Raw genomic sequence first — 52,403 nt, 5'->3', positions numbered from 1 at the left:
AGTAGGAGTGGCTGGTTTGGGGTGGGGAGCGGACGTTCTTAATCCTCCCTGCGGCGAAGCCGTGGGGAGGGGGACCGCCCGAAGGGCGGTGGAGGGGTCGAGCGTTGCAGGCCTTGGTCTAAGGCCGCTACCACCCCTCCACCATGCTTCGCATGGTTCCCCTCCCCATCGCTTCGCCGCAGGGAGGATTAAGGATGGCAGCTCCCGCCCGAAACCGTCCGCTCTCCTAACCCCCCGGATACCCCACCGCCATCACCTCCCACGCCTTCGGCCCCGCGGGCAGCTGCACCGTACGCAGATCCCCCACCGCCGCGCCGCGGAGCGCGCGGGCGAGGGGGCTGTTCCAGCCGATCCGGCCTTCGCCGGCGTCGGCCTCGTCGTCGCCCACCAAAGTGACCGTGCGCCGCGCGTCGTCGTCGTCGGCCAGTTCGACCGTCGCGCCGAACCAGATGCGGCTCTTGTCGGGCTGCTCGGCGGGATCGACGACGCGTGCCGCCTTCATCCGCCGCGCGAGGAAACCGAGGCGCCGGTCGATCTCGCGGAGGCGCTTGCGGCCATAGATATAGTCGCCATTCTCGCTGCGGTCGCCATTGCCCGCGGCCCAGCTGATCACCTCGACCAGCTTCGGCCGCTCGTCGCCGAGCAACGCGTCATATTCGGCGCGCAGCGCGGCATAGCCCGCGGGGCTGATAATATTCGTCTTGTCCCCCGCCATGGCGCGTATCAGCCGGGGGTGCGCTTGCCGAGGTAGAAGCTCAGCGGCGCCTGCGGCAGCGGCTGGTCGCGCAGCGTGTCGTAGACGACGGCGTTTTCGAGCACGCGCTGGACGTAATTCTTGGTCTCGAAGATCGGGATCGCCTCGATCCAGTCGACCATCTCGATTCCGCCCGCGCGCGGGTCGCCATTGGCGCGCAGCCATTTGTTCACATTGCCCGGCCCGGCGTTGTACGCCGCAACCGCGAGCGGGTAGCTGCCGCCGAAATAGCGCAGCATCTGCTGGAAATAGGTCGACCCCAAAATCATGTTGTAATTGGTGTCGGTGGTCAGCGCCTCGCGGTTGTACGAGAGGCCGAGCTTGCCCGCGACCTCGCCCGCGGTGCCGGGCATCAGCTGCATCATGCCCCGCGCGCCGGCATGGCTGATCGCGGCGCGGTCGAACTGGCTTTCCTGCCGCGTGATCGCGTGGATGAAGGTCCAATTGCCCTCGTGCCCTGCGGGGACGCGGACGGTGGGGAAACCCGACACCTCGACCGCGTCGAGGCTGTTCGCCTGCGCGCTGCGGCCGATCATGACGCCCAAATCCGGACGGCCGATCTGCGACGCGAGCTGGCCCGCGAGCACATGATCGGCGGGCGAGCTCGCCTTTTGCGCGAGCGCGCGGAGGAAGAGCGACTGTTCGCGCCACGCGCCGATCTCGCCCAGCGCGCGCGCGGCGCGGACGAGGCGGTCGTCGTTAAAGGCGGTGCGCTCGGCGGGGCCGACCTGGATCGACGGGACCGGCGCGGGCTTGGGCTGCGGCCGGCCGAGCCGTTCGAGCGCGAGCTGGCCGTAGAATTGGTCGTAATGCTGCGCGGCGTCGGCGAAATGCGCGTTGGCGCTGCCGCTGTCGCCCGCGGCGAGCGCGGCGCGGCCGGCCCAGTAGAAGCCCTTGGTGCGCGTCTGCGCCGAGCGCGCGGCCTCGCCATATTGGCGGAACATGCGCGCGGCGTCGGCGGGACGGCGCAGGTCCTTGAGCGCGATCTGCCCTGCGAGCCAGGCGAGGGTGGTGTAGTCGTCGCGGACGCTGAGCGGAGTTTCGCGCACCACCGTGCCGGGGGGCAGCGCGTCGTCGAGCTGGCTCGCGATGTTGTAAGCGGTGCGCTTGTCGCCGCTTTCCGACGCGCCCTTGGCGTTGGTGAGCAGGGTCGCGAGCCATTCCTCGGCGTCGGTCGGGGCCTTGGCCAGCGAACGCGGCGCGGCGAGCAAAGCGCGCGCCTCGCCCGCGCGATTGGTCTTGCGCAGCCACGTCGCCTTGTCGGTGATATAGCCCGCGTCGCTACGCGTCAGCCCCGGGTTGGTCGCCTCGACCGCATTCGCCTGCAGCGCGGCATCGACCGCGCCGCTGCGCATCGCGAGGCGCGCGGCGAAGACCGCGCGCTTGTCGGGCGAAACATAGGAAAGCTGGCGCCCCGCGGCGCTCGTCGCGCCCGACCACAGCAGCCGGTCCATGCGCGCGTCGTGATCCGCCGACGAAAGCGCGCCGGGGAAGAGCGAGAGCACGCGGCTGGTTTCATAATCGTCGAGCGGGCCGCCGGCCCAGGCGCGGCGGACGGCGGTGTATGCTTCGTCGCGGCGCCCGCTGGCGTTGAGCGCGAGCGCCTGGCGCAGATGGCCGCTCGCGGTCTGCGGCGGATAGGCCTGGAAATAGGCGAGGGTGCGCGCGGGATCGAAGCTGTCGAGCGCGATCGCCTTTTCGGCGCGGGTGCGCATCTTGGCGGCGTCGGGCCAGTCGCGGTTGGCGAGCAGGAAGCGCGACAACTGGTCGAAGCTGGCGTTGCTGTTCGCGGTCAGCCGGCGCCATTCGAGCACCGCGTCGCCGACGCTGTTGCCGCTGATCGGGGGCGTGTTCGACGCCGCGGCGAGGCCCATCTGCGCGCGGTACCACGCCATCTGCTCGGGAGTGAGTTCGCTCGCATGCGCGATGGTCGGAAAGAAAAGGGCGGCGGCGAGCGCCAGGCGCGAAACGGACGGCAGCGAAATCATGAAAGCCATATTAGTGGCAAACTCCTTGCGGGGCGCTGAATAGGCGTCCAATAGCGGCGCGCCGGCCAATCCTATCGGCCGCGCGGAGTCTTTGTAAAGGAGCCGAGCATGTTTTCCGGGTCGATTCCCGCCTTGGTGACACCGTTTCGCGACGGGGCGTTCGACGCGCCGGCGTTCAAACGGCTGGTCGACTGGCAGATCGGCGAGGGAACGAGCGCGCTGGTTCCGTGCGGCACGACGGGCGAGAGCCCGACGCTGGGCTTCGACGAACATTATCGCGTCATCGACGCCTGTATCGAGGCGGCGGCGGGCCGCGTGCCCGTGATCGCGGGCTGCGGGTCGAACGATACCGCGACCGCGGTCCGCCACATGCTCTACGCGCAAAAGGCGGGCGCGGCCGCGGCGCTGATCGTCGCGCCCTATTACAACCGGCCGACGCAGGCGGGGCTGCTCGCGCATTTCGCGGCGCTCGCCGATGCGTGCGACCTGCCGATCGTGGTCTACAACGTCCCCGGCCGGACGGTCGCGGACATTTCGGCGGAGACGATGAACAAGCTCGCCGAGATGCCGAGCGTGGTCGCGATCAAGGATGCCAGCGGCGATCTCGCGCGCGTGACGATGCACCGGGCGGGCGCGGGCGAGGATTTCTGCCAGCTCAGCGGCAACGACGATCTGTGGCTGCCGCACGCCGTGATGGGCGGCGCGGGCTGCATTTCGGTGACCGCCAATGTCGCGCCGCGCCTCTGCGCCGATTTCGCCGCCGCCTGCGCCGCGGGCGACTGGGCGGGGGCGCTGGTCCTGCACGACCGGCTGTTCGACCTGCACAAGGCGATGTTCAGCGATGCGTCGCCCGCGCCGGCGAAATATGCGCTGTCGCGTATCCACGACTGGTTTTCGCCCGAAGTGCGCCTACCTATCATCCCGGCGTCCGAAACATCGCGTGCGGCCGTCGATGCCGCATTGTCCGCGGCGGGAGTAATCTAGGTTTCGCAATGGCCCGTCCGCAGTCCGCCGCCGAATTCGACAAGAAGAAGGTCGTCGCCGAGAACCGGCGCGCGCGCTTCGACTATAGCATCGAACAGGTGTTCGAGGCGGGCATCGCGCTGCAGGGAACCGAAGTGAAGTCGCTGCGCTTCGGCGAAGGTACGATCGCCGAAAGCTATGCCGAAGTGACCGGCGGCGAAGTGTGGCTAATCAACGCCAACATCCCCGAATTCAGCCACGGCAACCGCTTCAACCACGAGCCCAAGCGCCCGCGCAAGCTGCTGCTTAACTGGCGCGAGATCAACAAGCTGCACGCCGGCGTCGCCCGGCAGGGCATGACGCTCGTGCCGCTGTCGGTCTATTTCAACAGCCGCGGCCGCGCCAAGGTCGAGCTCGCGCTCGCCAAGGGCAAGAAGGCGCACGACAAGCGTGAGTCGATCAAGGAACGCGACTGGAAGCGCGACAAGCAGCGGCTGATGAAGGACCGCGGATGAAGGGCGGGGGTTCCCGCGACAAGGCGGGTCTGATGAACTGGATCCGCCGCAACTCGCCGACGCGCGAGGAGCTGCTCGAGAGCCGCTTCATCAAGCCCTTCGCCCACCGCGTCGCGCACAGCCATTTGTGGCGTTTCACGCGCACCTCGGTCCGCCGCGGCACCGCGCTCGGGCTGTTCGTCGGCATCTTCTTCCTGATTCCGGGGGTGCAGATATTGGGCGTGGCGCTGCTCGCATTGCCCTTCCGCGCCAATATCCCGATCGGCGCGGCGATGACCTTCCTCTCGAACCCGGTGACCACGCCGCTGATCCTCGCGGCGTCGGTGTGGCTCGGCAGCTTCCTGTTCGGGCTGCACACCAATGTGTCGAATCTCTACATCCTCTACGACGAGGGCGCCTCGCTGGTCGAATGGTGGCACTGGTTCACCGCCAACGCCGGGACCGCTCTGCTCGGCGGGCTCGCGGGGCTGTTCGTGATTTCGGCAGTGTCGGCGGTGATCGGTTACGTTCTCGCCTCGGTGATCTGGGACAATTGGATTCGCCTCCGCTGGCGGCGCAAGATCCGCCGCGCGCGCGACCAACGACTTGAGGCATCGACGAGCGACACCGCCGCCGGTTGAACGACCCGCGCGCGGGTCTATAGCTTCCCCATCGCAGACCGCCCCGCGTCCGTCGCGGGGCCAGTATACCGGGGAAAATCATGATCCGTACCACGCACATCTCGCGCCTGCTCGCGACCGCGGCGCTCGGCGCCCTGCTGCTCGCCGCCGCGCCCGCGACCGCCAAGGACAAGGCCGCCGCGCCCGCAAAGGCGACGCAGCCCGCGCACAAGCCCGAACTCGGGACCTTCGGTTTCGATTCGGCGGGCATGGACAAGAGCGTCCAGCCGGGCGACGATTTCTACGCCTTCGCCAACGGCACCTGGGCCAAGAACACCCAGATCCCCGCCGACAAGTCGAACTACGGCATGTTCACCGCGCTCGGCGACCTGTCGCAGGTCCGCACGCGCGAGATTCTCGACGCCGCCAAGGCCGACCCGAACAGCATGATCGGGCGTGCCTATTCGTCGTACCTCGACGGCGCGACGGTCGAGTATAAGGGCCTCGCCCCGATCCAGCCGTGGCTGGGCAAGATCAAGACCGTCGAAAAGGCGAACCTCGCGGCGCTGCTCGCCGAGGCCGACCGCAACGGCGTCCAGCATTTCTTCGGCGGTTTCGTCGGCCAGGACGACAAGAACCCCGACGTCTATATCTACACCATGTTCCAGGGCGGGATCGGCATGCCCGACCGCGACTTCTATCTGAAGGACGGCGAGCGCAACGCCAAGCTGCAGGCGGCGTACCTCAAGCATCTGGAGAACGTCCTGACGCTGGCCGGCGAGAGCAATGCCGCCGCGCGCGCGCAGGCGATCTACGATTTCGAAAAGCAGGTCGCGGCGGTCCATTGGGACAAGAACGACAGCAGCGACGCGACCAAGGTCTACAACAAGATGACGATCGGCGAGCTGGCGCAGGCCGCGCCGGGCTTCGACTGGACGACCTTCATCCGCGGCATCGGGGTCAAGGAGGATGCGCTCCTCGTCTCGCAGCCGAGCGCCTTCACCGGCGAGGCCAAGCTGCTCGCCGACGCGCCGATCGGCGTGATCCGCGACGCGCTGATCGTGCGCAGCCTCGACAGCTTCTCGGGCGTGCTGCCCGACGCGGTCGCGCAGGAGGCCTTCTCCTTCTACGGCACCGCATTGTCGGGCACGCCGCAGATGCAGGAGCGCTGGAAGCGCGCGGTCGACTTCACCACCGGCAACATGGGCGAAGCCGTCGGCCAGGATTATGTCGCGAAATATTTCCCGCCCGAGACGAAGGCGGCGATGGACGTGCTGGTCAAGAATGTGCTCGCCTCGATGGGCGACCGCATCGACGGCCTCGCCTGGATGCAGCCCGCGACCAAGGTCAAGGCGAAGACCAAGCTTGCCAAATTCACCACCAAGATCGGCTATCCCGACCGCTGGAAGGATTATAGCAAGCTGGAGATCAAGGCCGACGACCTGTTCGGCAACCAGCTGCGCGCGAACCATTTTGCGCACGACGACAATATCAGCCGCCTCGGCGGGCCGATCCGCCGCTGGGAGTGGGGGATGACCCCGATGACGGTCAACGCCTATGCCAATTTCGGCATGAACGAGATCGTCTTCCCCGCCGCGATCCTGCAGCCGCCCTTCTTCGATCCCAACGCCGACGCTGCGATCAACTATGGCGGCATCGGCGCGGTGATCGGCCACGAGGTGAGCCATCACTTCGACGACCAGGGCGCGAAGTACGACGAGACCGGCAAGCTCGCCGACTGGTGGACGCCCGAGGACGTCGCGGCGTTCGAGGCCGCGGGACAGGCGCTGATCGCGCAGTATAACGCATACGAAGTGCTCCCCGGCGAGCATCTCGACGGCAAGTTCACGCTGGGCGAGAATATCGGCGACCTCGCCGGCCTCGCCGTCGCTTACGACGCCTACAAGAAGTCGCTCGGCGGCAAGGAAGCGCCGGTGATCGACGGGCTGACCGGCGACCAGCGCTTCTTCCTCGGCTGGGCGCAGGTGTGGCGGCGCAACTATCGCGAGCAGAATCTGTCGCAGCGGATCACGACCGATCCGCATTCGCCCTCGATCCAGCGGACTTGGGTCTCGCGCAACCTTGACCCTTGGTATAAGGCCTATCAGGTGCAGGAAGGGCAGAAGCTCTATCTGAAGCCCGAGGACCGCGTCCGCATCTGGTGACGCCCGAGTAGAAAGTTCCGCATTGACCGCGACGAGCCTGCCTTCCGCTGATCCCGACATCGGCAGGGGGGCGGGTTCGGGCGCGGTCGTGCCGATTCCGGGCGGGCTGTCGCGCCTCGATGCGGCGCTGCTCGCCGGGCTGGCGCTCCTCTCGGTCGGGCTGCTCTTCTGGGCGACGCGCGACGCGGTACTCGCCGCGGGTTTCCTCGGCGGCCTCGCGCTCGCCGCGGGCGGTGTGATCCTCTTCCGCCGTCTCTTTCCCGCCGCCGTCGCTGGCGACGCTGCGCTTCCCGACTGGACGATGCTGCGCACCGCGGTCGATCATGACGATATCGCGGTCGCGATCACCGATCGCGCGGGGCGGCTCGTCTGCGCCAACGATCTGTTCGCGACCTGGATGGGCGGCTTCGTCACCCCGCCGGGGCTGCCGCTCGAAGGACGCGGCGCCGAGCTGCTCAAGAACGCCGGCCGCGCCGCATGGCGCGACGGCGAGGGCCATGTCGACGAACTCGCGGTCGGCACGCTGCATCTGAGCGCGCAGGTGCTGCGCACCGGCCTCTCCGAAGATTATCTGGTGTGGCGCTTCTCGGCGGTCGAGCGGCTCGACCTGGTGACCGAGATCAGCCGCCATCTCGACGGCCCCGCAGGGCGCACGCTGGCGCAGGCGGGGGTGATGGCCGCGCTGGTCAGCGCCGAGGGGCGGCTGCGCGTCGCCAATCAGGCCTTCCTGCTCCGCGCGCTCGGCGAGGGCGATGCCAGCCACTATGCCGGGCGCGACGTCGCGCCGCTGCTGCGCCTCGACGATGCCGGCACGCTCTATTTCGGGCGCGAGGGCGAGCGCGCGCCGCCGGTGCGGCTGATCCAGATCCCGCTGATCCCCGCCGACAGCCACGGCCCGATGCTGCTCGCGCTGATCGACGAGGAGATCGGCGTCGCCGACCGCGGCACGGCGCAGACCTATGTCGAGACCCTGCTGTCGCTGCTGCCCGTCGGGCTCGCGATGGTCGATCGTGACGGGCGTTTCCTCTACATGAACCGCGCCTTCGTCCGCGCCGCCGGGCTGAGCGAGGCGAAGATGCCGCGCTATCCCGGCGATATCGTCGTCACCGAGGACAAGGGCCCGCTCGCCGACATGGTGCGCCGCCACAGCACCGGCCAGCAGGTCGGCGGCGACCTGTCGATCCGCCTCGCGGGACAGGGCGACGAGCCGGTGTCGATGCGCGTGGTCGGGGTGCGCGGGCTCGGCGAGGCGGCGGTGCTGCTGAGCCTCAAGGATTCGAGCGAGGAATCGCGCCTGAAGCGCCAGGTCGCGCAGGCGTCGAAGATGCAGGCGGTCGGCCAGCTCGCCGGCGGCGTCGCGCACGATTTCAACAATATCCTGACCGCGGTGCTCGGCAGCTGCGACCTGATGCTGATGCGGCATACGCCCGGCGACAGCGACTATGACGACATCCAGCAGATCCGCAGCAACGCCAACCGCGCCGCCAGCCTGACGCGGCAATTGCTCGCCTTCTCGCGCCAGCAGACCTTGCGGCCGCAAATCCTGCAGCTGCCCGATGTGATTTCGGAGGTGTCACACCTTTTGAAGCGCCTGATCGGCGACTCGGTGCAATTGTCGGTGCGCCACGGGCGCGGGCTGGGCGCGGTGCGCGCCGACCCCGGCCAGCTCGAGCAGGTGATCGTCAACCTCGCGGTCAATGCGCGCGACGCGATGGGCGGGCACGGCACGCTGACGATGGAGACTTATCCGGTCAGCGCGGCGGAAGTCCGCGCGATGGGCAGCGACATCATGCCCCCCGCCGATTATAGCGCGCTCAAGGTCAGCGACACCGGCAGCGGCATCCCCGCCGACGTGCTGCCCAAGATTTTCGAGCCCTTCTTCACCACCAAGGACGTCGGCAAGGGCACCGGGCTCGGCCTCTCGACCGTCTATGGCATCATCAAGCAGTCGGCGGGTTTCATCTTCGCCGACAGCAAGCCGGGCGGGGGGGCGAGCTTCACCATCTACCTCCCCGTCCACCGCGCCGAAAAGGATGCCCCCCTCGCCGCGCCGCCGCCGCCCAAGCCCAAGAAGAGCCAGTGGGGCACCGGCACCATCCTGCTCGTCGAGGACGAGGACATGGTGCGCGCGGTCGCCGAGCGCGCGCTGACCCGCGCGGGCTATACCGTCGTCACCGCGTCGCAGGGCGAGGAGGGGATCGAACGCTTCGGCAAGATGGACAAGGTCGACCTGATCCTGAGCGACGTGATGATGCCGACGATGGACGGTCCCGCGATGGTCCGCATCCTGCGCGGGCAGCGTCCCGACGTGCCTGTTTTATTCATGTCGGGCTATGCCGAGGAACAATTGCGCCAGTCGATCGATATTGATCATGTGTCTTTCCTGCCCAAACCCTTTTCGGTCGCGCAATTGACCGAGGCGACGTCTGCAGCGCTCGACGCGGCGGCGCAGCGGGCCGCCGCGCATGGCTGATCGGCGCATCTTGCTCGTCGAGGACGATGTGCTGATCGGCATGATGCTCGCCGACATGTTCGACGCGCTCGGCTATCCCGAACCCGCGCAGGCGGCGAGCGTCGAGGATGCGCTCGCGGCGATCGCCGACGGGCGGATCGACGGCGCGCTGATCGACATCAACCTCGGCGACGCCAAGGGCTGGCCCGTCGCCGACGCGCTGGCGGCGCGCGATATCCCCTTTGCCTTCACCTCGGGCGGCGGCGACGTGATTCCCCCCGCGCACGCGCACCGCAAGCTGGTGTCGAAGCCGTTCCGGCTGAACGAGATCGAGGCGGTGCTGGGCGGATTTTTCGGCCCAGAATGATTCGTCGCCCCCGCGCAGGGTGCCGGGAGTCACGTGCCTCCCGACACGGCCGCAATCGGCCTTGTTCGGCCTCGTTGCGCAGGCGGCCAGCGGCCCCGCCTGCGCGGGGGCGACCGCTATAAATAATTTTTGTTCCCATCTTGTTCCATGAGAACAAACGATGTACACAGGTCCGGCGTTGCGATGCTTCTGCCTTCGCGATAGAGCAGGAAAGGGACGGTCATGGCCGGTCAATTGTCACTCGTGGAATCGGGGAAATCAGTGAATAGCTCGGACAGGCAGAAGGCGCTCGACGCCGCCTTGGCGCAGATCGATCGCGCCTTCGGCAAGGGCTCGGTAATGAAATTGGGCCAGAAGGAAGCGATGCAGGTCGAGGCGATCTCGACCGGATCGCTCGGGCTCGACATCGCGCTCGGGGTCGGCGGCCTGCCGCGCGGCCGCGTCATCGAAATCTACGGCCCCGAAAGCTCGGGCAAGACCACGCTGGCGCTGCACACGCTCGCCGAGGCGCAGAAGACCGGCGGCACCGTCGCCTTCGTCGATGCCGAACATGCGCTCGACCCGGTCTATGCCCGCAAGCTCGGGGTCAACATCGACGAACTCATCGTGTCGCAGCCCGACACCGGCGAACAGGCGCTCGAAATCGTCGACACGCTCGTGCGTTCGAACGCGATCGACGTGCTCGTCGTCGACTCGGTCGCGGCGCTCGTCCCGCGCGCCGAAATCGAGGGCGAGATGGGCGACAGCCACGTCGGGCTGCAGGCGCGCCTGATGTCGCAGTCGCTGCGCAAGCTCACCGGCTCGATCAGCCGCTCGCGCTGCATGGTGATCTTCATCAACCAGCTGCGCATGAAGATCGGCGTGATGTACGGCAATCCCGAGACCACGACCGGCGGCAACGCGCTCAAATTTTACGCGTCGGTCCGTCTCGACATCCGCCGCACCGGCCAGATCAAGAATGGCGACGAGATCGTCGGCAACACCACGCGGGTCAAGGTCGTCAAGAACAAGGTCGCGCCGCCGTTCAAGCAGGTCGAATTCGACATCATGTACGGCCAGGGCATTTCGAAGATCGGCGAGATCCTCGACATCGGCGTCAAGGCCGGGCTCGTCGAGAAATCGGGCGCCTGGTTCAGCTATGATTCGATCCGCATCGGGCAGGGCCGCGAGAACGCCAAGACCTTCCTGACCGAGAATCCCGAACTGCGCGAACGGCTCGAAGCCGCGATCCGCAGCCGCACCGACGCGGTGGCCGAAGAAATGATGGCCGGCCCCGACGACGAGGGCGACGACGACTGATAGCCTCGGCCGGCCTGCCCCCGCGGGCCGGCCCACCAACGGCGGCGGGTTCCTTGCCCCTCAGGTCCGACCCTCTCGCGGACCGGCCCGCCCGCCGTTGGCCTTGCGCGGTCCTCGGTCTTGCGCGACCCCTTGGTCTTGCATGACCCTTATGAGCGGCTACAGAAGGGCGATGCCCGCGATCCGCCTCTTCGGCCTGCCCACCGACGTCAACAGCAGCTTCGAGCGCGGCGCCGCCGCAGGGCCCGCCGCGATCCGCGCGCAGCTATGGAGCGACCGCGGCAATATGGCGAGCGAACTCGGCCCCGAGCTCGGCACCGACATCGCCTTCGCCGACGACGGCGACCTCGCGCTGACCGAAGACACGTCGCGCGACGACGCGATGATCCGCCGCCACGTCGCTTATATATGTGAAGATGGTGAAGTTCCGCTCGCGCTCGGCGGCGACCATGCCGTGACCCTGCCGCTCGTCGAGGCCGCGGCCGCCTGTTTCGGCCCGGTGAACATCCTTCATATAGATGCGCACCCCGACCTTTACAATGATTTCGGGGGCAATCCGCGCAGCCACGCCTCGCCTTTCGCGCGCATCTACGACGGCGGCCATGCCAAGCGGCTGGTGCAGGTCGGCATTCGCACGCTCACCCGCCATTGCCGCGAACAGGCCGGGCGCTTCGGGGTCGAGATTATCCCGATGGCGGGCTTTACCCCCGACGCGGTGCCGGCGCTTGAAGGTCCGCTCTACATCTCGATCGACATGGACGGGATCGACCCGTCGGCGGCGCCCGGCGTCGCGCACCCCGAGCCCGGAGGGCTGACGGTGCGCGAGCTTCTCGCCATCCTCCACAAGCAGACCGCGCCGATCGTCGGCGCCGACATCGTCGAACATCATCCCGGCCGCGACAGCGGCGATGTCACCGCGATCCTCGGCGCCAAGCTGGTGCGCGAACTCGCGGCGCTGATCGACCGCAACGGACCCTGTACCGGATAAAGGAGAGAGCCGATGAGCCTGATCGTCCACCACCTCAACAACAGCCGTTCGCAGCGCATCCTGTGGCTGCTCGAGGAACTCGGCGCGCCGTACGAGATCAAACATTATCAGCGCGACGCCGTGACCAACCTCGCGCCGCCCGAACTCAAGGCGGTCCATCCGCTCGGCAAATCGCCGCTGCTCGAAGACGCGGGACGGGTGATCCAGGAATCGGGCGCGATCGCCGAATATCTGTGCGAAAATTACGGCGGCGAGGCGCTCGTCCCGGCGCGCGGCACCGACGACCACGTCCGCCACCTCGAACTCATCCATTTCGCCGAGGGATCGGCGATGACCCCGATCCTGCTCAACATCTACTTGGGCCGCCTCGGCGACGCCGCCGCCCCGGTCAAGCCGCGCATCGACGAACAGCTGGGCGCGCACTTCGCCTATCTCGAAGGCGAGCTCGGCGACAGCGGCCATTTCATCGGCGACAGCCTGTCGGCGGCGGACATCATGCTGAGTTTCCCCGCCGAGGTCGCCGCGATGGGCGGCGCCGCGCCCTATCCCAAGCTCGCGGCCTTCGTCGCGGCGATGCACGCGCGTCCGGCGTGGCAGGCGGCGCGCGAAAAGGGCGGGGCGTATTTTGTCTTCTAACCGCATATCCTTCGTCGCGGCGCTCCTGTTGGCACTCGGCCCGGCGGCACCCGCCGTCGCCGAGCCCGCCGCCCTCGACCCTACGGTCGAGCGCAGTGTCGAGACGTTCGGCAAGGCGATCTTCGCGCCGACCCCGGATGACGAAAGCGCCGCGATGGCGCGATTGTCCGACTATACGCTCGCGCTCGAAAAGCGCGATTTCGCGGCCGCTTATGCGATGCTCAGCCTGACGCGGCAGGCGGCGACGCCGCGGCTCGAATGGGAGGGCAATCTGCGCAAGCAGGACGGGCTGTGGACCGACGGCCGCATCCGCATCCTGCGCCTGCAATGGTATCTCGACCCGCCGACGCAGACGCCTGGCCTGTATGCGGCGTTCGACTTTCGCGGCGACCGCGCCGACGGGACGATGGACTGCGGCTATGTCGTCGTTCACCGCGCGGCGCCGGGCGCAGCCTTTGTCGTCGCGAGCAGCAATGTGTCGATCGTGCCGCCCGAGCTGATCGAGGACGGCGTGCCCAAGGCCGATGTGCTGCGCCAGCTGCCCTGTTATCTCGGCAAGGGCATCGCGACCGCGGTCTGATCCGGCCGCGCCGAAACCCAAGGAAATTCGGCTTGCCGCGCCCCACACGCCGCGGCAAGGTCCGTGCGTCGCCACCACCCGGCGGCTTCCGGTGGGGGAATGACGATGGCGATGATGGCACTGGCGATGCTGGCGGCGGCGGCCGGCCAGCCCGAGATCAAGCTGGCGCCGGTGCCCGGCAAGGGTTTCGTCGCGACCGTCGCGGTCATCGACGCCGACCAGTATGACCCCACCATCGACCGTATCAAGCTGCTCGCGACGCAGCGCTGCGGCGCGCTCAAGGTGCGCTTCGGACGCTATTATTTCGACAACCAGATCGACGTCGAACGCGGCGTCACGGTGATCAAGGATTTCCGCCAGAATTTCGCCTGCTTCGACCCCGCGACCGATCCGTACAAGCCCGTGCCCGCCGACTGGAAGGCGAGCCCGGCCGAAGTCACCGCGGCGACGAGTTTCGCCGAGAAATTCGTCGATTATCTCGACGCGGGCAACGGCGCCGAACTGGCCAGGATGATGGACCCTGCGCTGGAGGCGACCACGGCCGAGATGAATCGCTTCAGCGAGGAAGCCAAGATGCACCAGACGGGGCCGGGCGCGTTCAGCGTGCGGCTCGACGGCTGGCTCAACAATCCCGAGGATGCCGCCTATCCCGGCGCCTATGCCTTTTTCGCGGTGATCAGCAGCCACGAGGGGATCGCCGGAACCTGCGGCGGGCTGCTGCTCTATCGCGAGCGGACCGGGGTCTACAAGATCTCGCAATATGACGTACGCTATGTCTCGCAGGCGCTGATCGACGAGGCCGGCTATAGCGACGAGGAGCTCAACCGGCTCTGCCAGCGCTAGGTGTGGGTTCAACCAAGCATCGCGCTTGAGAAAAGCCGCGTAGCGCACTAGATCGCGCGCATGACTTCGACCAACGACATCCGCCGCTCGTTCCTCGACTATTTTGCGGGGACCGGCCACCATATCGAGCCGTCGGCGCCGCTGGTGCCGTACAACGACCCGACGTTGATGTTCGTCAACGCCGGCATGGTGCCGTTCAAGAATGTCTTCACGGGGCTGGAGAAGCGCCCGTACAGCACCGCGGCCTCCTCGCAGAAGTGCGTGCGGGCGGGCGGCAAGCACAACGACCTCGACAATGTCGGCTTCACCGCGCGCCACCATACCTTCTTCGAAATGCTGGGGAATTTCTCCTTCGGCGATTATTTCAAGGAGCAGGCGATCCACCACGCCTGGACGCTGATTACCAAGAATTGGGGGCTCAGTCCCGACCGGCTGACCGCGACCGTCTATCACACCGACGACGAGGCATTCGATCTGTGGAAGAAGATCGCGGGGCTGCCCGAGGAGCGCATCATCCGCATTCCGACCAGCGACAATTTCTGGTCGATGGGCGACACGGGGCCGTGCGGGCCGTGCAGCGAGATCTTCTACGACCATGGCGAGCATATCTGGGGCGGCCCGCCGGGATCGCCCGAAGAGGATGGCGACCGCTTCGTCGAGATCTGGAACCTGGTGTTCATGCAGTATGAGCAGCTGCCCGGCGGCGAGCGCGTCGACCTGCCGCGGCCCAGCATCGACACGGGCATGGGGCTCGAGCGCGTCGCGGCGGTGCTGCAGGGCGTCACCGACAATTATGACACCGACACCTTCAAGGCGCTGATCGCGGCGTCGGTCGACCAGACTGGGGTGCCTGCCGACGAGGCGCATAAGGCGAGCCACCGCGTGATCGCCGACCATTTGCGCGCGTCGAGCTTCCTGATCGCCGACGGGGTGCTGCCGTCGAACGAAGGGCGCGGTTATGTGCTGCGCCGGATCATGCGGCGCGCGATGCGCCACGCGCACCTGCTGGGTGCCAAGGACCCGCTGATGTACCGGCTGCTGCCGTCGCTGACCGCCGAGATGGGCGCCGCCTATCCCGAGCTGATCCGCGCGCAGCCGCTGATTGCCGAGACGCTGGAGCGTGAGGAGACGAAGTTCCGCCAGACGCTCGACAAGGGCCTGCGTCTGCTCGACGAGGCGACCGTCGGCATGGGCGCGGGCGCGACCTTGCCCGGCGACGTCGCGTTCAAGCTCTACGACACTTACGGCTTCCCCTATGATTTGACCGAGGATGCACTGCGCACGCAGGACATCGCGGTCGACCGTGCGGGCTTCGACGCGGCGATGGCGCAGCAGAAGGCGGCGGCGCGTGCGGCGTGGAAGGGCAGCGGGCAGAAGGCGTCGGAGGAAATCTGGTTCGACCTCGCCGAGGCCAATGGCAGCACCGAATTCACCGGATACGGCGCGACCGTGGGCGAGGGCGAGGTGATCGCGCTGGTCAAGGACGGGGTGCAGGTGAGCGAAGCCAAGGCGGGCGACGAGCTGGTCGTGCTGACCAACCAGACACCCTTCTACGGCGAGAGCGGCGGCCAGATGGGCGACAGCGGCACGATCGCGACGCTGGGCGGCGCATCGGCGACGGTGAGCGACACGAGCAAGCCGCTCGGGCGGCTGCACGCGCATCAGGCGAAGCTCGAGGCGGGGACGCTGAAGGTCGGCGACACGGTGCAGATGACCGTCGACGCCGAACGCCGCGACCGCATCCGCGCCAACCACAGCGCGACGCACCTGCTGCACGCGGCGCTGCGCAACCGGCTGGGCGGGCATGTGACGCAGAAGGGCAGCCTCGTCGCCGAGGACCGCTTCCGTTTCGACTTCTCGCACCCCAAGGCGCTGACGCCTGAAGAGATCGCCGATATCGAGGCCGAGGTTAATGCGCAGATCCGCGGCAACGAGGCGGTGACGACGCGGCTGATGACCCCCGACGACGCGGTTGCGGCGGGCGCGCTGGCGCTGTTCGGCGAGAAATATGGCGACGAGGTGCGCGTGCTGTCGATGGGCGCGGCCGACGAGCACAGCTATTCGGTCGAGCTGTGCGGCGGCACGCATGTCCGCGCGCTGGGCGATATCGCCTTGCTCAAGATCGTCAGCGAATCGGCGGTTTCGTCGGGCGTGCGGCGCGTCGAGGCGCTGACCGGCGAAGCCGCGCGCCAGTGGCTGAACGCCCGCGACGAGGCGCTGAAGGCCGCGGCCGCGGCGCTCAAGACCTCGCCCGACGATGTCCCGGCGCGCGTCGCGGCGCTCGCCGAGCAGCTCAAGAAGGCCGAGCGCGAACTCGCCGATGCCAAGAAGGCGCTGGCCCTTGGCGGTTCGGGCGGTGGCGGCGGGTCCGCGGCGGGTCCGGCGGTCGAGCAGGTCGGCGACACCGCCTTCCTCGCGCAGGTCGTCGACGGGCTCGATCCCAAGGAACTGCGCGGTACGGTCGACGGCCTCAAGAAGCAGGTCGGCAGCGGCGTCGCGATGCTCGTCGCGGTCAACGACGGGCGCGCGTCGGTCGCGGTCGGGGTGACCGAGGGCGTCGCGCATAATGCCGTCGACCTGGTCAAGGCCGCGGTCGCGGCGCTCGGCGGGCAGGGCGGCGGCGGGCGGCCCGACATGGCGCAGGGCGGCGGGCCGAACGGCGACGCGGCGAACGACGCTGTGGCGGCGGTCAAAGCGGCCCTCGCTTGAAACCCACCAAGAAGACGCGGCGTACCGATCATGCCGAGCGGCTGATCGCGGCGCCGCTGGTCGACGTCTTCGCGGCGTTTACCAGCGCCGATCTGCTCGCGCGCTGGTTGCCGCCCGAGGGGGCGACGGGCGAATTCGAGCATGTCGAGCTGGTCGCCGGGGGCGGCTTCCTGATGCGGCTGACCTTCGACGATGCCGATGTCGAAACCAAGAGCGACGACGACAGCGACGTGGTCGAGGTGCATATCCCGATCCTCGACGACGGGAGGCTGATCGTCTGGGAAGTCGAATTCGTGTCGGACGACCCGCGCTTTTCGGGGACGATGGCGATGCACTGGTATCTGTCGCGACAGGGCGGCGGGACGCTGGTGACGATCGACGCGCATCAGGTGCCGCCGGGGATTTCGGCGAAGGACCATGTCGAGGGGCTGAACTCGTCACTGGCGAATCTCGCCGCGGTGGTCGAAGCGAAGGTGCGGGGCGCATGAGGGCGGTCGCGCTGCTCGGCCTTGTCCTGCTGTTCACCGCCGGTTGCAGCGAAAGGAGCGATCCGGCCGAGACGGGCAAGGATGGCTGGCGCATCCCCGCGGGCGTCTACGGCAATGTTGCACCCGACGCCGAGAACGGCCGACTGCGGGGCATGGAAGTCTCGCTCGATCGCGGCGACGAGAGCGCGACCGCCGACTTCGCGCGCTGCGAGGGCCGGTGCGAGGCGGCGGCGAAGCGCCCGCTGCGCCGTGGGCTCAACGGCGTCTCCTTTGCGATCGAGCATGAGGGGCGCACGATCGATGTGCTGGTCGGGCCCGCGGGGCCGGACGCCGTGGAAGTGAGCGCGGACTGGGGCAGGGGTCTCGAAAGCCATCGCCTGCCGAAGATCGTGCGCGAAGTCGGGCTGGCTGCGGCGCGGCAGGCGGCGGAGGATGCGGCGGCCCCCGACGCCCCTGCACCGCCCATGCCCGTGGCGCCTAGCTCTCCACCCCCTTTGCCTTCCCCCACGCCCTAGCGGCGGTGTAGCCGAGATAGCCGGTGCCGAAGAGCGCGTAGAGCGGCTCGGGGATGCCCGCGAGATAGGCGTTCATGCCTTCGGCGATGCCGCGCGCGGTGTCGGGCCGAACGGCGGCAATCAACCCCATCGGGATCGCCCAGAGCAGCAGCGCATACATGACGTAGAGGAAGCTCGGCCGCGCGCGGCTGGTCCAGGGGTCGGCGCTGCTCGCTTCGGCGACGATCGCCGCCATGCGCGTCTTGATCGCCTCCATTTCCTGGCTACCCTCGAGCTTGAGCAGCTCGAGTTTGGCGCGGTCGCGCGCTTCGGGGTCGGGGATGATCTTGTCGATCAGCTTGGCGACGGGGCCGATCAGGCCGGTGATGATGCTCATTTCGATGCTCCTCGGTTTCAAAGTTCAGGAAAGGTCAGCCCAATGACGCGCGCTCACGCGCCCCTCTGTCCGATGCGGTTCGCGAGCCAGCCGTAGAGAAAGGCTTCCTGCGCCGGGCGGCGTTCGGCGAGCGCGATGTAGCGTTCGCCCTGCAGCGCCTCGACCGCGCGGAGCAGCACCGTTTCGCCGCCAGCGCCGCGGACGCGGAGGAAGGCGTCGAGCGCGGCGAGGGTGCGCGGGCCGATCTCGCGGTCGACCGCGATGTCGGGATAGTCGCGCGCGGCACGGTTGAGCGCGTTGAGCGCGCGCTGGAGAAAGCCGGTCGCAGTGCCGCTGCCCATGTTGACGCCGGTGTCGAACAGTTCGGCGGCGATATCGGGCGCGCGGCGCGCGACGCGGTCGAAGCCGGGGCGCTGCCAATAGAGGCGGCGATAGATGGCGGCGGCCGCCTCGCGCGGCAGGTCGCGCATCGCGCCGTCATAGCCCTCGGCGCGCGCGACCGCCTGGGTGATGCCCCAGCAGGTCGGGCCGCCGCGGTCGGTGGGGTGGTTTACATAGCGGCCTTCGCGGTCGATGACGGCTTCGATCAGCGCATCGGCGTCGAGATCGGCGCGGTGGGGTCTGGGCATGATTCGCGTCTCCGGTTGATTGATTCGCTATGAATGAACCATATGGGTGTTTTTTAGGAAAGGCTTTTTTCCATGCGCGCATTGTTGGTCAGAGAATTGGCGGAAAACCACGGCGGCTGCGCGCTCGTCGACCTGCCCGTTCCCGAGCCCGGCCCGGGCGAAGTGCGCGTGCGGGTGCGCGCGGCGGGGATCAATTTCCCCGACCTGTTGATGACGCGCGGCGGCTATCAGCTGAAGCCCGAGCTGCCCTTTACCCCGGGGCTGGAGTTTGCGGGCGAGGTCGAGGCGGTTGGCGCGGGCGTGAGCGGATGGGCTGAGGGCGATGCGGTGATCGGCGGCAACCGCTTCGGCGCTATGGCCGAGTATATCGCCGTTCCCGCGACGAACCTGCGGTGCAAGCCCGCGCGGCTAAGCTGGGCGGAGGCCGCGGCCTATGGCGTCGCCTATCTCACCGCGTGGGTCGCGCTGACGCGCTGCGGGCAGGTGCAGCCGGGCGAATGGGTGCTGGTGCACGGCGCGGCGGGCGGGGTCGGGCTGGCGACGGTCGACCTGGCGCAGGCGCTCGGCGCGCGCGTCATCGCGGCGGCGAGCAGCGCGGCGAAGCGCGCGATGCTGGCCGAGCTCTACGCCCCCGACGCGGTGATCGACGGCGCCCCGGGGTTTCGCGAGACGGTGAAGGCGCTGACCGATGGCAAGGGCGCCGATGTCGTCTTCGACCCCGTCGGCGGCGACATATTCGACGAATCGACGCGCTGCATCGCCTTCGGGGGGCGCCTGCTGGTGATCGGCTTCGCGTCGGGACGCATTCCCGAGGTTTCGGTCAACATGCCGCTGATCAAGGGCTTTTCGGTCGTTGGGGTGCGCGCGGGCGAATATGGCCGCCGCTTTCCCGAGCGCGGAGCCGAGAATATCGCCGCGATCGACGCGCTGGCGGCGGAGGGCAGGATCCGCCCGCGCGTCCATGCCGCGCTCGACCTCGCCGACTGGCGCGAGGGCTTTGCGATGCTCGAGCGGCGCGAGGTTGTCGGCAAGGCGATTCTGACCGTCTGACGCGGGGCACGCCCGGCGGACGAACCGCCGTGCGGGCGCGGCGACCCGCGCGGGCCTCCTATGGCCTTCGAACGGGGGCCTCGTCATAGCGGCGCCGGGGGGTGAAGGCGGCCGTGCCGCCGTACCCGAAAGGAATGGACGTGAAGATATTGTACCTCATTGCCGCGCCGCTTGCGCTGGCCACTGCGGCGCATGCGGCGGAGCCGACGAGCAATGGCGATGCGCTGTTCGCCAAGCTCGACGCCAATGGCGACGGCAAGATCGACAAGGCCGAGCTGACCAAGGCGCATGAGGCGAAAGCGGCCGAGAAGGGCGACAAGACGCCGGTCGACACCGCCAAGATCGACGAAATGATCAAGCGCGTCGACACCAATGGCGACGGCGCGGTCGACAAGGCCGAGATGTCGGCGATCCGCAAGGCACCCGCGGGCGCCGAAGAAAAGCGCTGATATTGCGGCGGCGGCGGCACCGGGCCGCCGCCGCCCGCACGCGATCAGGCGAGCGCGATCTGCACCGCCTGGACGAGGAAGCCGAGCCCGAGGATCGTCACGATCCAGCGGCGGCTGGCGCGGAAAGCCGCCTCGCTGATTCGGTCGAGGAGCTTCGCGCCGACCATGATTCCCGCCATCGATGCGACGATCGCCGCCGCGGTGACGGGCAGCGGGACGATCTCGCGCGCCGCTGTGCCGAGCAAGAGCGCGCCATAGACGACAATTTTCGACGCATGGCCGATCGCCTGCATCACCGCCTTGGTCGCCACGACCTGGTGGCGGTTCAGGCTGCTGTGGATGAAGAGCAGGTCGGTGACGGGTCCCGACACGCCCGAGACGAGCGCGATCCCGGTCGAGACGAAACCGCCGCCGACGGCATGGACGCGGTTGGCGGCGTCGAGGCGTATCCAGCGTTCGGGCAGCCAGACGAGGATCGGCATCAGCCCGAGCCCGAGGAACACCGCGAATCGCGTCGGAGCGAAGACGATCAGCGCGAAGACGCCGACCGCCGCCGCGGCGCCGAGCCCGAACCACAGCAATATGTTCCAGACGATATGGCGGCGATGCAGCGCGGCGCGCCACAGGTTAGACGCGAACTGGATGACGCCGTGGAGCGCGAGCGCCATCGCGGGGGGCAGCATCCACGCGAGGATCCCCATGAAGACCAGCCCGCCCGCCATGCCGAATACCCCCGACAGGATTGCCGTGAGGAACGCCGCCACGACGAGGAGGAAGCCGGTCTGGATCATCGGCACCCTTTCGGCGCTTTGTGCGCGCGCTGCAACCTCGCGCCTTTCCCTCGGGGCATCGCTGCGGCAAGGTGCGGCGATCGATCGGCGGGGGAAGGCGGATGCGCGAGCGAAGGAGCAGGGAACGAAGCCGCGCGGCGCCATCGCCGATGCGCGGCGGGCTGATCTCGCTGGCAGCCACCTTGCTGGTTGCGGGCGTCCTGGTGCCGCCGATGCTCGCGCACGCCGGGCAGCGCGAGCAATGGCTGGCCAAGGTGCGCGCGGGCGGCGGGTCGGTCCATTATGTGGGCGCCTATAGCGCCAAGTGCCGGCCGATGCCGCGGTTGATGCGCAAGGGCGGACGCGCGCTCGCGGCGGGCACGCGGCTTGAGGTGGTCGCGCGCGACAAGGGCTGGGCGCTGACCGACCGCTTCGGCGAGCCGTGCTGGATTCCCGAATGGACATTGATCGACACGCCGTTCGACCGCATGGCGGCGTTTCGAGCCGGGCCCGGCTATTATGCCAAGGAGCCCGCGGGCTGGTACGAGGCCGAGCGGCAGGCGTCGTGCGCGGCGAACTGGCTCAACCGCGCGACCTGCTTCGTCAACGAAAGCACACGCGGCAGCCCGGGCCTGCCCTAGATGCAGACGTGGCGGAGGTCGCCGACCGCGTCGTCGGCGCCGGTGGTCTCGAAAGTCGCGGTGAAGGGCGTTGCGGTGGTATCGAGGGCGATGGTGACACGGCGCGATGCCGACAGACGGTCGATGAAGGCGCGCGCGTCGGGGCTTTTGGCGTCGGCGAGGATGGCCGATGCGCCCGCGATGGTAACCGGGCGCGCCTCGGATGCGGCGCCGTCGATCGCGATCCTCGCCACGGATTTCGCCGCGAAAGGTGCCTCGGCCACGAGGATCGCGGCGATGGGCGCGTTCGGCGTGCAGGTGAGTTTGAGCGTTGCGCCGCCGCCTTCGGCCTCGAGGCGATAACCGCGAGTGACCGCCTCGGCGTCGGTGTCGCGGTCGACGAAATCGTCGGCTTTCCAGCCGACCGGCGCTCCGGCGAGCGACAGCATCGCGAAGCCGAGCGCCGCAAGCGCCAGCAGGCTGAGGATCGAAACGAACGACGCGCGCGTCATGCGCCCGGCATAGCAGGACATGACCGCCCGGCAAGGCAAGCCGCCGCTAGTTGCTGCGCGGGCGCAGGCTCGCGGGGGAAAAGCCGAAGCGGCTCTTGAAGGCGTTCGACAGATGCGCCTGGTCGGCGAAGCCGCAGCGGTGTGCGATGTCGATCAGCGCGGCGCCGCGGCGCGCGAGCTCCATCGCGGTCGACAGGCGGATGTCCTGCAGGAAACCGTGCGGGGTCACCCCGACCTTGCGCTTGAACTCGCGCGCGAAATGCGCGCAGGAATAGCCGAGCCGGTCGGCCATGTCCTGCACCCCGATCTTCGCCTCGAGATTGGCTTCGATCCAGGCGCGCAGGTCGGCGACCATATAGGGGGCGATTCCGCCGCGCACCGGGGCGGCGGCGGGCGCGGGCGCGCGCTGGTGCAGCGCCATCATGAAGCTGTCGATCAGCGACTGGGCGAGCGCGCGGTCGCCGCTGGTGTCGCGCCGCTCGTGGCAGAGTTGCTCGATCAGCGCCTGGAACAGCAGGGTCAGCATCTGGTCGTGGTCCGACCAGCCCGCCGTGTCGTCGGGTGCGCGGCGGGCGCCCAGCGCGGGATGGTCGACGATCGCAAAGGCCCAGCGCGTCCACAGATCGTGGCGGATGTTGAGCGGGGTGCCCGCGGGATGGATGAACAATTGGTGCGAGGGCAGGGTGGCGGGAACCCAGTCGCCATCCTCGTAAATCTCGACCGCGAGCGGCTGGCCGGTGATCTGCATGCCGATCAGATGGCCTTGCAGCATCAGCGAGCGGACGTCGCAGCCGCGGTTGTGCCCGACCTCCAGATGCAGGCCGCGCCAGCCCTTTTGCGACGAGCAGCGCTCGACGACCAGATCCGACTGGTGCCGCGCATAGACCGCGCGGTCGCTCTTAAAGAAGCTTCCCAGCATCCTCACCTCCCGCAAGGCCGCGCTTTGCCGCGCGGTCCCGTTTCCGGGCATCGCGGGCGTGCAGCGATCTCTAGTCAGTCGATTAATTAGCAGGATTCTACAAAATAGCAGGATTCGTCAAGAGCCGAGCGCGGGGCCTGCCTAAGACGGCGGCATGAGACCGGCGACCTTCCATAGCCCGCGCCTGCCTGCGGCCCCGAAAATGCATACGCATCTGGACCGCCTGGAGGCGGAGAGCATTCACATCATGCGGGAGGTGATGGCCGATGCCGCGAAGCCGGTGATGCTGTACAGTGTGGGCAAGGACAGCGCGGTGATGCTGCATCTGGCGCGGAAGGCTTTCTATCCGTCGCCGCCGCCGTTTCCGCTGCTGCACGTCGATACGACGTGGAAGTTCAGGGACATGTACGCGCTGCGCGACCGGATGGCGGCCGAGAGCGGCATGGAGCTCATCGTCTATCAGAACCCCGAGGCGAAGGCGCGGGGGATCAACCCGTTCGACCATGGTCCCTTGCACACCGACATGTGGAAGACCGAGGGGCTCAAGCAGGCGCTCGATTTGCACGGCTTCGACGTCGCCTTCGGCGGCGCGCGGCGCGACGAGGAGAAGAGCCGGGCGAAGGAGCGCATCTTCTCGTTCCGCACGGCGTCGCACGGCTGGGACCCGAAGAAGCAGCGGCCTGAGCTCTGGAACCTCTACAATGCGCGCAAGGCCCAAAGAACAGGAGGGGGGGGCGAGAGCATCCGGGTGTTCCCGATCTCGAACTGGACCGAGCTCGACATCTGGCAGTATATCGCGCGCGAGGCCATCCCCATCGTCCCGCTCTACTTTGCCGCGCCGCGCCCCACGGTGGAGCGCGACGGCCTCCTCCTGATGGTCGACGATGACCGCTTCCCGCTGCGCGAGGGCGAGGTCCCGGTGGACCGCTCGATCCGCTTCCGCACGCTCGGTTGCTACCCGCTGACCGGCGCGGTCGAGAGCGAGGCGACGACCCTCTCCGAAGTCATTCAGGAGATGCTGCTGACCACCACCAGCGAGCGTCAGGGGAGGGCGATCGACAAGGATGGCGGCGACGCCAGCATGGAGAAGAAGAAGCAGGAGGGGTATTTCTGATGACCCCGCACCGCCTTTCTTTCCCCGTTCGCCCTGAGCTTGTCGAAGGGCCGTCCTTCCTTCCGGAAGATAAGAACGGGGCTTCGACAAGCTCAGCCCGAACGGCTTTTGTGTGCGGAGTTCCGCAATGACCGACCCCGTCTACGTCACCGACGCGCTCATCGCCGAGGATATCGACGCTTACCTCGCGCAGCATCAGCAAAAGTCGCTCTTGCGCTTCATCACCTGCGGCTCGGTCGACGACGGCAAGTCGACGCTGATCGGCCGCCTGCTCTACGACAGCAAGATGATCTTCGAGGATCAGTTGGCGGCGCTCGAGGCCGACAGCAAGCGTGTCGGCACCCAGGGGCAGGAGATCGACTTCGCGCTGCTGGTCGACGGCCTCGCCGCCGAGCGCGAGCAGGGGATCACGATCGACGTCGCCTACCGCTTCTTCACGACCGAGAAGCGCAAGTTCATCGTCGCCGACACCCCCGGCCACGAGCAGTACACGCGCAACATGGTCACCGGCGCGAGCACCGCCGACCTGGCCGTCATCCTGATCGACGCGCGCAAGGGCGTGCTTACCCAGACGCGCCGCCACAGCTTCCTCGCGCATCTGATCGGTATCAGGCATATCGTGCTCGCGGTGAACAAGATGGACCTCGTCGACTACGACAAGGCGGTCTTCGAGCGCATCCTGCTCTCCTACCGCGCCTTCGCGACCGAGATCGGCATCACGCAGTTCACCGCGATCCCGATCTCGGGGTTCAAGGGCGACAATATCACCAGCCTCTCGGCCAACACCCCCTGGTACAAGGGTCCCGCGCTGGTCGAGCATCTGGAGAGCGTCGAGATCGGCGCGGTCGCGGACGAAGCCAAGCCCTTCCGCATGCCGGTGCAATGGGTCAACCGGCCCAACCTCGACTTCCGGGGGTTCTCGGGGCTGATCGCGGGCGGCTCGGTCAAGCCGGGCGATGCGGTGCGCATCCTGCCCAGCGGCAAGACATCGACTGTGGCGCGCATCGTCACCCTCGATGGCGACCTCCCCGAGGCGGTCGCCGGCCAGTCGGTGACGCTGACGCTGGCCGACGAGGTCGACTGCTCACGCGGCGATGTGATCGCCCTCGCCGATGCCCCGCCCGAGGTCGCCGACAGGTTCGAGGCGACGCTCGTGTGGATGGCCGACGAGGCGATGATCCCGGGGCGCGCCTATTGGCTCAAGCTCGCGACGCAGAGCGTCTCGGCGACGGTGGCGGCCCCCAAGTATGAGATCAACGTCAACACGCTCGACCATCTCGCGGCGAAGACGCTCGACTTGAACGGTATCGGCGTGGTCGAGGTCGCGACCGACAAGCCGCTGGTGTTCGAGGCGTACGGCGACAACCGGACGCTCGGCGGGTTCATCCTCATCGACAAGCTGACCAACGCGACGGTCGCGGCGGGCATGCTGCACTTCAGCCTCCGCCGCGCGCAGAATGTCCATTGGCAGGCGACCGACATCGACCGCGAGGCGCATGCGGCGCTCAAGAACCAGAAGCCCGCCGTGCTCTGGTTCACGGGCCTCTCGGGCTCGGGCAAGTCGACGATCGCCAACCTCGTCGAGAAGAAGCTCCACCGGATGAACCGGCACACCTTCCTCCTCGACGGCGACAATGTCCGCCACGGGCTCAACAAGGACCTCGGCTTTACCGAAGCCGACCGCATCGAGAATATCCGCCGCGTCGGCGAGGTCGCCAAGCTGATGACCGACGCCGGGCTGATCGTGATCACCGCGTTCATCAGCCCGTTCAAGGCCGAACGCGACATGGTCCGCGCGATGTTGCCCGAGGGCGAGTTCGTCGAGATCTTCGTCGATACCCCGCTCGAAGAAGCCGAGACGCGCGACGTCAAAGGCCTCTACAAGAAAGCCCGCTCAGGACAGCTCAAGAACTTCACAGGCATCGATAGTCCCTATGAGGCACCCGAAGACGCCGAGATTAGGATAGACACGACCGCGATGACGCCCGAAGAGGCGGCGGACCGGATCGTCGATCGCCTGCTGGGGTAAAAAATGACGTTTGAAAGCGACGAAGCGCTCGCCGAGCGATTGGCGGCGGCCGCGGGGCAGATTCTGATCGACCTGCGCGCGACGAGCGGGCTCGAGGGCAAGGACCTCGGCAAGGCCGGCGATGCTGAGGCCAATGCGATGCTGATGCGCGAACTGCGCGCTGCGCGCCCCGACGATGCGATCCTGTCCGAAGAGGAAAAGGACAGCATCACGCGCTGCTCCTTCGCGCGTTGCTGGGTGGTCGACCCGCTCGACGGCACGCGCGAATATGGCGAAGGCCGCACCGACTGGGCGGTCCACGTCGCGCTCGCGGTCGAGGGCGTGCCGACGGTCGGCGCGGTCGCGTTGCCGGGGCTGGGCGTCACGCTGAGTTCGTCCAATCCCTGGCCGCTCGGCGCCGCGAACGTGCCGCCGCGCATGCTCGTCAGCCGCACGCGCCCCGCTGCCGAGGCGTTGTTCGTGGCGGAGAAGATCGGCGCCGAGCTGGTCGGCATGGGTTCGGCGGGCGCCAAGGCGATGGCGGTGGTGCGCGGCGAGGCCGACATCTACCTCCACACCGGCGGCCAATATGAATGGGACAATTGCGCGCCCGCGGCGGTTGCGGCGGCGGCGGGGCTGCACGTGAGCCGCGCCGACGGCTCGCCGCTCGTCTATAACTGCGAAAACCCCTATCTGCCCGACCTCTTGATCTGCCGCGCCGAGTTCGCGGACGAAGTGCTGCGGCTGGCGGGGGAGTTTGCGGCGGCGGACTAGGCATCGCCCGCAAAGAAATCACGCCCGCCCAAGCTTCGCGATTGCCAGCCGCGCCGTGTCTTCCTATTTAGGTTTCACTGTAAAACCAAATAGTCCGGGAGACGCGCGATGACCGACCTGCCTGCCACCAACCTCGTGATGCTGACGCTGGTGAAGCCCGAGAGCCAGCTCGAGGTCTTTTTCGAGCGCCGCCCGATGCCCGAGCCCCAGCCGCACGAGGTTCTGGTCAAGGTGCTCACGACCCCGATCAACCCGTCGGACCTCGGCCTGCTCTTCGGCGGCGCCGATATGTCGACCGCGCGTGCGTCCGAACGCGACGGGCTGCCTGTGATCACCGCCGACATCCCGCCCGCGGGCATGCGCGCGATGACCGGCCGCGTCGGCGACGCGCTGGCGATCGGCAACGAGGGCTGCGGGCTCGTGGTCAAGGCGGGCGATTCGCCCGAGGCGCAGGCGCTGCTCGGCAAGACCGTCGCGCTGCTCGGCGGCGAGATGTACGCCGAATATCGCTGCCTGCCGGTGCAGATGGTGATGGCGCTGCCCGACGGCACCGATCCGGTCGACGGCGCCTCCTGCTTCGTCAACCCGCTCACCTCGCTGGCCTTTACCGAGACGATGCGCATGGAAGGCCACAGCGCGCTGGTCCACACCGCCGCGGCGTCGAACCTCGGCCAGATGCTCGTCAAGATCTGCGCCAAGGACGGCATCCCGCTCGTCAATATCGTGCGCAGCGACGCACAGGTCGAAATCCTCAAGGGCATCGGCGCGACGCATATCGTCAACAGCAGCGCCGACGATTTCCAGGACCGGCTCGTCGACGCGATCGTCGCGACCGGCGCCACGCTGGGCTTCGACGCGATCGGCGGCGGCAAGCTCGCCGGCCAGATTCTCGCGGCGATGGAGGTCGCGGCGGTCAAGCGCATGACGACCTACAGCCGCTACGGCTCGGACAGCTACAAGCAGGTCTATATCTACGGCGCGCTCGACCTCGGCCCGACGGTGCTGAACCGCAGCTTCGGGCTGACCTGGGGCCTCGGCGGCTTCCTCTTGACCCCCTTCATGCAGAAGGCGGGCTGGGAAGTCGTCGGCCGCATGCGCCAGCGCGTCGTCGACGAACTCACGACCACCTTCAAGAGCCACTACAGCCACGAGATTTCGCTGACCGAGGCGCTGAACCTCGACACCGCGCATGCCTACAACGCCAAGCGCACGGGCGAGAAATATCTGATCCGGCCGTAGAGGGCTGTCAAGCGAAGCACCTTAGGGCGGACCAATATCATCCCACAGTAGTATCTCGGAATTGTCGAGGCCATCCTCGATCGTTCCGAGATTTCGGGAGGCATGCCGGCTGCCTCGTACTTCGGCCTTTCTGAACCAGATTCGCGCTGTTCCTAAGTCGCGCTCTACACCCCATCCACCCCTTGCATAGATAACGCCTATATTATTAGTCATATCGCCCTTTTCGCACTTTTCGGCGATTAAACTATACTGAAGGGCTTTGGCATAATTTCGCTCAACCCCTGGCCAGCCATCAGCATATGCGCCGGCCAAGCTAATCGTCGCAAGATAGTCATCCTGATTAGCTGCTTGTTGGTGCCAATAAACCGATGCCGGATTATCAACCGGACCACCTTGCCCTCGGTGAAGCATCACGGCATAATTATATTGCGATGCCCGGTGTCCGCGTTGGGCGGCGTCTCTGTAGAGTTGTCGCGCTCTCTCACGATCCACCCGACCGTCGGTGCCATTGTCCAATGACCAAGCAGCGTTATACATGGCATCGAGTTCGGGGTTGCCTGTGGCATAATTGATCTGCTCGCAAAACGTGCTCGGTCGATTGGCCACGTCCACAGTGTTTTGTCCACCCGAGGCTGAATAGTCGGCGGAATCTGCCAAGCTTTTCGAGGATTCATTCGGTTCTTTGCAAGAGTTCCCGCTTGAGAAGATTATGCACGCGGCGACCCCGGAAAGGCTTCTCCCTGTATTGGCCTCAAGCTTCATACTGTATATGCAAAGTCCTATCACGAAAAATGAAAGAAGAAATTGTGCATAAGGTCGGCTTTTTCCTTTGGAATCGCTTGATTCATGCCTCCCAAAAGTCGGTACCTTAATGCCTATGATATCAAGAACGGCCAATATTGTTGCAAGCGATGCTGCAACAAGGATAACGATCTCAATTCTTATGGGCCCCATGTAGTTGAGCTAACATGGCAGGAGGCCAAAGGCAATTAGGCCTCGGGCCTCTTCACCGCTTCATGCACTGCCGCACATCGTCGCGCTTATATTCGCTGCAATTCCACAGCGCCTTCTCGAACCCCGCCTTGTCGTCGCGGAGGTAGGAGAAGGTCATCGCCGCGCGCTGGGTGTCGCTCATCGCTTCGGTCTCGGGCTTGAGCGTGGGATTGGTCCAGCCCATGAACTTGCAATATTCGCGCGTGCCGCAAAGCCGCAGCGCGAGCGTCACGAAGCTTTCGGGGGTCGCCTTGCGATCGAGGGCGATCGTGATCGTCTCGCGCCCGCCCGAGACGACCTGTCCGGGCACCGCGCCGCCGGTGATGCGCGGCTCGCCCACCGCGGCATCGACCGCGCCGACGGCGAGCTCGGCGGGCAGCCCCGCCATGTGCAGCGGCGACAGCGCCGCCATCTTGGCGACCGGCGCCTCGACCCCCGATATCGCGCCGCGGAACGCGCCCGGCGTGCCCCAGTAGCCCGGCCAGCGGAAGAAGAGGTGGGTGTCGACGATCGCGATCTTCTCGAGGCTGTCGCTCCAATAGGGGCGCACCCAGTCGGTGTGGTAGTGCGTCGCGAGCCCGACGCGCGGGTCGACCCCGCCCGCGAGCACGATCTCGGCATTGACCTGCGCGCGCGTCCACGCCGCATCCGAATAGCGCCGCGCCAGCGCGCCGTCGCAGGTGAAGGTGAACTGGCAGCCGGTGACGCGCTCCGAACCCTGGAACACGACGCCGCAGATCGACTTCGGGAAAGCGGGGTGGCGCGCGCGGTTGATCACGACCTGCCCGACCGCGCGCTGGCCCAGATTGTCGTCGCCCGCCTCGTAGAGCATCGCCGCGGCGAGGCAGTCGCGCGCGCGGCCGCGATTGTCGGCGTCGCCCGAATAGACGAAGGGCCGCGCCGCGACGACGCCTTTGGTGATCAGCGGTATCTTCGCATTGGCGGCGCGCGCATCGTCCTCGGTCACCGGCGCGAGCTCCATCGGCAGCACTTCGGGTACGCTGCTGGCGGGCGGCGCCACCGGGGGCAGGCGCACGCTATAGCGCGCGGGCCCGCTGACGCTGCTTGCATAAAGCACGCCGACGATCGCCGCGATGGCGAGCAGCGCGAACAGCCATGCCGACCGGTCGCGCCACAGCGGCGTCGTCGATTTGGGCGCCTCCGACGCCATGGTGTGGGCTCAGATTTCCGGCAGGAAGTCGGGGACGGAGAGGTAGCGCTCGCCGGTGTCGTAGTTGAAGCCGAGCACGCGGCTGCCCGCGGGCAGTTCCTTCAGCTTCTGCGCGATCGCCGCAAGAGTAGCGCCCGACGAGATGCCGACGAGCATGCCTTCCTCGGTCGCCGAACGGCGCGCGAAATCCTTGGCTTCGGCGGCGTCGACCTTGATCACGCCGTCGAGCAGGTCGGTGTGCAGGTTGCGCGGGATGAATCCGGCGCCGATGCCCTGGATCGGGTGCGGCGCGGGCTGGCCGCCCGAGATCACCGGCGAGGCTTCGGGCTCGACCGCATAGACTTTGAGATCGGGCCAGCGTTCCTTGAGGAACTGCGCGGTGCCGGTGATATGCCCGCCGGTGCCGACCCCGGTGATCAGCACGTCGATCGGGCTGTCCTTGAAATCCTCGTAGATTTCGGGGCCGGTGGTGCGGACATGGATGTCGATATTGGCCTCATTCTCGAACTGCTGCGGCATCCATGCGCCCGGCGTCGTTTCAACCAATTCAATCGCGCGCTCGATCGCGCCCTTCATGCCCTTTTCACGCGGGGTCAGGTCGAAGGTCGCGCCATAGGCGAGCATCAGGCGGCGGCGCTCGAGCGACATGCTCTCGGGCATGACGAGCACGAGCTTGTAGCCCTTGACCGCGGCCGCCATCGCGAGGCCGATGCCGGTGTTGCCCGACGTCGGCTCGACGATGGTGCCGCCGGTCTTGAGGCTGCCGTCGGCTTCGGCCGCCTCGATCATCGCGAGGCCGATGCGATCCTTGATCGACCCGCCCGGGTTGCTGCGTTCCGACTTCACCCAGACCTCGGCGTCGGGGAACAGCTTGGCGACCCGGATATGCGGGGTGTTGCCGATGGTATCGAGGATCGAATTGGCTTTCATGGTCGGAATGCACTTTCCCTATGTTCGAAGCGCGGATCGCGGCGGACCCGGTTGGGCCAGTCGCCGGCCCGGACCCACAGCTTTTCGTCGGCCAGGGCGGGCACGGGCGCGGGTTGTAACGAGGCAAGCAGATACTGTCCATAAGGCCAGTCGCCGATCCCCGAGTCGGCGTTGATATGCCCGAACGGCCCCGCGTTGACGAAGCGCGCGTCCCACTGCCGCGACAGGCGCCAGACGTGCGCGGTCTTGGCATAGGGGTCGTTGTCGCTGGCGACGACGATCATCGGGGTGCGCGAGGTGAAGCTCGCGGGCTCGGTGAAGCTCGACACGCGATTGTCGCGGCGGAGGTCGCCGAGGTCGGGCGGCGCGACGAGCAAGGCGCCGAGCACGCGCGCGCGCGCGAGCCCGCCCGCCGAGGCGAACCAGTCGGCGAAGGCGTGGCAGCCCAGGCTGTGCGCGGCGACGAGCACCGGCTCGTCCTCGGCGTCGATCGCGTCGGCGATGCGGCGCTTCCACGCGTCGCGGTCGGGGGCGCTCCAGTCGCCGAGTTCGACTCGCTCGCAATCGGCGAACTTATGCTCCCACAGGCTCTGCCAGTGGCGCGGGCCGCTGTTGTCGAGCCCCGGAATTGTCAGGATTTTGTGGCGGATAGGGGAAAATTGCATCTCGGATTCTCCGTTGGTTGGGCCAGGGGAACCGCGGTGACGGGTGTTTCCGAGGTAATTCAACTAAATAAATTGACAATCACTTTGTGGCGAAAGGAAGGCAGTTTGCGACGAGTTGAAATCGCGCCGTCGGGCCGACGCGGAAATGCGTCACTCGGCCTTTTTGAACTGCGGCTCGAAGGTGCGCGCGCGGCGCAGTTCGGGGAAGAGCCACGCCCAGAGTGCGGTGACGCCCACCGCCGCCGCGCCGCCTGCGACCACCGCGAAGACGGGACCGAAGGCCGCCGCCATCGATCCCGCGCGCATCTCGCCGAGCTCGTTCGACGCCGATATCGCGAGCCCCGACACCGCGCTGACGCGCCCGCGCATATGGTCGGGGGTGTTGAGCTGGATCAAAGTGCCGCGCACGAAGACCGAGAACATGTCGGCGGCGCCGAGCAAGGCCAGCATTGCCAGCGACAGCAGGAAGTTGGTCGACAACCCGAAGGCCATCGTCGCGAGCCCGAAGACGACCACCGCCCACAGCATCTTGACCCCTACATTGCGCTCGATCGGCCGCCAGGCGAGGCCGAGCGCGACCACTGCCGCGCCGACTGCGGGGGCAGCACGCAGGAAGCCGAGCCCTTCGGAGCCGGTCATCAGGATATCGCGCGCATAGACGGGCAGCATCGCGGTCGCCCCCGACAGGATCACCGCGAACAGGTCGAGCGTGATCGTGCCGAGCAGGAAACGCTCGCGCCAGGTGAATTGCAGCCCGTCGGCCATTTCGCGCAGCGGGTGGCGGCGCACCTCGGTCGGCGGCGGCAGCACCGGGCGCACGCGGCTGATCATGAAGGCCGAGATGGCGAGCAGGACGGCGGCGAAGATATAGACCGAGGTCGGATGCGCGGCGTAGATCAGCCCGCCCGCCGCGGGGCCGATCACCGACGCCGACTGCCACGCGATGCTGCTCATCGCGATCGCGCGCGGCAGCACCGCGGGGGGAACGATGTTCGGCGCGATCGCGCTCATCGCGGGGCCGGAGAAGACGCGCGCGACCCCGTGCAGCGCCGCGAGCCCGAAGAGCAAAGGCAGGGTCAGCCCGTCGGTGTACGTAAACCAGCCGAGCGCCGCGGCGATCAGCAGGTCGATCAGGTTCGAGAAGATCGCGACGCTCCGCCGCTCGAAGCGGTCGGCGACCCAGCCCGCGACAGGCGTCAGCACCGCGAGCGGCACGAACTGGAACAGCCCGAGCAGCCCGAGTTGGAACGACGCCTCCTTGATCGACATGCCGTAATCGGTGCGCGCGGTGTCATAGAGCTGGTAGCCGATGACCACCACCATCGCGATCGTGGCCATCACCGCGGTGAAGCGCGCGAGCCAATAATAGCGGTAATCGGGGAAACTGAGCGGCGAGGGGGCTTTTGACGGGCTGCCCTGCAGGGCCGGCTCGTCGCTGTCGGGAGGGAGGATCGTCGCCATTGCGATTCCCCGTAGCGGGGTTTGGCGGGCTGTCCAGACCGCATAGGTCTGCCGTTCGTCGATTAGCCCGTGCCACCCCCGCGCCGCGGTGGCACATCCCCGCCACAACCATCGGGGAGTACCAGGATATGACACGCAAATTCGCCCGCGCCGGCACCGCCATGGCGGCGGCGCTGCTCGTCCTCAGCGGCTGCAACGCGTCGGACAATAAATCGATCAGCGGCGAAAAGCATAGCGAATGGACCGAGTTCCGCGACAATTTCCTCGCGGGCTATTTCCCGCTCAACCCCAATTTCGCGGTCTATCAGGGCAAGCACGAGTTCGACGGCAAGCTCCCCGACTGGTCGCCCGAAGGGCTCGAGAAGCAGGCCGCCTATCTCGAAAAGACCATCGCCGACGCGAAAGCCTTCGACGCCGAAATGACCGACGCCGAGAAGTTCGAGCGCGACTATCTGATCAAGGTCGCCGAGGGGCAGCTTTTTTTCCTGCGCGACGCCGACGCACCGCACAAGAACCCCGACTTCTACACCGGCGCGCTCGACCCCAATGTCTATATCGCGCGGCCCTATGCCGATGCGACGACGCGGATGAAGGCGTTCATCGCCTATGCCGAGAACGTCCCCGCCGCCGCGGCGCAGATCAAGGCCAACCTCAAGCTGCCGCTCCCCGCGACCTTCGTCAAATATGGCACCGCGGGCTTCGGCGGCTTCGCCGATTATTACAAGGGCGATGCCAAGGCCGCCTTCGCCTCGGTCAAGGACGAAGCGCTGCAGAAGCAGTTCGACGAAGCCGTCGCCAAGGCCGGCGCCGCGATGACCGACCTCGCGACCTATGTCGGCTCGCAGCCCGGTACCCCCGACGGCTATGCGCTCGGCGCCGACAAATTCGCGAAGATGATCCTCACCAACGAGGGTGTCGACACCCCGCTCGAAGAGCTCGAGCGCATCGGCCAGGCCGACCTCAAGCGCAACCAGGACGCGCTCAAGGCCGCCTGCGCGACCTATGCCGCGGGCAAGACCATCGCCGAGTGCATGGCGAAGATGAACGCCGACAAGCCCGCCGACGGCCCCGTCGCCGAGGCGCGGCGCCAGCTGCCCGCGCTCCGCGCTTTCCTCGTCGAAAAGGATCTCGTCACCATCCCCGGCACCGAACAGGCGCTGGTCGAGGAATCGCCGCCGTACAACCGCCAGAACAGCGCCTATATCGACATCCCCGGGCCCTATGAGAAGGGCCTGCCGTCGGTCTATTATATCTCGCCGCCCGACCCCGCGTGGGACCAGGCGACGCGCGATGGCTTCGTGCCCGGCCGCAAGGACCTGCTCTTCACCTCGGTGCACGAGGTGTGGCCCGGCCACTTCCTGAACTTCCTCCATTCGAACCGCGCCGAGAGCATCTTCGGCAAGCTCTTCGTCGGCTACGCCTTCGCCGAGGGCTGGGCGCATTATACCGAGGAGATGATGTGGGACGGGGGGCTCGGCGAGGGCGACGCAGAGACGCATATCGGCCAGCTGTCGAACGCGCTGCTCCGCGACTGCCGTTATCTGTCGGCGATCGGCCTGCACACCAAGGGCATGACCGTCGCCGAATCGGAAAAGTTGTTCAAGGAGCAATGCTATCAGGACGCGGGCAACGCGCAGCAGCAGGCGGCGCGCGGCACTTACGACCCCGCCTATCTCAACTACACGATGGGCAAGCTGATGATCCGCAAGCTGCGCGACGACTGGACCAAGGGCGACCGGACGAAGTGGAAAGCCTTCCACGATCAATTTCTCGCCTATGGCGGCCCGCCGATCCCGATGGTCCGCGCGGCGATGATGAAGGAAGAGACGCCGAAGGCGGTGTTCTGACCCTCATAGCCCTCTCCCCTTTAGGGGAGAGGGTTGGGAGAGGGGGAAGCATCCAATCCCCTCTCAACTCCGGCTAGCCGGTAAACCGGCAAGCCTGCGTATCTCTCCCCTGAAGGGAGAGAGATGGGATGTGATCGCGAGCACTGGCAATCCCTATCGCGCCCCGCTAGCCTCGCCCGCGACAGCAGGGGGCAAGCCGATGGTCGACGTCTTCATTTCCTATTCGCGCGAGAACAAGGAGCGCGTCGCGCAGATCGCGCATGCGGTGCAGGCCGCGGGCTACGACCTGTGGTGGGACGCCGAGCTGCCGCCGCACCGCAGCTATGGCGACGTGATCACCGAAAAGATCGGCAGCGCCAAGGCCGCGATCGTCGTCTGGTCGCACGCCTCGGCGCAGTCCGAATGGGTGCGCGCCGAGGCCGATGTCGCGCGCAACCAGAAAAAGCTCGTCCAGACCGCGATCGATGACGTCATGCCGCCGCTGCCGTTCAACCAGATCCAGTTCGCCGAGCTCGCCGACTGGAACGGTGAGCCCGACCACCGCGGCTGGCGCAAGGTGCTGATGAGCCTCGAGGACCTGTGCGGCCGTCCGCCACTGACGGGCGGGGAGGCAGTCGTTGCATCGCCTGCGCCGCCAGCTCCCGCGCCTTCGCCGGCCCCGGCACCCGTGCCGACGCCCGCACCGACTCCGGCTCCGCCGCCCCCCGAACCCGCCGCCGCAAAGGGCTCGCCGCTCCCGTGGATCATCGGCGCGGTCGCCATCATCGGCGCCGCGCTCGCCTGGTGGCTCCTCCAGCCCACCCCGATGCGCACTGTGGAGGGCAGCGACCCCGCCGCGGGCGCGGGCAGCACGCCGACGGCGGGCGAGGCCGACAGCCCCGCGACGCCGGGCGAGGCCTTCACTCTCGCGGCGGTGATCAACGATCCCGAGGGCTTCACCAACATCCGCGCCGAACCCTCGTCGAGCGCGACCATCCTCGGCAAGGTGCTCGAGGGCGAGAAATTCCTGACCTATCAGCAGAGCGGCGCTTGGTGGCGCGTGCGGAAGGCCGACGGCACTACCGGCTATATGTTCCGTAAGCTGATCCGCGTGCTCGACGGCGCCAGTCCCGATCCCGCACCCACCGCGAGCCCGCCGATCGTCGCCCCCACCGGTGTCGGCGGCAGCGGGGTCGTGATCCCCGATTCGTCCGAGCGCCTGCTGACCGAAGACGATATCGCCTATTTCGGCGCCAACGAGCTGCGCATCGCGCGCAACGAAATTTTCGCGCGCAACGGTTTCCGCTTCAAGGATCCGTCGCTGCGCGCGCATTTCAGCCGCTTCGCCTGGTACCAGCCGACCACCGACAATGTGCAGCTCTCGGCGATCGAAAAGGCGAATGTCGCGCTGCTGAAATCGGCCGAAGCGGCGGCGCAATGAGCGAGGCGGCGACGGCGGACCTCGCCGCCGCCGAGGCGGAGGTCGCGCACCGTCTCGGGCACGGCGACGCGCTGAGCGCTTTCGACTGCGCCGCTGCGGCGCGCAAGCAGGGGCTCGAAAGCGACCGGCTGCGCTATCTGATGGTCCGTGCGCTTGCGGCGTCGGGCGACAGTCTCGGCGCGATGCACCTCTACGAACGGCTCGGGCTGGCCGATACCGGTGACGTCGACTGCCTCGCGCTCGCCGGGCGCATCTGGAAGGACCGCGCCTTCGACCGCGGCCTCGACGAGCGCCAGGCCTGGCTCGAAAAGGCGGCCGCCGCTTATGCCCATGCCTGGGACGTGTCGGGCGACAGCTTCCCTGCGATCAACGCCGCCAGCCTCTACGCCATGCTCGGCGATCCCGAGCACGCCGCGGCGCTGGCCGAGCCGATCGCGGCAGCGGGGGCGGCGGGCAATTATTGGGACGCGGTGACGCTGATCGAGGCGCTGCTGCTGCTCGGCCGCGGCGAAGAGGCGCTCGCGCGCGCGGCCGCCGCCGATGCGATGGGCGGCGCGCGCGCCGGCGACCGCGCCTCGACCTGCCGCCAGATCATGCGGCTCGCGAGCAGCGGCGCAGTCGACGCGCGATGGGCGAGCGCGGTCGCCGACCGTCTGCGCCCGCCGCCCGTCGGCGTCTATTGCGGCCGCATGTTCCGCGAGGGCGGCGAGGGCGAAGCGCGCGCGCTGGCGGCGATATCGGGGGCCTTCGACGCGCAGCCCTTCTCGGCGCTGATCGGCCCGCTCGCCTGCGGCGCCGACATCCTCTTCGCCGAGGAGGCGATAAGGCGCGGCATCGACCTCACGGTGATCCTCCCATTCGCCGAAGAGGATTTCATCGCCCAGTCGGTGCGCCCGGGAGGCGAAGGCTGGGTGGCGCGGTACCAGCACTGCCGCGACGCCGCGGCGATGGTCCATTTCGCCAGCAACTCGCGCTACGTCAGCGACGATTGCCAGTTCATCCTCGGCTCGCACACCGCGATGGGGCTCGCCAAGCTGCGCGCGCGCGAACTCGAGACCGAGGCGGTCCAGCTCGCCGTCGTCGACCCCGACGTGCTGGCGCGCAGCCAGGGTGCGATCGCCGGCACCAACGCCGACATCGCCTTGTGGGAGACCTATGGCGGCCGCACCCAATTGATCGCGGTCGGCGGGCTCGACCGGCGGCTCGATTTCCCCGCGCCGCTCCCGCCGCCCGAAGACCATCGGCGCGGGCTTTACGCGATCCTCTTCGCCGACTTCGCCGGCTTCTCGAAGCTCGGCGAGCGCGAACTGCCGGTCTTCGCGCGCGAGGTGATGGGCGGCATCGGCCGTGTGCTCGACAATTTCGGCGAGCATGTGCTGTTCCGCAACACCTGGGGCGACGCGGTCTATGCCGTGATCTCGGAGCCCGCCGTAGCCGCGCAGATCGCGCTAGCGATGCAGGAACAGCTCGCGGTGCTGCCGCCCGGGCTGGGGCTCGAGGGGCATCACGCGGGCATGCGCACCGGCATCCATTTCGGTCCCATCTACCGCGGGCGCGATCCGGTGGTCGGCAACGAACTCTGGTACGGCACCGAAGTCACCCGCACTGCGCGGATCGAGCCCGTCACGCTCGTCGGGCAAATCTATTGCACCCAGCCGATGGCGGCGATGCTCGCGCTGGTGAACATCCGCGACTTCGACTGCGACTATGTCGGCAAGGTCCAGCTCGCCAAGGATTACGGCGACCTCGCGCTCTACCGCTTGTCGCGGCGGGCGCGATAAGATTGATCACAAAATAGGCTCGCACGAAGCCACGAAGCCACAAAGAGGCTTCCTTCCCAAGGCAAGCGCATCGCCGCAAGCGACTGGATCAGCGCGCCTCGCATTCCGAAGAATCGCTCCCAGTCCACACCCTCTTTGTGGCTTCGTGGCTTCGTGCGAGATTTCGCGACGGCAAGGATGTGAGCGACGCTGCCTTTTGAGGGCGACATGATTCAGGCAGGCGCGCGCAGCCGCGCCACAAAAAAGCCGTCGAGCCCGCCCGCATCGGCCAGCATGCCGGGCAGGGTGCGTACGAAGCCTTCGGCGGTCGGCTCGACACCCCCGGGCAGCTCTTCCGCAAGCGCCGCTTCGACGCTCCACCCCGGATGCGCCGCCAGGAACGCCGCGATCTGATCCTCGCCCTCGGCGCGTTCGAGCGAGCAGGTGGCATAGACGAGCGTCCCGCCGGGCTTCACCCACGCCGCCGCGCGGACCAGCAATTCGGCCTGCAGCGCCGCCATGTCGGCGATCTCGCGCGCTTCGATGCGGTGGAGCACATCGGGGTGGCGGCGAAAGATGCCCGTCGCCGAACAGGGCGCGTCGAGCAGCACCGCATCGGCCGCCTCGCCGGGCGCCCATTGGCGGATATCGCCCTGTACGACCGCGGCCTCGAGACCGGTGCGGTCGAGGTTTTCCTCGAGCCGTGCCAGCCTTTTGGCGCTCGCATCGACCGCGAGCACCGACCAGCCCGCCGCGGCGAGTTGCATCGTCTTGCCCCCGGGCGCGGCGCAAAGGTCGAGCACCGTGCGGCCCTCGCCGGTGCCGAGCAGCCGCGCGGGGATGCTCGCGGCGATATCCTGCACCCACCAGCCGCCCGCCTCGAAACCGGGCAGCCCGGTCACCGCCTGCCCGCGCGGCAGCCGCAAATGGTGCGGCGCCAGGCGCACGCCATCGGGCCAGGTCGCCGCATCGGGCTCCTTGGCAAAGCTCAGGTCGAGCGGCGGCGCGGCGCTCCACGCCGCCTCGGCCACCGTCACGATCGCATCGCCCCACGCCGCGGACCAGCGCGCGGCCGTGGCGGCGGGCAGGGTGGCGCACTCGGGCAGCGCCCATTCTTCCTGCTGCGCGCGCGACAACAGCGCATGGACCAGCCGCCGCGGCCCGCCATCGACCAGCGGCAGCGCGGTCGATACCACCGCATGCCCCGGGCTCTTCAGCACCAGCAATTGCGCGAGCGCGAGGCGCAGCACCGCGCGCGACTTGACGTCCTCGGGCAGCGGCTGCGCGGTCGCGCCGTCGATCAGCGCGTCGATATCGGCCATCCAGCGCAGCGTCTCGGACACGATCGCCACCGCAAAGGCGCGGTCGGCGGGCGCCAGCCCCTGCGTCGCGGCGTGCGAGGCGATGTCGAGCGGGTCGCCGCGGCGCAGGATCGCGTCGAGCAGGCGCAGCGCCGCGCGCCGCGGCGCGGTGCCTGGCGGCTCGGCATCGGGCCGGGCGCGGCGGGGCGGGCGGCGGCGATCAGCCATGGTTGGCGAAGCGCGCGAAAGGGCTTATCATGGGGCCATGACCCAGAGCAGCAATCCGGACAGCATCGGCGGCACGCCGCGTGCGACCAAGCGCCCGGCGCATGTGAAAGCACCCGCGGGCTGGCAGAACAGCCCGGTTCCGGCGCCCGAGGCGATGAAGGAGGACCCCGCCGAGGACCAGCCCGGCGGGCGCAACCCGGTGCGCTACGGCGACTGGGAGCTCAAGGGAATCGCGATCGACTTCTGAAACCGGGCGACGCGGCGCGGCGCGGCTGGCGCGGCCGCTCCGCGTCGCCGGGTGCATCAGGCGTTCAGTGCCGCGGCGATCTCGGGCACCTTGCCCGCCTTGATCTGCTCGGCAAAGACTTCGCGCATCAGCTGCAGCGAGAAGAGGTGCGCAAAGATCAGGCCGAGCATGCCGTTTTGCATCATCTTGCGCAGCACGTCGCCGCGCAGTTCGCGCAGCTTGTTCTCGTCGACCATCTGGAAGCCGCGATAGATGAAGGGCTTGTCGCTGCCTTCGGGCTGGATGCTGACTTCGCCGTCCATCAGCAGGTCGGCCTTTTTCAGCTCTTCCATGAACAGCCCGGTGCGCTGGCCGGCTTCCTCGAAATTCTTGCAGAATTCGAGCACGGCCTTGGTCGGCTCGGTCGGCTCGCCATTTTCGAACAGCGCGTCGCCCTCGTCGAACTCGCCGATCGCGCCCGAGGTCGGGTCGAAGCAAAGCGACAGCTCATCGGTGTCGGGGCGCAGCTTGGCGAGCAGGAAGGGATAGCGGCGGACATAGGCCGGGACATAGACCGGGTTCAGCAGCTTGCCGTCCTCGCCGACGAAGGTGTTGACGCCTTCGTTCAGGCCCATCAGCGCCAGCGGCACCGGATTGTCGCCCGCCGAAAAGACGATCGGGTAGAAACGGCTGGCCGAAGCGAACTCGTCCGAGGTCAGCGGTACCGCATGCTGGTTGATCAGGAAGTCGGCCTTGTCGAGCGCACGCGCGCGGAAATTGGCGTGGTCGATGCTCGAAAGCGGCACCAGGTCCTGGTAGAAAAGCGGCAGATTGGCAGCGGGCGCAGTGGCCATGATCGAACTCCGAAAACATTGAGCCCGCACGCGGGCGAAAAAAAGCGATTGCGCGCCTTATTGGCCCCAGCGCCGCGGCGCAAGGGGTCAGGCAATAAGCTTGCCCGGATTGAACAGCCCCGCAGGGTCGAGTCCGGCTTTGATCGCGCGCAGCGCCGCGAGCCGCGACGGGCTGTCGAGCGCCGCAAACACGTCGCGCTTCATCTGCCCGATCCCATGTTCGGCCGAAATCGATCCGCCGAGCTCGATCACATGGCCATAGACGATCCGGCTCGCTTCCTCGCCATGCGCCGCGAGCCACGCCGCCCCGTCGGCCCCGACCGGCGGCTGGACATGATGATGGATATTGCCGTCGCCCAGATGTCCGAACGACAGCGCACGCGTCCCTGGAAAGGCGGCCGCCAGCCGCGCCGGATTCTCCGCAATGAAGCGCGGCATCGCTGCCACCGGCACGCTCACGTCGTGCTGGATCGCGGGCCCCTCGGCGCGCTCGGCCTCCGAGATCGAATCGCGCAGCCGCCAGAAATCCTCGCTCTCGCGCTCGCTGCGCGCCATCGCCGCGTCCTCGATCAGCCCCCGCGCATGCGCCGCGCCCAGCGCGGCCTCCAGCCGCGCCGCCAGGTCGTCGCTCGCATCGCCCGCCAGCTCGACCAGCGCATACCAGGGCTGGTCCGCGTCCAACGGATGCCGCGTCTGCGGAATATGCCGCAGCACCGCGTCGAGGCAGGCCTGCGGCAAAATCTCGAAGCCCTCCAATGGCGCCCCGATCGCCGCGTCGAGTTCGCGCAGCAGCAGCAGCGCGTCGCCCGGCGATTCGAGCCCGATCCACGCCGTCGCGCGCGCTTCGGCGGCGGGCACCAGATGCAGCGACGCCGCGGTCACGATCCCCAGCGTGCCCTCGGCGCCGCAGAACAGGTGGCGGAGGTCATATCCGCGATTGTCCTTCTTGAGCGGCGCCAGCCCGTCGAAGACGCGCCCGTCGGGCAGCACCGCCTCGATCCCCGCGACCAGCGTGCGCATCGTCCCGTGGCGCAGCACCTGCGTGCCCCCGGCGTTGGTCGACACGAGCCCGCCGATCGTCGCCGACCCCTTGCCCCCCAAGGTCAGCGGAAAGCGCAGCCCCTCGGCCAGCGCCGCCTCATGGAAGCTCTGCAGGATCACCCCCGCCTCGGCGACCGCGATCCGCGCCTCGGCATCGATGCTGCGCACGCGGTTCAGCCGTCTCGTGCTGAGCAACAGCTGCTCGCCGCTCGCGTCGGGGGTCGCGCCGCCGACCATCCCGCTATTGCCGCCCTGCGGCACGATCGCCACCCCCGCCTCGGCGCAAAGCCGCACCGCCTCTGCCACTTCCTCCGTGCTCGCCGGCGACAGCATCGCCGCGGTCCGGCCATGGTAACGCCCGCGCCAGTCGGTCAGCCAGGGAGCGAGGGCGTCTGCATCCTGCGTAAACCCCTTGGGCCCCAGCAGCGCCGCGAGCCGGTCCAGCAGCGTCTGCGATGGCGCGATCGTCATCGGCCTTCACCCCCGGCGAGGTGACGCTTCGTCAAAATGGGTCGACAACAGTTCATTTGCTGTTCAATCATGGGCGCTATGGCGAGCCAATGGACGAGCGGGGCCTGCGCGTCCAGCGGTTTGGATTCGGGAGCTTTGGGTGGACTTCGCTGATTGTCGCTGCGCCAAGGGAGCGCCTGACCGGCTGTGGTGATGGTCGCCGCCCTGCTGCTCGCCGCCGCGCCCGCCGCCGACACCGCGCCGCCTGTGCCCGCGCCCGAGCCGATCGCGGCGATGGTGCCGATGCCCGAGAGCGCCGACACCCCGATCTTCCAGGTCGTCATCGAACAGCAGCTGATCATCCGCGTCCCCGCACAGCGCAGCCAGCTCAACAATTTCGCCGCCAGCCGCAGCGAGGCGCCGCGCGTGCGCCAGCAGGCGCCGATCGTGTGGAAAGAGACCAAGGCGCCCAAATGCGTCGCGATGCGCAACATCGTCGGCATGCAGGCGGTCCAGCGCGACAGCATCGAGCTCATCACGCGCCAGAAGGAGCGCCTCCGCGCCCAGCTCAACCGCGGCTGCCGTGCGCTCGATTTCTACGCGGGCTTCTACATGAAGGGCAACAAGGACGGAAAGCTCTGCGAGGATCGCGACGAAATCCACGCGCGCAGCGGCACCAAATGCGAGGTCGACAAGTTCCGCCTGCTCGTCGCGGTGCGCGGCGACGATTAATCGCCGCATTTCGTCGGCTTTTCTTGACTTTCCATCATATGTTCCGCAAGGGCCGCGGCAGCGACGGCCAGCGTGGGCAGCCGCGCGCTCCACATTTCCGGACAAGTTGACCCTATGAAATTTGCCGACCTCGGCCTTTCCGACGAACTTCTGCGTGCCGTGACCGAGTCCGGCTACGATACGCCGACCGCGATCCAGGCGGGGGCGATCCCCTCGGTGCTGATGATGCGCGACATGATCGGCATTGCCCAGACGGGCACCGGCAAGACCGCCTCCTTCGTGCTGCCGATGATCGACATCCTCGCCCACGGCCGCGCCCGCGCGCGCATGCCGCGCTCGCTGATCCTCGAACCGACGCGCGAACTCGCCGCGCAGGTCGCCGAGAATTTTGAGAAATACGGCAAATATCACAAGCTCTCGATGGCGCTCCTCATCGGCGGCGTGCAGATGGGCGACCAGGTCAAGGCGCTCGAAAAGGGCGTCGACGTCCTCATCGCGACCCCGGGCCGCCTGATGGATCTGTTCGAGCGCGGCAAGATCCTGCTCACCGGCTGCAACCTGCTCGTCATCGACGAGGCCGACCGCATGCTCGACATGGGCTTCATCCCCGACATCGAGAATATCTGCACCAAGCTGCCCGCGAATCGCCAGACGTTGCTGTTCTCGGCGACGATGCCGCCGCCGATCAAGAAGCTCGCCGACAAGTTCCTCTCGAACCCCAAGACGATCGAGGTCGCGCGCCCCGCGAGCCGCAACGAGAATATCGAGCAGTTCCTCGTCAAGACCAGCGAGCGCGGCAAGCGCGACACGCTGCGCGACCTGCTGCACGATGAGGATCTCAGCACCGCGATCATCTTCTGCAACCGCAAGACCACGGTGCGCGAGCTCGCCAAATCGCTCCAGCGCTCGGGCTTCAACGCCGGCGAAATCCACGGCGACATGGACCAGTCGAGCCGCATCGCCGAGCTCGATCGCTTCAAGGCGGGCACGATCAACATCCTCGTCGCCTCCGACGTCGCCGCGCGCGGCCTCGACGTGAAGGGCGTCAGCCACGTCTTCAACTTCGACGCGCCCTGGCACCCCGACGACTATGTTCACCGCATCGGCCGCACCGGCCGCGCGGGGGCGAAGGGCAGGGCGTTCACGCTCGTCACCCCCTCGGACGACGAGGCGATCGACAACATTCAGAAGCTGACCGGCTACAAGATCCCGGTCCATGCGGCCGAGAAAGCCGAAGCCGCACCGGCAAAGGACGAGCCGCGCGAAGAACGCGAGCCGCGCCGCGAGCGCCCCGAACGCGGCGGTCGCGGCGGCAAGTCGCGCAGCGAACCGAAACGCGCCGAGCCGGTTGCCGAAAAGCCGGCTGCCAAGTCCGCGCGCAAGGCCGAAGACCGCAAGCCCACGCCGCCCCGGCAGCGCCAGCAGGACGACGACGGCCCCGACGACGGCTGGAACGGCCCGATGCCGGACTTCCTGCAGTTCGGCTTCGGTAGCTGAACTCGGCAGGCGGCGAATGCCGCCTTGCGCAATCCTCTATTTCCGTTCGTGTCGAGCGAAGTCGAGACACGTGAAGGCACGCGCCATTTCGGCGTGTCTCGACTTCGCTCGACACAAACGGGTTGAAGGGTCGGAGTTGGGGCGAAGCCGGGTTACTCCAAGTCAAACCCGAACCAGCATCTTCCCCATATTCGCCCCCGCAAACAGCCCCAGGAACGCCTCCGGCGTCGCCTCGACCCCCTCGTGCACCGTTTCGCGCATCGTCACCGCGCCGCTGGCGATCAGCCCGCCCATGTCGGCGTAGAACTCCTCCATGCAGTCGAAGAACTGGTCGGTGTAGATGAAGCCTTCCATGCGGATGCGCGCGGGGATGGTGCGGATGATGTACTTCATCTCCTGCGCGCGGCCGTCGTTATAGACGTCGATCATCCCGCAGATCGCAAAGCGCGCGAAGTCGTTCGCGACGGCAAAGGCTGCGTCGAGATGCTCGCCGCCGACATTGTCGAAATAGACGTCGATCCCCGGCTTACCGAGCTTTTCCAGCGCCGCCGCGAGCTGCGGCAGCACCGGTCCCGCCTTGTAATCGATCACCGCATCGGCGCCGAGGTCGAGGGCCCAGGCGCATTTGTCGGCGCCGCCCGCCGAGCCGATCACGGTCATTTCGCGCGCCTTGGCGATCTGCACCACCGCCGACCCGACCGCGCCCGCCGCCGCCGAGACGAATATCGTGTCGCCGGGCTTCGCCGCCGCGACGCGCAGCAGGCCGATCCACGCCGTCCCGCCGGTCAGCCCCATATTATGCAGGAAAGTCTGCGGCGACAGGCCCGCGGCCAGTGCTTCGGCGGGCAGCTTGTTCGGCGACATATCGAGCCCGATGATCCCGCCGTCGCGCCAGCCGCCCATGTGCAGGATCAGGTCGCCCGGCGCGAAGCCCTCCATGCGGCTCTCGACGACCTCGCCGATCGCCCCGCCGGTCATCGGCTGGTCGATCTGGAAGCTCGCCGCATAGCTTTTCGCGTCGTTCATCCGCCCGCGCATATAGGGGTCGACCGACAGCCACAGGTTCTTCACGCGCAGCTGGTCGGGCTGGAGCGGCGCGTCGGGGATGTCGCGCAGCGCGAAATTGTCCATCGCCGGCAGGCCCGCCGGCCGGCTGGTCAGGTGCCACGCTCGCGCCATCATATCCCCCTCACTCTATGTCGTCGCCCAATCGTCAATATGCTATTGTCAGTGCGATCCAGTGCGGTTAAGAGCCGCCCGGTCGCGGGGCCGTAGCTCAGATGGGAGAGCGCTGCAATCGCACTGCAGAGGTCAGGGGTTCGATTCCCCTCGGCTCCACCAGCGACCCTTTTCCCCACATACCGAACCGCTTAGCCCGTATCGCTATTGCGCGGCACCAGCCCGCTCCCCCACCCGGCCTCCCCGACGATAGTAGCCTATGGGAGGCCGGGTGGGGGAGCGGGCTGGTGCCGCCGGCCTTAGCCGACGTAATCCCGAATCATGTTCTTCGCGATCACTAGCTGCTGGATCTGCGTCGTCCCTTCATAAATGCGGTAAATGCGGCAGTCGCGATAGAAGCGCTCGGCCAGATATTCCTTGAGATAGCCCGCACCGCCGTGGATCTGCACCACGCGGTCGGCGACGCGCCCGCACATTTCGCTCGCGAACATCTTGGTCGCGGCGGCCTCGACGATGATCTTCTCGCCGCGGTCGGCACGCGCGCAGGCGTCGGTCAGCATGCATTCGGCGGCATAGATTTCGGCCTTGCTGTCGGCGAGCATCGCCTGGATCAGCTGGAAGTTGGCGATCGGCTCGCCAAACGCCTTGCGCTCCATCGCATATTGCAGCCCCGCGTCGAGCATGCGCTTGGCGTAACCGACGCTCGCCGCCGCCACCGAAAGCCGCCCATTGTCGAGGCTCTGCATCGCCGCGCGGAAGCCGATGCCCTCTTCGCCGCCGAGCAGCGCGTCGCCATCGACATGCACATCTTCCAGGATCACGTCGGCGATCTGCGAGCCCGCCTGGCCCATCTTGCCGTCGGGCTTGCCGATCGACACGCCCGGCGCGTCGCGCGGCACCAGGAATGCGCTGACATGCGCATTCTTGGGCAGGGCCTCGGCATTGGTGCGCGCCATCACCAGGATCACGTCGGCGAAGGGGGCGTTGGTGATGTAGCGCTTTGTGCCATTGAGCACATAGCCGTTGCCGTCGCGCACCGCGCGCGTCTTCATCGCCGCGCTGTCGGACCCGCTGTCGGGCTCGGTCAGCCCGAACGCGGCGATGGTGCCGGTCGCCAGCCTGGGCAGCCAATGCTCCTTCTGCGCCTCTGTGCCGAAGCCCGTGATCGACTTGCACACCATGCCGATATTGATCGACAGGATCGAGCGATAGGCGGGCGAGGCGTAGGCGATTTCCTTGATGAAATTGACATATTGGCTCGTGTTCATCCCCGCGCCGCCATATTCGGGCGCCATGGTGATGCCGAACAGCCCCATGTCCTTCATCTCGGCCAATATGTCGTCGGGCACGCGCCCGAGCTCCTCGAGCTGGTCCTCCGCGGGGATCAGCCGCTCGCGCACATAGCGCTGCAACTGCTCGATAAAGGCCTCGTAGATATCGGCGTCCATGCCCGGATTGCTCATCGTCGTCCTGTCCCTTGCCGTGTATTTGGGGTTGCCATAACGCGGCAAGGGACCTTTGCAAGCGACGCCGGTGCTTCGTCAGCTCCCCGGGGTCTCGGGCGCGGGCTTGCCGCCCAGCCGGCGGCGGAGCGCAATCACCGCATTGCTGCGCCACACCAGCACCAGCAATCCGACCAGCAGCGCCCAAGGCAGCACCGCCGCGCCCAGCGTCAGCACGAAGGACAGCGCGGTCCCGCCGCTGAACATCAATGTCTCGCCCGCGTCGGCGAAGGGGTTCTTGTGCCCTATCCCCGGCAGCCCGCCGCTGCCGACATAGTTGAACACTACCGTCGTCGTCGCGATCCGTGCCTCGCCCGCCTTGCGCGACGCGCGCTGGTCGCTAAGCTCGCCCTTCAGCGACGAAATCTGCGCCAGTATCTCGGCGCGCTCATTCTTGTCGAGCCCGCCCGCCTTCAGCCGCGCCTCGAGCCGTTCGACCTCGGCCGCCGCGCCGGCGCTGCGCACCTGCGACGCCGCGATCTGGCTGCCGACATCCTCGCCCGCGACGCTCGCGTCGGCGAGCACGCCTTCGGCCTTTTCGACGCTCGCGATCGCATCGGCGCCGAACCGCCGCGCGATGCCCGGGTCGAGCGCGAACTGCGTCTGCGCCTCGACGCGCTTCTCGTCGTTGAGCTGGTAGCGCACGTCGACGATGCGGCAGCGCGCGGTGCCCAATATCTCGCACGCCTCGGCATGCTCTTGCTGGACTTTCGAGATCAGCCCGTCGTCGAGCTTGAAGGAGTAACTATAGTCGAAGGCGACCCCGGGGGCGGAAGCGATTGAGACGCCGGGCACTTCTTCGTCGGTCGACCGCGCGACGGGCGCGCCGCCGCCCTCGACGCTTTCGGCCGCGGCATCGGCGGCGGGGGAGGAGGAGGAGGCAGCGGTTTCGTCGGCCGATTTTTCCGAACAGCCGACCAGGGCGAGCGCCATCGCGCCCGCTAAGAGCTTCTTTTTCATGCAAGATTCTCCCAAAACGCGACTCGTGGCCGCGCGTGATGGAGTATCATAACTAATCTGGTTGACAATAGGCTTTGTGGGGGTGGGGATTGGGGCGGAATTGCGAAGGTTCTGGCTGAGGGAGCTGCCAAAAGATCCTCCCCATCGCGAAGCGTTGGGGAGGGGGACCGCCGCGAAGCGGTGGTGGAGGGGTCTGGCCTTGCGCCGACGCCCGACGGCGCCGACCCCTCCGTCAGCGGCTAAAGCCGCTGCCACCTCCCCATCGCTTCGCGTGGGGAGGATTAAAAAGGATCGGCCTCACCCCGCCTTCACAAAACTGTCGAGTACGCGCTTGCTCCCCGCCTGCTCGAACTCGACCTCCAGCTTGTTGCCGTCGATATCGGCGATCGCGCCGTAGCCGAATTTTTCGTGGAACACGCGCATCCCGATCGCAAGGTCGGCGCGCGGTTTCGCGCCCACCGACGCCGCCGGCCCGCGCTCGCTCGGCGCCGGCGCGCGCGTCACCGTCGACGAGGCCGCGACCGCGCGCTGCCACGCCGGCCCACGCGTCATCGTCCGCGCCGGCTGGCGCCCAGAAGAATTGGCGGCGACATGCGCAAAGGGATCGCCCTGCGCCGACCAGTTCGCGCGCCACAGGCTCTGCCCGCCGCCGAAGCTATTCTCCATGTCGACATGCTCGGGCGGGATTTCGGCGATGAAGCGGCTCGGGATGCTGCTCATCCATTGGCCGTAGATGCGCCGGTTCGCCGCGTGATAGATGCTCGCGCGCTCGCGCGCCCGCGTGATCGCGACATAGGCGAGGCGGCGCTCCTCCTCGAGGCTCGCCGTCCCGCCCTCATCCATCGACCGCTGCGACGGGAACACGCCATCCTCCCAGCCCGCGAGAAAGACATGGTCGAATTCCAGCCCCTTGGCGGCGTGGATCGTCATGATCGTCACCGTCTCGGTCTCGTCGTTCTGGTCGCGGTCCATGACGAGGCTGACATGCTCGAGGAACGCCTCGAGCGAGTCATATTCCTCCATCGCGCGCACGAGTTCGGAGAGATTCTCCAGCCGCCCCGCGGCTTCGGCGCTGCGGTCGGCCTGCAGCATCGCAGTATAGCCCGATTCGTCGAGGATCAGCTGCGTCAGCTCGGGGTGCGACAGCTCGCCCGCCTTCGCCGCCCAATTCCGCATCTGCGCAACGAAGTTCGCGAGCTGGCGTCGCGCCTGCGGGGTCAGCTCGTCGGTCTCGGTGATCCGCGCCGCGGCATTCAAGAGCGGCAGCCGCTCGGCGCGCGCATATTGGTGGATGCGTTGCAGCGCCTTGTCGCCCAGCCCGCGCTTGGGCACATTGACGATCCGCTCGAAGGCGAGGTCGTCGGCGTTCGACTGCACCAGCCGCAGATAGGCGAGCGCATCGCGGATTTCGGCGCGTTCGTAGAAGCGAAAGCCGCCGACGATACGGTAGGGCATCCCGATCGCGATGAAGCGGTCCTCGAACTCGCGCGTCTGGAACTGCGCGCGGACGAGGATCGCCGCGCGGTCGAGCGACACCCGGCGATGCTGCAGCGTCTCGAGCTCCTCGCCGATCCGCCGCGCCTCCTCGGGCCCGTCCCACACGCCCACGACGCGCACTTTGTCGCCCGGGTCGAGCTCGGTCCACAGCGTCTTGCCCAGCCGACCCGAGTTCTGCGCGATCAAGGCCGACGCCGCGGCCAGGATCTGCGGCGTCGAGCGGTAATTCTGCTCGAGCCGGATCACCGTCGCGCCCGGGAAATCCTTCTCGAAACGCAAAATGTTCGCGACTTCGGCGCCGCGCCACGAATAGATCGACTGGTCGTCGTCGCCGACGCAGCAGATATTTTTCCGAGATTGCGCTAGCAACCTGAGCCAGAGGTACTGGCTCGCATTGGTATCCTGATATTCGTCGACGAGGATATATTTGAAGCGCGCCTGATATTGTTCGAGCACGTCGCGGTGCGTCTTCAATATCACCAGCATGTGCAGCAGCAGGTCGCCGAAATCGCAGGCGTTCAGCGTCTTCAGCCGCGCCTGGTACAGCGCGTAAAAATGCTGCCCCTTGCCGTCGGCATAGGCTTCCTTGTCGGCGGCATCGAGGTCGGGCGGGGTCAGCCCGCGGTTCTTCCACTTGTCGATCAGCCCCGCGAGCTGGCGCGCCGGCCAGCGCTTCTCGTCGAGCCCCTCGGCCTGGATCAGCTGCTTGAGGACGCGCAGCTGGTCGTCGGTGTCGAGGATGGTGAAATTGCTCTGCAAGCCGACGAGCTCGGCGTGCCGGCGCAGCATCTTCGCCGCGATGCTGTGGAAGGTGCCGAGCCACGGCATGCCCTCGACCGCGTCGCCGATCATCCGCCCGATGCGCTCGCGCATCTCGCGCGCCGCCTTGTTGGTGAAGGTCACCGCCAGGATTTCGGACGGCCAGGCGCGCCGCGTCGCGATGATATGCGCCAGCCGCGCGGTCAGCGCCGCGGTCTTGCCCGTGCCCGCGCCCGCGAGCATCAGCACCGGGCCCTCGGTCGTGAGCACCGCCTGCCGCTGCGGCCCGTTGAGGCCGGTCAGATAGGGCGGGTCCGACGGGTCGGGACGGGTCAGGTCGGGCATCGAGGCGGGGCTATCGTTCACGTGCGAACGATTAGGGAACAGCGCGCGCGCTGTCCAGCGCGGCGCGATGAGTGCCGGACGTTATTCGGCGTCGCGGGCTTCGGCTTCGGCTTCCTTGCGCGCCGCCGCCTTGGCGCGCGTCGTTTCGGTCAGCACCAGCTTGTCGGCCATCGACGTCCACGCGGCCGCGGCGCGCAGATTGCGCTCGCGGACCTCGGGGAGGGCGGAGGCGTCCGCGTCGCTGGCACATTTTTCGGCCTGCGAGCGGTAGAAGTCACTGGTAGCGGACACATTCGCTCTCCTGAGGGTTGGTCGATAACAATCGCCGCCAAGGGGCGACGGGTCGATCAGTCGATCATATCGGCGATCAGGCGCCGAAGTTCGCGCCGCGACAGCGTCGGACGCCGACGGACGGTCGGCTTGACCGTCATCGCCTTGCCCGCCAGCGGAAGCGCGGGCAGGGCAGGGAAGATAGTATTACTCTGAAACATGGTATCCAATTTTCTGTTGTTTATGGTTTTTGGGATCAGCGCCGCTGGCGCTGTCCGGTGACCGGGGCATTGCCGCGCTCGCGATAGACGAGGCGGCCCTTGCTGAGGTCATAGGCGGTCATTTCGATCCGCACCGCATCGCCGACGACCGACCGGATGCGAAAGCGTCGCATCCGGCCGGCGGTATAGGCGATGATGCGGTGACCATTTTCCAGCACGACGCGAAAACGCGCGTCGGGCAGGATTTCGTCGATCACACCATCGAAGGTGAGAACCTCTTCCTTGGCCAATAATCAGGCCGACTGGAGGTTCACGGCTGAGGTCTTGCCGTTCTTGCCGGTTTCCAGCTCGTACGTAACGCGCTGGTCCTTGTTGAGCGTGCCCATTCCGGCGCGCTCGACGGCGGTGATGTGGACGAACGCGTCGCCCGAGCCATCTTCATTCGAGATGAAGCCATAGCCCTTGTCGGTGTTGAAGAATTTGACGGTACCGATCGGCATGGGGGTGTTTCCTTTCACGAAAACAGGGAATCCACCGGCAAAAGCACCGGCGGAGCTGGTAGCGTGAGAAGGGAAGTGTCAGCCCCCGAAAGGGTATCAAATTTCCGTCGCAGGCGACGTTAGCGAAACGGAAGATGGGGGGTGGAGTGCGGAAAGTCAAGGATTTAGCGGAGTCGCGTGCGGAGAGCGGCAGGGGAATGGCCGCGGCAGCAATAATCCTCCCTGTCGCGAAGCGATGGGGAGGGGGACCATGCGAAGCATGGTGGAGGGGTG

50 protein-coding genes and 1 tRNA gene are annotated in these 52,403 nt (G+C 67.5%); 28 read left to right on the top strand and 23 right to left on the bottom strand.

Annotated elements, in window-relative coordinates:
* Positions 1-226: 226 nt before the first annotated feature.
* Positions 227-715: a transcription elongation factor GreB gene (gene greB / locus ATE62_RS17315; RefSeq protein ID WP_058809536.1), complete on the bottom strand. Its 489-nt coding sequence runs from the start codon at positions 713-715 to the stop codon at positions 227-229.
* A gap of 8 nt (positions 716-723) precedes the next feature.
* Entirely contained in the window at positions 724-2,751 is a 2,028-nt protein-coding gene (locus ATE62_RS17310) for a lytic transglycosylase domain-containing protein (protein ID WP_058809537.1), read from the bottom strand.
* Positions 2,752-2,850: 99 nt separating this feature from the next.
* Here ATE62_RS17310 and dapA point away from each other — a divergent pair, with 99 nt between their 5' ends.
* The 14 genes from dapA (at position 2,851) to ATE62_RS17240 (ending at position 17,861) form a co-directional block, all read left to right on the top strand.
* A complete protein-coding gene (gene dapA, locus ATE62_RS17305; RefSeq protein WP_058809538.1) occupies positions 2,851-3,726 on the top strand; it encodes a 4-hydroxy-tetrahydrodipicolinate synthase in 876 nt (291 codons plus the stop codon).
* Positions 3,727-3,734: 8 nt separating this feature from the next.
* Complete coding sequence (gene smpB, locus ATE62_RS17300) at positions 3,735-4,220, top strand: SsrA-binding protein SmpB (protein WP_058809539.1); 486 nt, start codon at positions 3,735-3,737, stop codon at positions 4,218-4,220.
* 32 nt (positions 4,221-4,252) lie between these two features.
* Complete coding sequence (locus ATE62_RS17295) at positions 4,253-4,840, top strand: DUF2062 domain-containing protein (RefSeq protein WP_058809560.1); 588 nt, start codon at positions 4,253-4,255, stop codon at positions 4,838-4,840.
* Between the two features lie 80 nt (positions 4,841-4,920).
* A complete protein-coding gene (locus tag ATE62_RS17290) occupies positions 4,921-6,984 on the top strand; it encodes a M13 family metallopeptidase (RefSeq protein ID WP_058809540.1) in 2,064 nt (687 codons plus the stop codon).
* 88 nt (positions 6,985-7,072) lie between these two features.
* Positions 7,073-9,457, top strand: a complete 2,385-nt coding sequence (locus ATE62_RS17285) for a hybrid sensor histidine kinase/response regulator (RefSeq protein WP_082662880.1) — start codon at positions 7,073-7,075, stop codon at positions 9,455-9,457.
* A complete protein-coding gene (locus ATE62_RS17280; RefSeq protein WP_058809541.1) occupies positions 9,450-9,803 on the top strand; it encodes a response regulator in 354 nt (117 codons plus the stop codon). The genes ATE62_RS17285 and ATE62_RS17280 overlap by 8 nt, the downstream gene beginning before the upstream one ends.
* Before the next feature lie 222 nt (positions 9,804-10,025).
* The gene (gene recA, locus ATE62_RS17275) at positions 10,026-11,102 is read left to right on the top strand and encodes a recombinase RecA (protein WP_058809542.1); all 1,077 of its coding nucleotides are present in this window, start codon (positions 10,026-10,028) and stop codon (positions 11,100-11,102) included.
* Between the two features lie 151 nt (positions 11,103-11,253).
* Positions 11,254-12,090: an agmatinase gene (speB, locus tag ATE62_RS17270; protein WP_231736304.1), complete on the top strand. Its 837-nt coding sequence runs from the start codon at positions 11,254-11,256 to the stop codon at positions 12,088-12,090.
* A gap of 12 nt (positions 12,091-12,102) precedes the next feature.
* On the top strand, positions 12,103-12,726 hold the full coding sequence (locus tag ATE62_RS17265; protein WP_058809544.1) for a glutathione S-transferase family protein: 624 nt from the start codon (positions 12,103-12,105) through the stop codon (positions 12,724-12,726).
* 28 nt (positions 12,727-12,754) lie between these two features.
* Positions 12,755-13,306: a hypothetical protein gene (locus ATE62_RS17260; protein ID WP_231736303.1), complete on the top strand. Its 552-nt coding sequence runs from the start codon at positions 12,755-12,757 to the stop codon at positions 13,304-13,306.
* A 105-nt stretch (positions 13,307-13,411) separates the two neighbouring features.
* Entirely contained in the window at positions 13,412-14,149 is a 738-nt protein-coding gene (locus ATE62_RS17255) for a hypothetical protein (protein WP_058818570.1), read from the top strand.
* Positions 14,150-14,209: 60 nt separating this feature from the next.
* Positions 14,210-16,858 (top strand): alanine--tRNA ligase, encoded by a 2,649-nt coding sequence (gene alaS, locus ATE62_RS17250; protein ID WP_058809547.1) that lies wholly within the window; start codon positions 14,210-14,212, stop codon positions 16,856-16,858.
* A complete protein-coding gene (locus ATE62_RS17245; protein WP_058809548.1) occupies positions 16,855-17,346 on the top strand; it encodes an SRPBCC family protein in 492 nt (163 codons plus the stop codon). Before alaS ends, ATE62_RS17245 begins: the two co-directional genes overlap by 4 nt.
* The gene (locus ATE62_RS17240) at positions 17,343-17,861 is read left to right on the top strand and encodes a hypothetical protein (RefSeq protein ID WP_058809549.1); all 519 of its coding nucleotides are present in this window, start codon (positions 17,343-17,345) and stop codon (positions 17,859-17,861) included. The genes ATE62_RS17245 and ATE62_RS17240 overlap by 4 nt, the downstream gene beginning before the upstream one ends.
* Here ATE62_RS17240 and ATE62_RS17235 read toward each other — a convergent pair.
* Both ATE62_RS17235 and ATE62_RS17230 read right to left on the bottom strand, forming a co-directional pair.
* Positions 17,824-18,237: a holin family protein gene (locus ATE62_RS17235; RefSeq protein WP_058809550.1), complete on the bottom strand. Its 414-nt coding sequence runs from the start codon at positions 18,235-18,237 to the stop codon at positions 17,824-17,826. The genes ATE62_RS17240 and ATE62_RS17235 overlap by 38 nt on opposite strands.
* 53 nt (positions 18,238-18,290) lie before the next feature.
* Positions 18,291-18,866 carry a glycoside hydrolase family 108 protein gene (locus tag ATE62_RS17230; RefSeq protein WP_058809551.1) on the bottom strand — a complete coding sequence of 192 codons (576 nt, stop codon included), beginning with the start codon at positions 18,864-18,866 and terminating at the stop codon, positions 18,291-18,293.
* Between the two features lie 72 nt (positions 18,867-18,938).
* Here ATE62_RS17230 and ATE62_RS17225 point away from each other — a divergent pair, with 72 nt between their 5' ends.
* Together ATE62_RS17225 and ATE62_RS17220 are read left to right on the top strand one after the other, a co-directional pair.
* Positions 18,939-19,916: an NADPH:quinone oxidoreductase family protein gene (locus ATE62_RS17225; protein ID WP_058809552.1), complete on the top strand. Its 978-nt coding sequence runs from the start codon at positions 18,939-18,941 to the stop codon at positions 19,914-19,916.
* A gap of 140 nt (positions 19,917-20,056) precedes the next feature.
* Entirely contained in the window at positions 20,057-20,365 is a 309-nt protein-coding gene (locus ATE62_RS17220; protein ID WP_197411733.1) for an EF-hand domain-containing protein, read from the top strand.
* 44 nt (positions 20,366-20,409) lie between these two features.
* Here the strand turns inward: ATE62_RS17220 and ATE62_RS23690 are convergent, their stop codons facing one another.
* Positions 20,410-21,156 (bottom strand): sulfite exporter TauE/SafE family protein, encoded by a 747-nt coding sequence (locus ATE62_RS23690; protein ID WP_058809554.1) that lies wholly within the window; start codon positions 21,154-21,156, stop codon positions 20,410-20,412.
* A 149-nt stretch (positions 21,157-21,305) separates the two neighbouring features.
* Here ATE62_RS23690 and ATE62_RS23685 point away from each other — a divergent pair, with 149 nt between their 5' ends.
* On the top strand, positions 21,306-21,776 hold the full coding sequence (locus ATE62_RS23685; protein ID WP_058809555.1) for a hypothetical protein: 471 nt from the start codon (positions 21,306-21,308) through the stop codon (positions 21,774-21,776).
* On the opposite strand, the gene ATE62_RS17205 is transcribed toward ATE62_RS23685, so the two are convergent.
* Positions 21,773-22,267, bottom strand: a complete 495-nt coding sequence (locus ATE62_RS17205; protein ID WP_058809556.1) for a hypothetical protein — start codon at positions 22,265-22,267, stop codon at positions 21,773-21,775. The genes ATE62_RS23685 and ATE62_RS17205 overlap by 4 nt on opposite strands.
* Before the next feature lie 46 nt (positions 22,268-22,313).
* Positions 22,314-23,186, bottom strand: a complete 873-nt coding sequence (locus ATE62_RS17200) for a helix-turn-helix domain-containing protein (RefSeq protein WP_058809557.1) — start codon at positions 23,184-23,186, stop codon at positions 22,314-22,316.
* 202 nt (positions 23,187-23,388) lie between these two features.
* On the opposite strand from ATE62_RS17200, the gene cysD reads away from it, so the two are divergent.
* From cysD to ATE62_RS17180, 4 genes are all read left to right on the top strand, one after another.
* Entirely contained in the window at positions 23,389-24,300 is a 912-nt protein-coding gene (cysD, locus tag ATE62_RS17195) for a sulfate adenylyltransferase subunit CysD (RefSeq protein ID WP_058818568.1), read from the top strand.
* Positions 24,301-24,427: 127 nt separating this feature from the next.
* A complete protein-coding gene (cysN, locus tag ATE62_RS17190; RefSeq protein WP_058818567.1) occupies positions 24,428-26,329 on the top strand; it encodes a sulfate adenylyltransferase subunit CysN in 1,902 nt (633 codons plus the stop codon).
* A 3-nt stretch (positions 26,330-26,332) separates the two neighbouring features.
* The gene (locus ATE62_RS17185) at positions 26,333-27,082 is read left to right on the top strand and encodes a 3'(2'),5'-bisphosphate nucleotidase CysQ (protein ID WP_058809818.1); all 750 of its coding nucleotides are present in this window, start codon (positions 26,333-26,335) and stop codon (positions 27,080-27,082) included.
* Positions 27,083-27,190: 108 nt separating this feature from the next.
* Entirely contained in the window at positions 27,191-28,321 is a 1,131-nt protein-coding gene (locus ATE62_RS17180) for a zinc-binding dehydrogenase (protein ID WP_058809817.1), read from the top strand.
* Between the two features lie 21 nt (positions 28,322-28,342).
* Here ATE62_RS17180 and ATE62_RS22970 read toward each other — a convergent pair whose 3' ends face one another.
* The 5 genes from ATE62_RS22970 to ATE62_RS17160 all read right to left on the bottom strand — a co-directional run bounded on the left by ATE62_RS22970 (position 28,343) and on the right by ATE62_RS17160 (position 33,541).
* A complete protein-coding gene (locus ATE62_RS22970) occupies positions 28,343-28,978 on the bottom strand; it encodes a tetratricopeptide repeat protein (RefSeq protein ID WP_197411743.1) in 636 nt (211 codons plus the stop codon).
* Positions 28,979-29,327: 349 nt separating this feature from the next.
* On the bottom strand, positions 29,328-30,485 hold the full coding sequence (locus tag ATE62_RS17175) for a cell wall hydrolase (protein ID WP_058809816.1): 1,158 nt from the start codon (positions 30,483-30,485) through the stop codon (positions 29,328-29,330).
* 9 nt (positions 30,486-30,494) lie between these two features.
* Positions 30,495-31,415 carry a cysteine synthase A gene (gene cysK / locus ATE62_RS17170; RefSeq protein WP_058809815.1) on the bottom strand — a complete coding sequence of 307 codons (921 nt, stop codon included), beginning with the start codon at positions 31,413-31,415 and terminating at the stop codon, positions 30,495-30,497.
* Positions 31,412-32,080 carry an RBBP9/YdeN family alpha/beta hydrolase gene (locus tag ATE62_RS17165; RefSeq protein ID WP_082662875.1) on the bottom strand — a complete coding sequence of 223 codons (669 nt, stop codon included), beginning with the start codon at positions 32,078-32,080 and terminating at the stop codon, positions 31,412-31,414. The genes cysK and ATE62_RS17165 overlap by 4 nt, the downstream gene beginning before the upstream one ends.
* A gap of 150 nt (positions 32,081-32,230) precedes the next feature.
* Complete coding sequence (locus ATE62_RS17160) at positions 32,231-33,541, bottom strand: MFS transporter (protein WP_082662874.1); 1,311 nt, start codon at positions 33,539-33,541, stop codon at positions 32,231-32,233.
* Between the two features lie 128 nt (positions 33,542-33,669).
* On the opposite strand from ATE62_RS17160, the gene ATE62_RS17155 reads away from it, so the two are divergent.
* The 3 genes from ATE62_RS17155 (at position 33,670) to ATE62_RS17145 (ending at position 38,589) form a co-directional block, all read left to right on the top strand.
* Positions 33,670-35,388 (top strand): DUF885 domain-containing protein, encoded by a 1,719-nt coding sequence (locus ATE62_RS17155; protein WP_197411742.1) that lies wholly within the window; start codon positions 33,670-33,672, stop codon positions 35,386-35,388.
* Positions 35,389-35,518: 130 nt separating this feature from the next.
* Positions 35,519-36,808, top strand: coding sequence for a TIR domain-containing protein (locus tag ATE62_RS17150; protein ID WP_156420642.1), 1,290 nt, complete (start codon positions 35,519-35,521; stop codon positions 36,806-36,808).
* Positions 36,805-38,589 (top strand): adenylate/guanylate cyclase domain-containing protein, encoded by a 1,785-nt coding sequence (locus ATE62_RS17145; RefSeq protein ID WP_058809813.1) that lies wholly within the window; start codon positions 36,805-36,807, stop codon positions 38,587-38,589. Before ATE62_RS17150 ends, ATE62_RS17145 begins: the two co-directional genes overlap by 4 nt.
* A 212-nt stretch (positions 38,590-38,801) precedes the next feature.
* Here ATE62_RS17145 and ATE62_RS17140 read toward each other — a convergent pair whose 3' ends face one another.
* Positions 38,802-40,097, bottom strand: a complete 1,296-nt coding sequence (locus ATE62_RS17140; RefSeq protein WP_058809812.1) for an RsmB/NOP family class I SAM-dependent RNA methyltransferase — start codon at positions 40,095-40,097, stop codon at positions 38,802-38,804.
* 37 nt (positions 40,098-40,134) lie between these two features.
* Here ATE62_RS17140 and ATE62_RS17135 point away from each other — a divergent pair, with 37 nt between their 5' ends.
* Positions 40,135-40,344, top strand: coding sequence for a DUF1674 domain-containing protein (locus ATE62_RS17135; protein WP_058809821.1), 210 nt, complete (start codon positions 40,135-40,137; stop codon positions 40,342-40,344).
* Between the two features lie 56 nt (positions 40,345-40,400).
* Here ATE62_RS17135 and ATE62_RS17130 read toward each other — a convergent pair whose 3' ends face one another.
* Both ATE62_RS17130 and ATE62_RS17125 read right to left on the bottom strand, forming a co-directional pair.
* Complete coding sequence (locus ATE62_RS17130; protein ID WP_058809811.1) at positions 40,401-41,177, bottom strand: SapC family protein; 777 nt, start codon at positions 41,175-41,177, stop codon at positions 40,401-40,403.
* Between the two features lie 87 nt (positions 41,178-41,264).
* Positions 41,265-42,689, bottom strand: a complete 1,425-nt coding sequence (locus ATE62_RS17125) for an FAD-binding oxidoreductase (protein ID WP_058809810.1) — start codon at positions 42,687-42,689, stop codon at positions 41,265-41,267.
* Between the two features lie 192 nt (positions 42,690-42,881).
* Here ATE62_RS17125 and ATE62_RS17120 point away from each other — a divergent pair, with 192 nt between their 5' ends.
* Positions 42,882-43,400 carry a hypothetical protein gene (locus tag ATE62_RS17120; RefSeq protein WP_156420643.1) on the top strand — a complete coding sequence of 173 codons (519 nt, stop codon included), beginning with the start codon at positions 42,882-42,884 and terminating at the stop codon, positions 43,398-43,400.
* A gap of 114 nt (positions 43,401-43,514) precedes the next feature.
* A complete protein-coding gene (locus tag ATE62_RS17115; protein ID WP_058809808.1) occupies positions 43,515-44,897 on the top strand; it encodes a DEAD/DEAH box helicase in 1,383 nt (460 codons plus the stop codon).
* A gap of 162 nt (positions 44,898-45,059) precedes the next feature.
* Here ATE62_RS17115 and ATE62_RS17110 read toward each other — a convergent pair whose 3' ends face one another.
* Positions 45,060-46,076: an NADP-dependent oxidoreductase gene (locus ATE62_RS17110; RefSeq protein WP_197411744.1), complete on the bottom strand. Its 1,017-nt coding sequence runs from the start codon at positions 46,074-46,076 to the stop codon at positions 45,060-45,062.
* An 86-nt stretch (positions 46,077-46,162) separates the two neighbouring features.
* Here ATE62_RS17110 and ATE62_RS17105 point away from each other — a divergent pair.
* Positions 46,163-46,238: transfer RNA gene (locus ATE62_RS17105), tRNA-Ala, on the top strand.
* 137 nt (positions 46,239-46,375) lie between these two features.
* On the opposite strand, the gene ATE62_RS17100 is transcribed toward ATE62_RS17105, so the two are convergent.
* The 7 genes from ATE62_RS17100 to ATE62_RS17075 all read right to left on the bottom strand — a co-directional run bounded on the left by ATE62_RS17100 (position 46,376) and on the right by ATE62_RS17075 (position 52,130).
* Positions 46,376-47,539, bottom strand: a complete 1,164-nt coding sequence (locus ATE62_RS17100) for an acyl-CoA dehydrogenase family protein (RefSeq protein ID WP_058809806.1) — start codon at positions 47,537-47,539, stop codon at positions 46,376-46,378.
* A 78-nt stretch (positions 47,540-47,617) separates the two neighbouring features.
* Positions 47,618-48,538, bottom strand: a complete 921-nt coding sequence (locus ATE62_RS17095; RefSeq protein WP_058809805.1) for a DUF4349 domain-containing protein — start codon at positions 48,536-48,538, stop codon at positions 47,618-47,620.
* Between the two features lie 297 nt (positions 48,539-48,835).
* A complete protein-coding gene (locus tag ATE62_RS17090; protein WP_058809820.1) occupies positions 48,836-51,139 on the bottom strand; it encodes an ATP-dependent helicase in 2,304 nt (767 codons plus the stop codon).
* Positions 51,140-51,220: 81 nt separating this feature from the next.
* Positions 51,221-51,430 carry a hypothetical protein gene (locus ATE62_RS17085; protein ID WP_058809804.1) on the bottom strand — a complete coding sequence of 70 codons (210 nt, stop codon included), beginning with the start codon at positions 51,428-51,430 and terminating at the stop codon, positions 51,221-51,223.
* A 56-nt stretch (positions 51,431-51,486) separates the two neighbouring features.
* A complete protein-coding gene (locus ATE62_RS23385) occupies positions 51,487-51,630 on the bottom strand; it encodes a hypothetical protein (RefSeq protein WP_156420641.1) in 144 nt (47 codons plus the stop codon).
* Positions 51,631-51,665: 35 nt separating this feature from the next.
* Entirely contained in the window at positions 51,666-51,920 is a 255-nt protein-coding gene (infA, locus tag ATE62_RS17080; protein ID WP_058809803.1) for a translation initiation factor IF-1, read from the bottom strand.
* Between the two features lie 3 nt (positions 51,921-51,923).
* A complete protein-coding gene (locus ATE62_RS17075; protein ID WP_058809802.1) occupies positions 51,924-52,130 on the bottom strand; it encodes a cold-shock protein in 207 nt (68 codons plus the stop codon).
* Positions 52,131-52,403 lie beyond the last annotated feature (273 nt).

It is taken from the genome of Sphingopyxis sp. HIX (assembly GCF_001468285.1).
In the GTDB taxonomy this organism is placed as follows: domain Bacteria; phylum Pseudomonadota; class Alphaproteobacteria; order Sphingomonadales; family Sphingomonadaceae; genus Sphingopyxis.
Note: the sequence above shows the minus strand (reverse complement) of the source record. Positions and strands in the feature narration are given on the sequence as shown.

Coding starts and splice junctions, on each gene's coding strand:
- ATE62_RS17240 (WP_058809549.1), top strand. CDS start 17,343: ATGAGGGCGGTCGCGCTGCTCGGCCTTGTCCTGCTGTTCACCGCCGGT.
- ATE62_RS23685 (WP_058809555.1), top strand. CDS start 21,306: ATGCGCGGCGGGCTGATCTCGCTGGCAGCCACCTTGCTGGTTGCGGGC.
- speB (WP_231736304.1), top strand. CDS start 11,254: ATGAGCGGCTACAGAAGGGCGATGCCCGCGATCCGCCTCTTCGGCCTG.
- greB (WP_058809536.1), bottom strand. CDS start 715: ATGGCGGGGGACAAGACGAATATTATCAGCCCCGCGGGCTATGCCGCG.
- ATE62_RS17145 (WP_058809813.1), top strand. CDS start 36,805: ATGAGCGAGGCGGCGACGGCGGACCTCGCCGCCGCCGAGGCGGAGGTC.
- ATE62_RS17115 (WP_058809808.1), top strand. CDS start 43,515: ATGAAATTTGCCGACCTCGGCCTTTCCGACGAACTTCTGCGTGCCGTG.
- ATE62_RS17075 (WP_058809802.1), bottom strand. CDS start 52,130: ATGCCGATCGGTACCGTCAAATTCTTCAACACCGACAAGGGCTATGGC.
- cysN (WP_058818567.1), top strand. CDS start 24,428: ATGACCGACCCCGTCTACGTCACCGACGCGCTCATCGCCGAGGATATC.
- ATE62_RS17135 (WP_058809821.1), top strand. CDS start 40,135: ATGACCCAGAGCAGCAATCCGGACAGCATCGGCGGCACGCCGCGTGCG.
- ATE62_RS17205 (WP_058809556.1), bottom strand. CDS start 22,267: ATGACGCGCGCGTCGTTCGTTTCGATCCTCAGCCTGCTGGCGCTTGCG.
- ATE62_RS17265 (WP_058809544.1), top strand. CDS start 12,103: ATGAGCCTGATCGTCCACCACCTCAACAACAGCCGTTCGCAGCGCATC.
- ATE62_RS17310 (WP_058809537.1), bottom strand. CDS start 2,751: ATGGCTTTCATGATTTCGCTGCCGTCCGTTTCGCGCCTGGCGCTCGCC.
- ATE62_RS17110 (WP_197411744.1), bottom strand. CDS start 46,076: ATGGCGCGAGCGTGGCACCTGACCAGCCGGCCGGCGGGCCTGCCGGCG.
- ATE62_RS17120 (WP_156420643.1), top strand. CDS start 42,882: ATGGTCGCCGCCCTGCTGCTCGCCGCCGCGCCCGCCGCCGACACCGCG.
- ATE62_RS23385 (WP_156420641.1), bottom strand. CDS start 51,630: ATGTTTCAGAGTAATACTATCTTCCCTGCCCTGCCCGCGCTTCCGCTG.
- recA (WP_058809542.1), top strand. CDS start 10,026: ATGGCCGGTCAATTGTCACTCGTGGAATCGGGGAAATCAGTGAATAGC.
- ATE62_RS17165 (WP_082662875.1), bottom strand. CDS start 32,080: ATGCAATTTTCCCCTATCCGCCACAAAATCCTGACAATTCCGGGGCTC.
- ATE62_RS17125 (WP_058809810.1), bottom strand. CDS start 42,689: ATGACGATCGCGCCATCGCAGACGCTGCTGGACCGGCTCGCGGCGCTG.
- ATE62_RS17175 (WP_058809816.1), bottom strand. CDS start 30,485: ATGGCGTCGGAGGCGCCCAAATCGACGACGCCGCTGTGGCGCGACCGG.
- ATE62_RS17230 (WP_058809551.1), bottom strand. CDS start 18,866: ATGCCCAGACCCCACCGCGCCGATCTCGACGCCGATGCGCTGATCGAA.
- ATE62_RS17185 (WP_058809818.1), top strand. CDS start 26,333: ATGACGTTTGAAAGCGACGAAGCGCTCGCCGAGCGATTGGCGGCGGCC.
- ATE62_RS17280 (WP_058809541.1), top strand. CDS start 9,450: ATGGCTGATCGGCGCATCTTGCTCGTCGAGGACGATGTGCTGATCGGC.
- ATE62_RS17160 (WP_082662874.1), bottom strand. CDS start 33,541: ATGGCGACGATCCTCCCTCCCGACAGCGACGAGCCGGCCCTGCAGGGC.
- ATE62_RS23690 (WP_058809554.1), bottom strand. CDS start 21,156: ATGATCCAGACCGGCTTCCTCCTCGTCGTGGCGGCGTTCCTCACGGCA.
- ATE62_RS17235 (WP_058809550.1), bottom strand. CDS start 18,237: ATGAGCATCATCACCGGCCTGATCGGCCCCGTCGCCAAGCTGATCGAC.
- ATE62_RS17090 (WP_058809820.1), bottom strand. CDS start 51,139: ATGCCCGACCTGACCCGTCCCGACCCGTCGGACCCGCCCTATCTGACC.
- ATE62_RS17095 (WP_058809805.1), bottom strand. CDS start 48,538: ATGAAAAAGAAGCTCTTAGCGGGCGCGATGGCGCTCGCCCTGGTCGGC.
- ATE62_RS17290 (WP_058809540.1), top strand. CDS start 4,921: ATGATCCGTACCACGCACATCTCGCGCCTGCTCGCGACCGCGGCGCTC.
- ATE62_RS17200 (WP_058809557.1), bottom strand. CDS start 23,186: ATGCTGGGAAGCTTCTTTAAGAGCGACCGCGCGGTCTATGCGCGGCAC.
- alaS (WP_058809547.1), top strand. CDS start 14,210: ATGACTTCGACCAACGACATCCGCCGCTCGTTCCTCGACTATTTTGCG.
- ATE62_RS17180 (WP_058809817.1), top strand. CDS start 27,191: ATGACCGACCTGCCTGCCACCAACCTCGTGATGCTGACGCTGGTGAAG.
- ATE62_RS17255 (WP_058818570.1), top strand. CDS start 13,412: ATGGCGATGATGGCACTGGCGATGCTGGCGGCGGCGGCCGGCCAGCCC.
- ATE62_RS17155 (WP_197411742.1), top strand. CDS start 33,670: ATGACACGCAAATTCGCCCGCGCCGGCACCGCCATGGCGGCGGCGCTG.
- cysD (WP_058818568.1), top strand. CDS start 23,389: ATGCATACGCATCTGGACCGCCTGGAGGCGGAGAGCATTCACATCATG.
- ATE62_RS17130 (WP_058809811.1), bottom strand. CDS start 41,177: ATGGCCACTGCGCCCGCTGCCAATCTGCCGCTTTTCTACCAGGACCTG.
- ATE62_RS17100 (WP_058809806.1), bottom strand. CDS start 47,539: ATGAGCAATCCGGGCATGGACGCCGATATCTACGAGGCCTTTATCGAG.
- cysK (WP_058809815.1), bottom strand. CDS start 31,415: ATGAAAGCCAATTCGATCCTCGATACCATCGGCAACACCCCGCATATC.
- smpB (WP_058809539.1), top strand. CDS start 3,735: ATGGCCCGTCCGCAGTCCGCCGCCGAATTCGACAAGAAGAAGGTCGTC.
- ATE62_RS17295 (WP_058809560.1), top strand. CDS start 4,253: ATGAACTGGATCCGCCGCAACTCGCCGACGCGCGAGGAGCTGCTCGAG.
- dapA (WP_058809538.1), top strand. CDS start 2,851: ATGTTTTCCGGGTCGATTCCCGCCTTGGTGACACCGTTTCGCGACGGG.
- ATE62_RS17225 (WP_058809552.1), top strand. CDS start 18,939: ATGCGCGCATTGTTGGTCAGAGAATTGGCGGAAAACCACGGCGGCTGC.
- ATE62_RS17140 (WP_058809812.1), bottom strand. CDS start 40,097: ATGGCTGATCGCCGCCGCCCGCCCCGCCGCGCCCGGCCCGATGCCGAG.